Below are 44,181 nucleotides of genomic sequence, written 5' to 3' on the forward strand. Positions count from 1 at the left end.
ATCCAGCTACCCATTTTCTGAATGACTATGGACGTTCGCCTTACTACCACGCTAGCACTCTGGGGCTAAAAACTCCCCTCACAACACAGCTTTCTGCACCCACCGCGCTCCCCCACCCTCGCCTCCTCAAGGCACACAGAACCACCCCCTCCGCAGCTTGTCGCCGCAAAGGGGGTGGTTTCTATATGTGAGCTAGACCAGAAAGCCTAGTGTTACTCAGCAGCCTCCGTGCTGGGCTTCGGGTCTTCGTTCACGCGGTTGCGGATATGCTCCACAATACGTGCCACAGCCTCATCCACGGGCACACCGTTCTCCTGCTTGTTACCGCGGAAACGGAACGAAACAGCGCCGTGCTCCGCATCCTCACCGCCAGCAATCAGAATGAACGGAACCTTCTCAGTAGACGCGGTACGAATCTTCTTCGTGAAACGATCCGAACCGTAATCCACCTCAACACGCACACCGTGCGCACGCAGCTTGTCCGCAATCTCGGTCATGTAGTCGTTGAACGCCTCAGCCACCGGAACACCAATAACCTGAACCGGCGACAGCCACGCCGGGAACGCACCCGCATAGTGCTCAGTCAGCACACCCAGGAAGCGCTCAATCGAGCCGAACTTCGCCGAGTGAATCATGACCGGCTCCTGCACGGTACCATCAGCAGCCTGGTACTCCAGACCGAAACGGCTCGGCTGGTTGAAGTCATACTGAACAGTCGACATCTGCCAGGTACGGCCAATCGCGTCCTTCGCCTGCACCGAAATCTTCGGGCCATAGAACGCAGCTCCACCGGGATCCGGAACGAGCTCCAGGCCGGTCTCCTTCGCAACCTGCTCCAGAACCGCGGTAGCCTCTTCCCACTGCTCATCAGTACCGATGAACTTATCCTTCTTATCGCCCTCAGTGTCGCGGGTGGACAGCTCAAGGTAGAAGTCAGTCATGCCGAAGTCCTCAAGCAGGCTCAGCATGAACTTCAGCAGGTGACGCACCTCGTCCGGTGCCTGCTCCTTCGTCACGTACGAGTGCGAGTCGTCCTGGCTAATCATGCGCACACGGGTCAGGCCCTGCAGCACGCCGGACTTCTCGTCACGGTACACGGTGCCGAACTCGAAGAAACGCAGCGGCAGCTCACGGTACGAACGGCCACGAGAACGGTAAATCTCGTTGTGCATCGGGCAGTTCATAGCCTTCAGACGGTAGTTACCGTTATCCAGCTCCATGGAGGGGAACATGCCGTCCGCATAGTACGGAAGGTGACCGGAAGTGTAGAACAGGTCTTCCTTCGAAATGTGCGGGGTGCTGACGTACTGGAAACCCTCCTGAATGTGGCGGGTACGCACGTAGTCTTCCATCTCGCGCTTAATCACGCCACCCTTAGGGTGAATCACCGGCAGGCCGGGGCCAATGTTCTTCGGGAAGGAGAACAGGTCCAGCTCACGGCCCAGGCGGCGGTGGTCACGGCGCTCCGCCTCAGCGATGCGCTCCTTGTACGCCACCAGCTCGTCCTTAGTCGGCCAAGCGGTACCGTAAATACGCTGCAGCATGGGGTTCTTCTCAGAACCGCGCCAGTACGCGCCACCGGCACGCATCAGGGCGTAACCGTTAGCAATCAGCTTGGTGTTCGGCAGGTGCGGGCCGCGGCAGAGGTCCTTCCAGACGGTCTCGCCGGTCTTCGCGTTCACGTTGTCGTAAATGGTGATCTCACCCTCGCCGACCTCCACGGATGCGCCCTCGGCAGCATCCGCACCAGAACCGGGGCCCTGGGTCAGGGAGAGCAGCTCCAGCTTGTACGGCTCGTTCGCCATCTCGGCGACAGCCTCGTCGTGGGTGACCACGCGGCGGCGGAACAGCTGACCGGACTTGATGATCTTAATCATCGACTTCTCGATCTTCTTCAGATCTTCCGGAGTGAACGGCTCAGCCACATCAAAGTCAAAGTAGAAGCCGTCAGTAATGTACGGGCCAATACCCAGCTTGGCGTCCTTACGGTACTCCTGCACCGCCTGCGCCATCACGTGCGCAGCAGAGTGGCGCAGAACGTTCAGGCCGTCCGGCTCGTGAATGAAAACCGGCTCAACGGAGTCGCCAGCAGACAGCTCATGGGAGAGATCAACGAGCACGCCGTTCACGCGTGCCACAACAATCTTCGGGTCGTCAGCGAACAGCTCAGCGGCAGTCTTCGCGGTGACCTCGCGCTCCTCACCAGAAACGCTAATAACAATTGCTGAAGAATCAGCGGCAGACATAAGTCTCCTTAACTCAGGCGCGCGCGGCCGCTCGGGGCGCCGCGGGTGCGCATACTATTCCGCACTGTACTGGTGCACGGACACACACCATCTTACAACGGCTCCCAGCAAACGCTCAGCTTGAGGGCAGACTAGTCCGCATGATGTTCACGCGTATGCTCATACACGTCCACCACAATGTGGCTAATATGGTCGTCCTTCAGACGGTAAATAGTGGTGCGGCCCTGCTGCTCACGGTCAATCACGTGCGCCTCACGCAGGATGCGCAGATGATGCGAGGCGAGCGGCTGCGAAATGCCCAGGCAGGTGTACAGTTCGCTCACACTGTGCGGGCGGTGCATCAGGTGATGCGCAATCGCCAGGCGGAGCGGGTTCGCGAGCGCAGAGAAAATCGCCACGGACGGGCCGAACTGTTCCTCCCAGTCCTTGGGGCTGTTGCCTTCGAAGAGGGGCGCGTTAGCGGGCACCTCGTGGCTGTGCTCTGAGGCGTGCTCGGCGATGTGGTTCGCTACGTGCGCCGCTACATGCGCAACCGTATGTTCTGCGGCATGGTCAGCGTGGGTGGTGTTAGTTTCGGTCTGGTCTGTGTGCTGGCTCTGAGTCATAGTATTTTCACCTTAGGTACAGGAAGGGGGCACGTCAAGAAAGTTACGCCTGCGCGGCGTGCTTTCTTGAGCGTGCCCCTCTCCCCTATGTGCACTTGTGTTCGCTGGTGTGCAGATGCTGTTGCAGTTGTCGGTGCGCTGTCATTGTGGCGGCAACATCGTGGACCACCGCCCTCCTAGAGCGGTTCATCACATTGCGGTCATAATGCCAAGCGCTGCGCTGTAACTGCGTCAGCTCGCGAGTATGAAACCCTAGAGCACCTTAGCGGTTAGCGACTGCCACCTGCAGGTAACCCTCAGCGGACTTTACGCCCTTGTCGGTCACAGCGCGGTAGCGGACCAGCGGTGCGAAGCCCTGCTTATTCTTAGCGGATACCGCAATGCCCTGAGTGCCGTCCGGCAGGGTCACCACGCGGTAGGTGCCGTACTCGTCGCTGTATGCGCTGACGACCTGGCCGCGCTGGTTGAGCAGCTCCAGCTTCTTGACGGTCTCGCCGCGGCTGTATGCGCCGAAGGATGCCTCGTCGTTGTTCAGGACCGCCACGTTCTGGGTGGTGCCCGAGTACAGGGAGACGGAGTCCTCACGCGCGATGGGGCTGTTCTTGTCGACCACGTGCACCTTCAGCGGGATCGAGTACAGCTGCGCTGCAGAACCCTTCTTCGCCTTCACATCGGACATGCGTGCCGGTGCCTTGTCGGTGCGGTTCACGGTGATGTTCGTACCGTTGTCGCGGCGCAGGTCCCAGGTGGTGCCGGTGACGTCATGGGTGTTCAGGTCAATCGAGTAGGTGCCGGTCTTGCCGTTGGAGGCAAAACGGATGCCGGTCTCCGCGCTGGAGAACTGGCCGCCAGCAGTGTTGACCTTCTCCTTGTTGACCCAGCGACTGGGGCGGAAGTTCGGGGTCTGCTCGATTTCCTGGAAGTTGTAGTCACGGGCGTAACGGTAGTTCGGGGAAACCTTGTGCGACTGGTGCACGCTCTGCGCGACTGCGGTCTCGCCAGAGTAGACGGTGGCGTGGTGCTCGGCGGGCTGGTAAATCACGCCGGAGCCGGTGCCGGTCTTGCCGTAGGAATCCGAGGGGTACTTGAACTTCACGCTGGTATCTGCGCGGGCGGTGTTGCGGCCTGCACTGTTTTCAGCGGACTCGGTGTAGTTCACGGGCATCCACTGCACCTGCTGCCAGGGGAACTGGTTGCCGGTGAAGCCGCTGGGCACGAAGTTCGCGAACATTGCCGCCAGCTGCGGGTCTTCCTTGTACACGTTCTTACCCTGGCGGGCGTAGGGCGCGTAGGAGCTTGCCGCCTCCAGGTTGAATGCGTTGGTGAAGAGGTTACGGTCCGCGATGATGAAGCCGTATTCCTTCATCGCGGTCAGAATCATGCGCGAGAGCTCGTCTTCGGCGTGACCGGTGTTACGCAGGTGCTCTTCCACGTCAAAGTTCGCGGGCAGGAAGCCGCGCTGACCGGCACGGGGCGCGTTCGGGTACTTGCTCATGTCCAGCTTGCCGTCGGTACCCTTCGCGGGGAAGGAGGAAGTCAGCGCCGCATAGTCAGCCGCGGTGATGGACACCATGTGGTTGATCTTGCCTGCCTTGAGCTCGTCCACACCAATCTGGGTGATCTCATTCGCCAGGCCCACCACGGAGGAGGTGCCGTTCTTGAGGGTCAGCCAGTAGTTGTCTTCGCCCACGCCGCCGAAGTTCGGCTTAGCGAGCATGTAACCGCCGGAAGACACGTGGTAGGTCGCCGGGTAGTCAACCGCAACGGGGATGTCCACGGTGCCGCGGGTGCCTGCGGGAATCTTGTAGGTGATAACGCCGGTGTTCGCGTCGATGGATGCGCCGGGTACGTTCTTTGCCAGGCGGAACTTCGCGCCGCGAGCAATCGGGTAGGAGGTGCGGGCATTGCCGGACTTCGCGTCGATGCTCACGGGTGCGTTGATGGTGACGGTCTGACCTGCGTTGCCGCGGCCGACGTTGTCGTACTGAATCTTTGCGCTCTTGGGGGTGGATACGTTGCCGCCACCTACCTGCACGCGGGCGGTGCTGGTGTAGGTCTGTGCGTCTGCATCCTTGACGAACTTGAAGTAGGAGCGCCAGATGCCGGTCGCTTCGTCGTAGAGGGCGACGGACTGATCGCCGGAGAGGCCGTGGTCCTCGGCAAGCCACTTCGGGATCGGGGCGCCGCCGGTGAGGATGCGCTTGTTCTCTGCGTTGGCGTTGACGCGGCCATCGCGGGAGACGACCTCGACGTACTCCTGGTGCGGGTTCGCGGAGTTCACGGCGAGGGTCGGGATGTTTTCGTGGCCACCGACGGTCTGGGCGCGGTCCTTCTTCACAGTGCCCGCGTTGATGGCGGTGGTGACGGGGTGGTTACCCGCATCGCCGGTGTATTCGAGGAAGGTGCGGCTGATTTCGCTACTGTTGGCTACGACGGCTTCGGTGCCGGTGAGCTTCTTGGCGGCGAATGAATCACGGGCGAGCTTACCACTGAGGGGCGAGGTGTTCTCGGTGGTGGTCAGCTGCGCCTTAGTGAGGGAGGAGTTAACCGGTGCGAGGGTCGCGATGCTCTGTGCCTTCTGGTCGGGGTTCCAGTAGCAGGTCGGACCGGGCGCCATGTTGGTGAGGTTCGCCAGGGTTGGCACGGTGCGGTAGCCTGCGTCGACGCAGGTGGTACCGGCTACGTTGCGGATGGGGGCGGTTGCACCGAAGGTCGCGGGGAGGTTCGCGCCGGTGATGACGGTTGCCAGTGCTGCGGAGGCAGCGATGGTGGCACGGCGGCGGTTTGCAGGGCGCTGTGCCGGGTTTTTGGATGCAGTTGTGGTCATGTTTTTCTTCCGTTCGTGTCGGCTTGTTTGAGTGAGTGCGTTTGTATGAACAAACACGGACGTGAGTGAAATATGCATCTGAGGGTGTACCCGGGTGGGTCCTAATCTTCTGGCAGGAGTTCTCAGGAAACTCTCAGATAATCCCCATACCCTACATAGTCTTTTGGGTGAACGCAAAACGAGTTTGTGATTTTGGGCACCGATTTTTTGATAAAGGTTCAGGTTTAGAGTCACATCTCCTTGCACCTTTGTGCATTTATTGGTGTTTGAAGACGCAGAATTTGCACCGCAGTGTTTAGGCTTTACTCCTAGTCAAGCGATGGTGATGTGAAGAAAACGAAAAATGCGCACGGGGAACTAAACCTTAAACCTTAAAATTCCCCAAAAGACGCGCCAAAACTCCCTGTTGAATTTCTCACAGGTGACCACAATCTGAGATTCTGCACCGAGAGCAGATAGCACCCCATGCACCGAGACGGGCACCCAGCCACCCCTCAAAGAGCAATTTTCTGGTAACCATCACCCAACAGGGGCACCCTGCGCTTCACCTCGCTGACCCCTCAAAACCCACGTAAAACCCTAAAATTCACGTAAAAGTTCAAAGTTTCTATGTGTTTGTCAGTGTGTAACCATGCAAACACACCACGCCCCCACTCGAGGTGCTGCACGCAGCTCCCAGCAACGACTCCAAGCCGCCCACCGGGGGCTTTATCAATGCAAAAAAGTACTCCGCATGTGCCTTAAAAACACATGCGGAGTGCATATATATTCACCTATAGCTACCGCGGGTGCGCCCCGCAGCAGGTATCGGTAGCCCCCCCCAGCGTGGGTTCACGTGGGTTCATCCGCAGTTGCTCACAGAGCCAGGGGAAACCACGGCGCCACGGGTTAGCTACAGCGCAAAATAGTTACGGCGCACGATAGTTACAGTGCGCCCGCCTCCGAGCAGACATTCACCAGCTCACCAATGCCCTCAATACGGGTGCGCACCGTCTGCCCCGGCTTCAACCACTGACGCGGATGCAGCGACAAACCAACCCCCGCCGGGGTACCCGTCGCCACCAGGTCACCCGGCTCCAGGGTCATAAACCGCGAAATATAGGACAGCAGCTGCGCCGGAGTGAACACCATATCCGCCGTCGTGCCGCGCTGACGCACCACGCCGTCCACCTCACAGACCAGCTCCAGGCCGGCAACCGGGTCAACCTCATCGGGGCTCACAATCACCGGACCGAACGGAGTCATCGCATCCCAGTTCTTACCCTGGAACCACTCCGAGGAACGACCCTGCCAGTCACGCACCGACACATCATTCATGACCGTGTACCCCATCAGAGCCTCAAGTGCCTGCTCCTCTGTGGCGTTACGCAGGCGAGCGCCCACGACCAGGCACAGCTCAACCTCCCAGTCGATTTTCGTGCTGCCGGTGCCGTCGTCGTCGGGCATGCGAATCTGCTCGCCGGGGCCAATCAGCGCGTTCGGGAACTTCGCGAACAGCGCCGGATGCTCGGGCACCTCAAGGTTCATTTCCGCGGCGTGGTCGCGGTAGTTCAGGCCGGCGCACACAATCTTGCCGGGCTTATCCAGCGGGCGAATAAAGGGTAGGGAGTTCCACAGCTCCTCGCCGTGGCCCATGACGGTCGCACCGTTCTCCTTCAGGATCGCCACGGCATTCTTCGGGTCGCCAAAGTTCAGGCGGAACCGGCTGTAGAAATTCAGTAGCGGGCTGAGCTTCGCCGGAAGCTCGTACACGCTCTCTTCGAAGAAGCAGACCGCGCGGCTACCCTTCGAGTCTTTAATCTGTGCCCAACGCATGGATGCTCCTTCGCTTCAGGTGGGGATATATCGAATTAAGGTACGGATAAAAGTCAGAAATAAAACAACCTAGTGAAAGCCGTTTTGGGCGTACACTTCAACGATGGCGTCTTCCAGGTCTTCCATGAGCAGGGCGGGGTTCGCGTCCTGCGCCGCGCCAACCGTGGCGGGGTCCAGGTCCATGCCGAGGGCACGGTACACATCCGCGGTGACCGCCCGCAGCGGCGCAGAATCAGAGACCACGATGCCGGTGCTGAACCACCAGCCGCCGGTCACCACACGCTGGGCGGTGCCGACCAGCTTAATGCGGCCACCACCTGCGGAGGTGGGAAGCTGGGCGTGCACCGAATACTCGCCGGGGCAATACTCCCCCGGAATCTCGCCCATGCGCGCATCCACGCCAACCTCACGGAGCGCCTGCGCATACATGGAACCGAACAGTTCGTAGCGTAGGGTGTTGCCGCTGCGGGCGTCGGAGGCGGGCTGAAAATGGTCCACGACCAGGCACCCCTGATGGTAGGCGGCGGCGTGCCCGCCGACCTTGCGCACCAGCACCTCAAAGCCGTGCTCGGCGCACGCCGCGGCGGCGGCCGCGAAGCCGGGGTTCAGTTCGTCACGGCGGCCGAACGCGACCGTCGGGTTCGGCTGATACATGCGTAGGGTGGCTTCACGCTTGCCGGTTGCCACCTCGCGGAGCATCTGCACCGTCTGGTCGTGGTGAATGAGGATATCGCCGGAATCAGGGCCGGTCTCTCGAATAATTTGCACGTTCCTATTTTACGGTTACGCTCGCCACAGCTCCCACGTCTCCCCACAATGCGAAAACGCCCACCCGGGTAGCTAAAACCTAGTAATCCCCCACCCCCTCCGCTAGGGTAGAAGAAAGACCCAAAACACCTTGGAGAATGCCGTGCATCAGGACCAGCACATCACCGCCCAAACCACCGCGCTACCCCGCGTCAGCACTGAACAGCGCACCAACCCGGCGCTGACCGAGCCGCAGCCGCTCGGCGCATTCCCCGCCGGGTTCCTCTTCGGAGGCGCCACCGCCGCCAACCAGTTCGAGGGCGCCTGGAACGAAGACGGCAAGGGCCCCAGCCTGCAGGATGTGCTGCCCGCCGGCGGCCTGCACCCGCGCACCGCAGAACCCACCGAGGACAACCTCAAGCTGGAAGGCATCGACTTCTACCACCGCTACCGCGAAGACATCGCCCTGCTCGCGGAGATGGGTTTCAAGGTCTTCCGCTTCTCCATCGCCTGGTCGCGTATCTTCCCCCGCGGCGACGAAGAAACCCCGAACGAGGCGGGCCTCGCCTTCTACGACCGCGTGCTCGACGAGCTCGAAAAGCACGGCATGGAGCCGCTCATCACCCTCAGCCACTACGAAACCCCGCTGCACCTGGTCGAGCAGTACAACGGCTGGACCAGCCGCGAACTCATCAGCTTCTACGAACGCTACGCCCGCACCGTGTTCGCCCGCTACGGCAAGCGCGTGAAGTACTGGCTGACGTTCAACGAAATCAATTCGATGCTGCACCTGCCGTTCATGTCCGGCGGCATTAACACCCCCGCGGATCAGCTCAGCGACGCCGACCTCTACCAGGCGATGCACCACGAGTTGGTCGCCTCCGCGCGCGCCACCGCTGCGGCACGCGAACTGGCGCCGGGCGCGCAGGTCGGCTGCATGATTCTTGCCATGCCCACCTACCCGCTCACCCCCGACCCCGCCGACGTACTCGCCGCCATGCAGGCTGAACAGGCAAACTTCGCGTTCGGTGACGTGCACGTGCGCGGCGCCTACCCCGGCTACTTCCTGCGCTCCCTGCGCGAAAAGGGCGTGGAACTGAATATTACCGAGCAGGACCGCGAAGACCTGAAGAACACCGTGGACTTCGTGTCCTTCAGCTACTACATGTCCACCTGCGCGACCGGCGACCCGGCACGAGGCGAGCGCGGCGAAGGCAACATCCTCGGCGGCGTGGCGAACCCGACCCTGCCCGCCAGCGAGTGGGGGTGGCAGATTGACCCGACCGGCCTGCGCGTGGTCCTCAACCAGTACTGGGACCGCTGGCAGAAGCCGCTGTTCATCGTGGAGAACGGCCTCGGCGCCCGCGACGAACTCGTCGAGGTGAACAGCGAGCTCACCGTGGAAGACGACTACCGCATCGACTACCTGCGCCAGCACCTGCGCGCGGTGCGTGAAGCCATCGAGGACGGCGTGAACGTGCTCGGCTACACCACCTGGGGCTGCATCGACATGATTAGCGCCTCCACCGCGCAGATGTCCAAGCGCTACGGATTCATCTACGTGGACCGCAACGACGATGGCTCCGGCACCCTGGAGCGCTACCGCAAGAAGTCCTTCCACTGGTACCGCGAGGTGATTGCCAGCAACGGCGCGGAGCTGTAACCGGTCAGGTTCTACCCCCGCGAAACTAGCACGCGAAACTCAGTACATAAAAGCCCCCCGAGATTCTGCATCTCGGGGGGCTTTCGCGCATATGCTGTTTGTCTAGTGCCTGTTATGCCTAGCGCAGGCGGCTCTAGTCCATGGGCAAATCGTTCAGGCTGGTGGAAACGTACTCCCACCAGGTCGGCACCAACCCGGCGTTCATCGCAACCCGCTGCGACAGCATGTGCGACGGGCTCGTACCGTAGAACGGAAGGTACCCCTCCGCCAGGGTGAGTCGGGCGGCATCACGCACCAGCACGCTGGCGATACCGGCACCGCGCCAGGCGGGCAGCACATCGATACCGATCTGACGCATAATCGGCGAATCATCGCTCAGACCAACCATAGCGATAGGGTCTGCGAGCGCGGGGCTCTCCCCCGCTGCGGGTGCATCAGGTGCCTTAGATGCGTTCTCATCCACCGGGTATGCGGCAAGCACCAGCACATCCGGGCGGGTCACGCTAAAGCCCAGCGCGTTCGAGTAGCGTTTATCCCCGCGGAAACGCTCAAACTGTTCAGCGTCCAGCAGCTCCACGCGCAGACGGGTTACGCGCGCCTGCGTGTCCTGCGGGTCGACCTCAAGCGCCCCCACGGAGGCGTTCGCCTCCCTGCGGATGGTGCGCTCGCCGGTGATTTCGGCGAGCAGCGCCGCCTTCAGCTCGGCGGGGTCAACGCGGCGCATCATACCCACACCGGGCACGGCGCACTTGACCTCCTGCGCCTGCACGCCTTCGGGTACGACCGAGTTCAGCAGGGCGCGGCCGGGCGTGTAGTAGATGCTCGTGCCGCTGACCTGCTGGGTGTAGGGGGTGAGCAGTTCGTTGAGCTGGCGCAGCTGCGCGTAATCACCCAGCCAGTTCGACTGGTCACCGAGCATGTAGTCAATCGCCTTCTCCAGCACACGCGGATGCTTAGCGCAGAGAATGCCGACGCTCGCGTAGTTGGCGACGCGCAACTCCCAGATGTCGTCGTTGCGGCGGCGTGCGGCACCCATCTTCTCGGAGGGAGGCTGCACGGTGGCGAGTAGCGGCAGGCTCTCGGCTTCCGGGTAGTCGCGTAGCTCTTCGAGGGCGCGGCTAATCGAGCCGGGTGCCTGGCAGAAGTCCGCCTCCAGCTGGGTGTGCAGGATGTGCCGCGCCCGGTCCAGGGTGGTCACGGCACCCCGATTCACGACTCCCCGGTTCACAGCGCCACGGGTTGCTTGAGCTCCCCGGGCAGATTCGGTTCCTTGAGTATCAGTCACGTAGGTTTCCTCTAGGGCAAATTTTTGACTAGTTCAGGATTTCGGCTAGCTCAGGATCTCAGCAAGGAACGCGCCGGTGTGCGAGCCCTTCACCTGAGCCACCTGTTCCGGGGTGCCTTCAGCAATCACGGTGCCGCCGCCGCTACCGCCTTCGGGGCCCATGTCGATAATCCAGTCGGCGCACTTGACCACATCCAGGTTGTGCTCGATGGTGATGACACTATTGCCCTTGTCGACCAGCGACTGCAGCACGGCGAGCAGCTTGCGGATGTCTTCAAAGTGCAGGCCGGTGGTCGGCTCGTCCAGCACGTAGATGGAGCGGCCGTTGGAGCGCTTCTGCAGTTCGGTGGCGAGCTTCACGCGCTGCGCCTCACCGCCGGAGAGGGTGGTCGCGGGCTGGCCCAGGCGAATGTAGCCCAAGCCCACGTCCACGAGGGTGTTCAGGTGGCGCGCAATCGGAGTAAACGCGGCGAAGAACTCTGCGGCCTCTTCCACGGGCATTTCGAGCACGTCGGCAATGGTCTTGCCCTTGTAGTGCACCTCCAGGGTTTCGCGGTTGTAGCGCTTGCCGTGGCAGGTTTCGCAGGGCACGTACACGTCCGGCAGGAAGTTCATTTCAATCTTCAGGGTGCCGTCGCCGGAGCAGTCCTCGCAACGGCCGCCCTTAACGTTGAACGAGAATCGGCCCGGGGTGTAGCCGCGCATTTTCGCTTCGCTGGTCTCTGCGAACAGCTTGCGGATGTGGTCGAACACGCCGGTGTAGGTGGCCGGGTTCGAGCGCGGGGTGCGGCCGATGGGCGACTGGTCCACGTGAATGACCTTGTCCAGGTGTTCCAGGCCGTCGATGCTCTTGTGGCGGCCGGGCACCTGCTTGGCACCGTTAAGCTTGTTCGCCAGGGAGGTGTACAGAATGTCGTTGACCAGGGTGGACTTACCCGAGCCGGACACACCGGTCACCGCGGTGAATACGCCCAGCGGGAAGGAGACGGTCACGTTCTTGAGGTTGTTTTCGCGGGCGCCGCGCACGGTCAGCTGTCGCTTCTTGTCCACGGGTCGGCGGGAGGCGGGCACCTCGATGCGGCGGCGGCCAGCCATGTAGTCGCCGGTAATGGACTTGGTGTTCTTCAGCAGCTCCTCGAAGCTGCCGGAGTGCACGATTTCGCCGCCGTGCTCGCCGGCGCCGGGTCCTACGTCCACGATCCAGTCGGCTTCGCGCATGGTGTCTTCGTCGTGCTCAACCACAATAAGCGTGTTGCCCATATCGCGCAGCTTGGTCAGGGTCTCAATGAGGCGGCGGTTGTCGCGCTGGTGCAGGCCGATGGAGGGCTCGTCGAGCACGTAGAGCACACCGACCAGGCCGGAACCAATCTGGGTTGCGAGGCGGATGCGCTGCGCCTCACCGCCGGAGAGCGTACCGGCGGAGCGCGAGAGGGTCAGGTAGTCCAGGCCCACGTCCAGCAGGAACTGCAGGCGCGCGTCAATTTCCTTGAGGACCTGCTCGCCAATCTTGGCTTCGCGGGCGCTGAGCTGCAGGCCGCGCACGAAGGCGAGCGCGTCAGCCAGGGACAGGTCGGTGATGTCTGCGATGGACTGGCCGCCAACCTTCACGCCGAGGATGGTCGGGTTCAGGCGCGCGCCACCACAGGAGGGGCAGGCGACCTGGCGCATGTACTGTTCGTAACGGTCGCGGGCGAAGTCCGATTCGGTTTCTTCGTGCTTGCGCTTAATGTACGCCTTTACGCCCTCGAATCCGGAGGTGTAGCGGCGTTCGCGGCCGAAGCGGTTGCGGTAGGACACCTCGACCTTGTAGTCCTTGCCGTCCAGGATGGCGGCGCGGGTCTTGGCGGGCAGGTCCTTGAAGGGGGTGTTCAGGTCGAAGCCGAGCTCCTCCCCCAGGCCGGCGAGCAAGCGCAGCCAGTATTCGGTGGTTGCTTTACCCTGCGACCAGGGGGCGATAGCGCCCTCACCGAGGGTCAGGTCGGGGTTGGGTACGAGCAGTTCGGTGTCGACTTCCAGGCGCGAGCCGATGCCGTCGCAGGCGCTACACGCGCCGAACGGCGAGTTGAAGGAGAAGGCGCGCGGCTCGATGGTGTCGATCTGCAGCGGGTGGTTATTGGGGCAGGCAAGGTTTTCGCTGAAGGAGCGGGTGCGTTCGGGGTCGTCCTGCTCGCGGTCCACGAAGTCGATGAGCACGCGGCCATCGGCAAGCTTGAGCGCGGTTTCGATGGAGTCGGTTAGGCGCTGGTGAATACCGTCCTTAATGACGATACGGTCGACGACCACCTCAATGGTGTGCTTGTACTGCTTGGCGAGCTTGGGCGGGTCGGAGAGCTGCACGGTTTCGCCGTCCACGCGGGCGCGCGAGTAGCCCTGGGTGAGCAGGTCCTTGAAGAGGTCCACAAACTCGCCCTTGCGCGCGCTGACGACGGGCGCGAGGATCTGCAGGCGGGTGCGTTCGGGGTACTCCTGCAGAATGTCCACAATCTGCTGCGGGGTCTGCTGGGTGATTTCCTCACCGCATTCGGGGCAGTGCGGGTGGCCGATGCGCGCCCAGAGCAGACGCATGTAGTCGTAGATTTCGGTGATGGTACCGACGGTCGAACGCGGGTTCTTGGAGGTGGACTTCTGGTCGATGGACACCGCTGGCGAGAGGCCCTCGATGAAGTCTACGTCGGGCTTGTCGACCTGGCCCAGGAACATACGGGCGTAGGAGGACAGCGACTCAACGTAGCGGCGCTGACCCTCCGCGAAGATGGTGTCGAAGGCGAGGGAGGACTTGCCGGAGCCGGAGAGGCCGGCGAAGACGACCATCGCGTCGCGCGGGATGGTCAGGTCTACGTTTTTGAGGTTGTTTTCGCGGGCACCCTGAACCCGGATGCTGGTCAGGTCGTTCGCTTTGAGTGCGGTGCTTCCGTGTGCCGGGCGGGGTGTCATCGAAAATCCTTTCGTCTTAATCTTCGAACTTAAATTCTACACCCTCATGCCTTTCACCGGCGCGATTATGCGGGCGGTGAAGGCGTGAGGGTGCAGTACTTATATGAGGCGGACTAGGAGGCGCAATTCGTCAGGCGCGGTTTACCAGCCGCGGGTGCCCCAGTCTTCCAGGTGGGGGCGCTCGTCGCCGAGGGTGGTGGAGCGGCCGTGGCCGGGCAGCACGATTGCGTCATCTTCGAAGTCGCCGAAGAGCTTTTCGAGCACATTGGAGAAGAGCTCACCGAACTGCTGCGGGGAGTCGGTCTTTCCCACACCGCCGGGGAACAGGGTGTCGCCGGTGAACAGCAGGGTTGCGGGAGTGCCGTCTTCCCAGGTGGTTTCGAGGGTGTAGACGATGGATCCGGGAGTGTGGCCGGGCACGTGCAGGGCACGAATAACGATGTCGGAGCGGTAGAAGTCGAAGCTCTCGCCGCCGGTCAGCTCCTCTTCGATGGTGTAGTCTTCCAGCTCCTTAATCTCAGCAGCATCGGCTGCACCTGCGGAGGTAACGGCACCGGTGAGGTGGTCGAGCTCCTTAATAGCGCGAATGTGGTCCCAGTGGCCGTGAGTAACAAGGATGCCGGTCAGGCCGATAGCGCGAGGCTTGAGGGAGTCGAAGTCCTCCTCCTTCTCCATAACGCGCACGCGGCGTTCTTCGCCGTCGGTCAGCTCAAGCTGCGGGCAGTCATTCAGGAGCGCATCGAGGGTGAAAGCGTAGAGCTCTTCTGCCTCGGCTGCGGGGTCGATAAGCACCTGCTCGCCAGTGGCGCGCATGGTGATGAGGTAGACGCTATTGTCCATCTCGGAGACGCTGAGCGCGCGCACGGTCAGCTCGGGGTTCTCAAAGATGAGGGTGGGTTCGGGGTAAGTAGTCATAGTTCCAGTGTAGGGGTTGTGGCGATGCAGCAAGCACCTATGCGTAATACTCCCCTATGAGCGCATTCGGCATTGAACGCGCGGGATACATGTGAGGGACGCGCATGGAACAGACTGCGGAGCAAGCTCAGCACAGATTAGACTCAGCGCGGATGAGGCTCCGGTGAAATTCAAAAGTTAAACAGAGAAGCGACTGCGCATCGATACACAGTCGCTTCTCATGACACCCAGGGGTATCTATCACTCACTCAAACACAAGCAACCCGAGGACTTTGGAAATCTCACGATTACTTGATGACTCAATAGTAGCGAACTTTTTGGGGGCTGTTTTACCACCCCATTTGGTACGGAGAGCCGGTTTTAGTGACCCGCGCCTCATTGTAATCATTCTGTAATAAAAATAGCTGTTTTTTAGGGTATCCATACATACCAATTTCATTTTTTTCGAGTTTTGATGTGACTTATTTCACCCAAAATAATTTTAGATTTTCCCTCATTTGGCACTTTAGTGCACCTTTAACTTGAGCTTCATGCTCACCAATCTTGAAGGCTCAATGCCCGGTTTTAGCCCGGTATTCCGCGGAAGTAGAGGGTTAAGGTAAAAGTATCTTCAAGTAGTTGCAACTTCATTAACCGGAAAAAATGTACCGCTCACCGTTCAAAATCTGCACGATTATTCGCGCGAGGGCAAAATCAATTGGTCTGTTTTACCCCTGTAGGCACCCCCTAAAGTAGAGGTTTTATTACAAAACAATAACATTGCACCCCCTACTAGGTTCACTGAGTGCACCCAGTGAGCCTACCTCAAAAAAGTAAAATACCTAGTCAATGCTATATTTTCACACAATGCAAGGTAGTGGTCGATTCAAAAATCAACCTCTACAGATTGTTTAATAAAACTTGACCTTCAAGCATAGATAGAGCCCAATTATTAACCAACACATACCAATTCCACTCTCAAAACAGGCACTCCAGAACCCTCAATAACAGGTTGAGATACCCCTCCACCAGGGGTTTCAGGATCCTTCACTCCCCCGGATTCCCCCTGATGTCAGCCCGGTTTCAGCCCGGTTTCAGATACATCGCCCCTCCTCTCAAGCGCTACAAAACCGCCGGGCACACGCTACCCGGACACAGCTAGGCGGCGCCCCTCCCCCGCTGTGGGGAAGGAGCGCCACCTCCACTAGCTATAAATCAGCTGGAACAGCCGCCTTAGGACAAGCCCTTAGGACAGGCCGACCATCACGCCGTTCTCGTCGAAGCCGATGCGCTCAGCTGCGGGGCTCTTGCTCAGGCCCGGCATGGTGCGCATGGTGCCGCAGATTGCGTAGACGTAGCCTGCACCGGCAGCCAGGCGAACCTCGCGCACGGGCAGGGTCCAGCCGGTCGGTGCGCCCTTCAGCGATGCATCCGAGGAGATGGACAGGTGAGTCTTCGCGATGACCACGGGCAGGTGCGAGTAGCCCAGCTCAGCGAAGCGCTTGAGCTGCTTAGCGGCAGCGGGAGCAATGGAGATGCCGTCTGCGCCGTAGACCTTGGTCGCAACCTTCTCAATCTTGGTCTCGATGGAGTCCTCAAGATCGTAGGTGTACTTCAAATCCGAAACGTCGTCACATGCCTCAGCGACCACGTCTGCCAGGTCGGTGGTGCCCTTACCGCCCTCAGCCACACCGCGGTGGATAGCTACGCGAGCGCCAGCTTCCTCAGCGATACGGCGGATGGTCTCGTGCTCGGACTCGAAGTCGGTCGGGAACGCGTTGATTGCCACGACCGGCTGAACACCGAAGTTGCGCACGATCTCGATGTGCTTCTTCAGGTTCTCCGCGCCCTTCTCCACGTCGGAGGGGCTTTCCTGCAGCATGCCCTCAGGCAGGGGCTTGCCCGGAACAATCTTGTACAGGCCGGAGTGAGACTTCAGGGAGCGCACGGTTACGACGAGCACTGCTGCGTCCGGCTTCAGGCCGGAGACGCGGCACTTGACGTTGAAGAAACGCTCGGCACCCATGTCGGCACCGAAGCCAGCCTCGGTAATAACGTAGTCGGAGTACTCCAGGCCAACATAGTCGGCGACCACGGAGGAGTTGCCGGTTGCAATGTTGCCGAAGGGGCCCGCGTGAATCAGTGCGGGGGTGTGCTCCAGGGTCTGCAGCAGGTTCGGGTTGATTGCGTCTGCCAGGATGACGGACATTGCACCGTCAGCCTTCAGGTCGGCTGCGGTGACGGGCTCGCCGTCGTAGTTCAGGCCGATAACGATCTTTGCCAGGCGCTCACGCAGGTCCTTGAAGGAGGTTGCCAGCGAGAGAATCACCATGATTTCGGAGGCGCTGGTGATGTCGAAACCGGTCTCGCGGACCACGCCGTCCATGCGTTCGCCCAGGCCCACGACGATGTTGCGCAGGGAGCGGTCGTTCATGTCGATAACGCGGCGCCACTCGATTGCGCGCGGGTCGATGCGCAGCTCGTTGCCGTGGTGCAGGTGGTTGTCAATCATGGCGGCAAGCAGGTTGTGCGCTGCGGTGACGGCGTGGAAGTCGCCGGTCAGGTGCAGGTTCAGCTTCTCCATGGGAACAATCTGGGAGTAGCCGCCGCCTGCTGCGCCGCCCTTGATGCCGAAGGTCGGGCCCATTGCGGGCTGACGCAGAGCCAGGATTGCCTTGCGGCCGGTCTGGGCGAAGCCCTGTGCGAGGGAGACGGAGGTTGCGGTCTTACCTTCACCGAGCGGGGTGGGGGTGACTGCGGTAACCACGATGTACTTGGAGCCGCGCTTGCGGGCGGTCTCTGCGTTGGTGGTTTCGTCGAGGAGGACCTTAGCGACATACTTGCCGTAAGGCTCAAGGCGATCTTCGCTGATGCCGTTGTCCGCTGCGATCTTGTTAATGGGCCAAAGATCGGCGGCAAGTGCGATTTCGAGGTCGGAAGGGAAAGGCTTCTTCGTCATTGTCATCCTTCGAGTTGTACGAATCATGCTCTTTTATTCTATGCCTTAGCTCACGCATTTGTCCCTCACCTCGCCGAACTCCGACAAATAAACCCAATTTTTAATGCACTAATCCCCGCAACCGGAACCCTACGCTCACGTGGAGCGGCAGGGTCGGTGCGGGGATTGGTAGCGCGTACAGGCCGGGTTGCCGGTACAAATGCCGGTACAGAAGCCGGTACAGGAACCGGCGATACGACCGGCTATTACGGCATGGTCAGCAGAACCTTGGTGGCGGTGCGCTGATCCATTGCCTCGTAACCCTTAGCTGCCTCGTCGATGGGCAGGACCAGGTCGAAGACCTTACCGGGCTCAATTTCGCCCTTGTAGATCAGGTCGATGAGGGTCGGCAGGTACTTGCGCACGGGGGCGGGGCCACCCTCCAGGTGAACCTGCTTGCCGAAGAGCTTATCGGTGCCGATGGAGCTATCGTGCGGCACGCCCACGAAGCCGATGTAGCCGCCGTGGCGTACGCAGCCGAGGGCCTGGTCGAAGGACTGCTGGGTACCTACAGCTTCCGCAACGCCGTGTGCGCCCACGCCGTCGGTGAGCTCCATGACCTTGGCGATGCCCTCTTCGCCGCGCTCTTCCACGATGTGGGTTGCACCGAATGCCTTAGCGAGTGCCTGACGCTCGGGGTTGCGGGACATGATGATGATCTTCTCCGCGCCGAGCTGCTTAGCGCCGATGACTGCGCTCAGGCCGACTGCGCCGTCGCCAACAACGACGATGGTCTTGCCGGGGCCTGCCTGCGCTGCGTCTGCTGCGTACCAGCCGGTGCCGAGCACGTCGGATGCCGCCATCAGGTGCGGGATCTGCTCTGCGGTGGGTGCAGCGGGGGTCTTGACGAGGGTGCCATCTGCGAAGGGTACGCGGGCGTATTCTGCCTGGGTGCCGTTGGAGCGTGCGCCGATGAAGGCGTCGCCTGCTGCGATTGCCTTGAGGCAGCGGGAGGGGTAGCCTGCGGTGCAGGTTTCGCATTCGCCGCAGGAGATGCAGAAGGAGCCTACGACGAAGTCGCCGGGGGCTACGGTGGTGACCTCGGAGCCGACTTCGACGACTTCGCCGATGTATTCGTGGCCCATCGCCCGGTGGTCGACGGGCTGTGTGCCGCGGTAGGACCACAGGTCGGAGCCGCAGATGCAGGATGCTGCGAGCTTGATGATGGCGTCGGTGGGTTCGAGCAGGGTCGGCTTGTCGACTTCGTTGACGACGACCTTGCCGGGAGCTTCCATAACAACTGAACGCATGATATTCCTTTCAAATCTGCGTTGATGGTTAGTCGTATCAGGGTACGCCCCGCACCCCGATATATCAATAATTTTTTATGCTACGGGGTGAAGGTAAAAATTCCGACAACCGGAACCAGAAAGGAACCAGAAAAACCGCTCCCCCTCCCCCGATTCCCGAGCGCTTCCGCGCCAGGTTAAACCGGGGAAGCCTGGGCATCCTGGCACGTTAAATAGCCCGGTTAAACGGCGGAACCCCCGCGCATCCACGGTGGACACGCGGGGGGTTCCGCTCGGTTTATCTCAGCCTCATAACTAAAGGCAAGAAAGGGGGCTCAGAAGTCCCAAGGCTTAGAACTCTCAGCCTTAGAAGTCCCAGTCCTCGTCCTCAGTGTTCACGGCCTTACCAATCACGTAGGAAGAGCCGGAACCGGAGAAGAAATCGTGGTTCTCATCAGCGTTCGGGGACAGCGCCGACAGGATCGCCGGGGACACATTAGTCACGGACGCCGGGAACATCGGCTCGTAGCCCAGGTTCATCAGAGCCTTGTTAGCGTTGTAGTGCAGGAACTTCTTAACGTCCTCGCTCCAACCCACACCGTCATACAGGGAATGGGTGTACGCCACCTCGTTCTCGTACAGTTCGTACAGCAGGTTGAAGGTGTACTCCTTCAGCTCTGCCTGACGCTCCGCGGACTCCTTCGCCAGGCCACGCTGGAACTTGTAGCCAATGTAGTAGCCGTGCACTGCCTCGTCACGAATAATCAGACGAATCAGGTCAGCGGTGTTAGTCAGCTTCGCGTGCGAAGACCAGTACATGGGCAGGTAGAAGCCCGAGTAGAACAGGAAGGACTCCAGCAGAGTAGAGGCAACCTTCTTCTTCAGCGGGTCATCACCGGTGTAGTAGGACAGAACAATCTTCGCCTTCTTCTGCAGGTGCTCATTCTCAGCAGCCCAGCGGAACGCCTCGTCAATCTCCTTGGTGGAGGCGAGGGTCGAGAAGATCGAGGAGTACGACTTTGCGTGCACGGACTCCATGAACGCAATGTTGGTGTACACGGCCTCTTCGTGCGCGGTCACAGCATCCGGTAGCAGGGACACGGCACCGACAGTACCCTGGATGGTGTCCAGCAGGGTCAGACCGGTGAAGACGCGCATGGTCAGCTGCTTCTCTTCCTCGGTCAGGGTCTTCCAGGAGGGCACGTCGTTGCTCAGCGGCACCTTCTCCGGCAGCCAGAAGTTACCGGTCAGACGATCCCAAACCTCAAGGTCCTTCTCGTCCTCAATACGGTTCCAGTTGATAGCCTCGACCACGTGGTCGACGAGCTTCACCTTTTCGCTCATTAGTAATTCTCCGATTCTTAAGGGGCGGTTACAGTGCCACGCGCGCCCAGCCAGTCGCGCAGGCGGTTTGCGTGTTCACCGTAACCGCCCCTTCCAGTCTTTAGTTATAGTGTGCCAGCTCAGGCTGAATGCGTCACAGCATTCAGGCTAGAGCATGCAGGATACGCAGCCTTCAACCTCGGTGCCTTCAAGAGCCATCTGACGCAGACGGATGTAGTAGATGGTCTTGATGCCCTTACGCCATGCGTAAATCTGGGCGCGGTTGATATCGCGGGTGGTTGCGGTATCGCGGAAGAAGAGGGTCAGCGACAGGCCCTGGTCCACGTGCTGGGTTGCCACAGCGTAGGTGTCGATGATCTTCTCGTAACCAATTTCGTAGGAGTCCTGGTAGTACTCCAGGTTCTCGTTGGTCATGTACGGTGCCGGGTAGTAGACGCGGCCGAGCTTGCCTTCCTTACGGATCTCAATCTTCGAAGCAATCGGGTGAATCGAAGAGGTCGAACCGTTGATGTAGGAGATGGAGCCGGTCGGCGGAACAGCCTGCAGGTTCTGGTTGTACATGCCGTACTGTGCCACGTCAGCAGCCAGCTGAATCCACTCTTCACGGGTGGGGATGTGGTGCTTAGCGAACAGTTCGCGGGTACGTTCGGTCTGCGGTGCCCATTCCTTCTCAATGTACTTTGCGAAGAACTCACCGGACGCGTACTTCGAGTTCTCGAAGCCCTCGAAACGCTGGCCGCGTTCCTTAGCAATCTGCATGGAGGCGCGGATTGCGTGGTAGGCGACGGTGTAGAAGTACATGTTGGTGAAGTCCAGTGCTTCTTCAGAACCGTAGTAGACATGCTCGCGTGCCAGGTAGCCGTGCAGGTTCATCTGGCCCAGACCCACGGCGTGGCTCATGCCGTTGCCGCGCTCGATGGAGGGTACGGAGCGGATGTCGGACTGGTCGGAGACGGAGGTCAGCGAACGAATCGCGGTTTCCACGGTCTTGCCGAAGTCGTCGCCGTCCATGGTCAGTGCAATGTTCAGCGAACCGAGGTTGCAGGAGATGTCCTTACCGACGGTCTCGTAGCCGAGGTCAGCGTGGTAGGTGGACGGCTCAGAAACCTGCAGGATCTCGGAGCACAGGTTGGACATGATGACCTTACCGGCGATGGGGTTCGCGCGGTTGACGGTGTCTTCGAACATCACGTACGGGTAGCCGGACTCGAACTGGATCTCTGCGATGGTCTGGAAGAACTCGCGTGCGTTGATCTTGGTCTTGGTGATGCGTGCATCGTCGACCATCTCGTAGTACTTCTCGGAGACGTTGATGTCGGAGAAGGGCACGCCGTAGATGCGTTCCACATCGTACGGGGAGAAGAGGTACATGTCCTCGTTCTTCTTCGCCAGCTCGAAGGTGATGTCGGGGATGACAACGCCCAGGGAGAGGGTCTTAATGCGGATCTTCTCGTCAGCGTTCTCACGCTTGGTGTCCAGGAAGGCGTAGATGTCGGGGTGGTGTGCGTGCAGGTACACGGCACCGGCACCCTGACGCGCGCCGAGCTGGTTTGCGTAGGAGAAGGCGTCTTCCAGCAGCTTCATGACGGGGATAACGCCCGAGGACTGGTTCTCAATCTTCTTAATGGGCGCACCGGACTCGCGCAGGTTGGTCAGGGCGAATGCCACGCCGCCGCCGCGCTTGGAGAGCTGCAGTGCAGAGTTGATGGAGCGACCGATGGACTCCATGTTGTCTTCCATGCGCAGCAGGAAGCAGGAGACGAGCTCGCCGCGTTGCTTCTTACCTGCGTTGAGGAAGGTTGGGGTTGCCGGCTGGAAACGGCCGGAGATAATCTCGTCGACGATGTCTTCGGCGAGCTTCTCGTTGCCTTCAGCCAGCAGCAGTGCGACCATGCAGACGCGGTCCTCGAAACGCTCCAGGTAGCGCTGACCGTCGAAGGTCTTGAGCGCGTAGGAGGTGTAGAACTTGAAGGCACCGAGGAAGGTCGGGAAGCGGAACTTCACGGCGTAGGCGCGCTTGAACAGGTTCTTAATGAACTGGAAGTTGTACTTGTCGAAGAGTTCCGGCTCGTAGTACTGGTTCTCGATCAGGTACTCGATCTTCTCTTCCAGGTCGTGGAAGAAGACGGTGTTGTTGTTGACGTGCTGCAGGAAGTACTGACGTGCTGCCTGGCGGTCTGCATCGAACTGGATCTGGCCGTTCTCATCGTAGAGGTTCAGCAGTGCGTTCAGCTCGTGGTAGCTCATACCTTTGAACTTCTCGGGCACGCTCTTGCCGTTGTGGCCTGCACCGAGAGTTTCTAGTGCTGAGGGCAGTTTTGCGTCCAAAATGCTTCCAATCCTTCGTTGACTTTTTCTACATCTGAATCGGTGCCCATGAGCTCAAACTTGAAGAGCACGGGCACATCGCACTTCTTGGCGACAATGTCTGCCGCGATACCGAAGAGCGGACCAAAGTTGGTGTTGCCGGAGCCAATCACACCGAGTATGTGGTTGCGATTCTGCTCCACGTTCAGGAATTTAACCACCTGCGGGGGAACGTTACCGGCGCCTTCAGGCTTACCGTAGGTGGGGACGATGAGCACGAACGGCTCATCAAGAATGAGAGTGTCTTCGCCGGTGCGCAGCGGCAGGCGGAGGCGGCGGGCACGGATTTTCTCCACGAACTTGTGGGTGTTACCTGAGATGGAGGAGAAGTACACGATGAGTGGTGCGGAGGAATCCATCGGCTCCCCGGTCGCTCGACCCTCGGAGGCGTTGCGTGCGTCCATAAGAATCTTGCGGATTTCTGCGTGCTCGTCGACGGGGGTGGGCGTGAGGGCGGTACTCAACGTGTACTCCTTATCTCTTGTGCCGGGTGTTCCGTACCGATTCCGTTTGTACGGGTTTCGGCCGGGTTGGTTGTTACGCTGCCAGAGCGTTGATCTTGTCGGGCTGGAAGCCGGACCAGTGTTCCTCGCCTGCGATGACAACGGGTGCCTGCATGTAGCCGAGGGACTTGACCATTTCGAGGGCCTGAGCGTCTTCGGTGATATCAACCTTGGTGTAGCTGATACCCTTCGCGTCGAGGGCGCGGTAGGTCATGTTGCACTGGACGCACTGGGGCTTGGTGTACACGGTCACTACCATTGGGGTGCCTCTTACTTTCTCCCGCTCAGGCGGGGTTATCTCGTGAATGAATCTGGCGTGTTTCGTCGGTGGTTCGCCACGTGTTGTTTACGGCGGGCGCTGTGCCGTCCGCTGCCCCCTCCTAGTGGGGTGTGGCGGTTTCCTGCGCTGGGGCAGGACACTTAAGGTGCCGTAGTGGTGGAACCGAGTATTAATACTACATCTAGTGTCGAGAAATTTCTTCACCACAAGATGATGTGGTGTGAGGGTCGTGTTTCGTTCGATAAACCCACAGCTGAACCCACTTAAGAGGGGGTGTCTACAGCTTATCCACACCCTGCTCCGGGGCTAGTTCGCCGTATTTTCGCGGGGTGTGCCGGGTTATCCACAGGTGGGGTTTAAGTTGGGCAGGATTTTTAAGGGTTCATTCGCTCACTGAGTTGAGGTTTAGTTAACCTCATGTATGCTTTCGGGGGCATAAAACCCGGCAGATTCGGGCTTGATTTTAAAGAGATCTTAACTCTCCCCCGTTCTTGCGCGGAACGGCGCGGTTTTAAAGCAGAACAGACTTTCTTAAAGGCGGGGGTTAACCCCCTTCGAGCGGGTCTAAGCTGTGTGATTAAGGCTGTAGAAAAGATTTTTAACTCTTTTTCGGTAGCCGGTGTGTCGTGGGTTTAAGTTGGTTAATGCTTCTGGAATGGCAAAACCCACCGCATATACCGGTATTTCACGGTATTTACGGTGGGTTTACTGGGTATCGGCGCTGGTTTTAGCAACCGGCGAGAAGTACCGGTGCGGCTGCCGCCTAGAAATCGATTAGGCCCAGCTCACGCAGTTTCTTACTCAGTGTTACGCCGTCAGTGGCTTCAATCCACAGGGGCGAGCGCATCATCTGCTCGGCGCGGTAGTCGCTCCACACGCGGCCGGAGGCGAGCATGGTCTCCCCCACGGTCAGGTTGCGGATGACGATTGCCGCCACGTTGTCCGGGTAGCGTACCGCGAAGCCGTTGTAGATGTACGGGTCGCGCTGCCCGTCGTCGCCGACGAGAATCCACTTCATCTGCGGGAATTCCTCGGCGAGGCGGCGCAGGGACTCGACCTTGTGGTTGGTGCCGGAGCGGAACCAGCGGTCGGGGGTGGGGCCCCAGTCGGTCAGCAGGAACGTGCCGCGCGGGTAGCCGTTGCGGCTAAGGAAGCGGCGCAGGGTCGGGGTGATGTTCCAGGCGCCGGTGGACAGGTACATGAACGGCGCATCCGGGTGGCTGCGACGGATGCGGTCGGTCATGACCGCCATGCCGGGGGTGGGGATGCGTGCGTGCTCGTCGAGGATGAAGGAGTTCCAGGCGGCGACGAGGGGGCGCGGCAGCATGGTGACCATGACGGTGTCGTCCACGTCCATGATGACGCCGAGCTTCTGGCTTTCGGGAACGATGTAGACGCTGGTTGCTACGGCGCGGGATCCGGGCACGTACATGACGACTTCGTGGATGCCGGGTTCCAGGTCGATGCTGAGTTTTACGTCAAGCACGCCGCCGCGGTCAGTGTACGCCTCGTACTTGGTGCCGCCGATGACGATGGTGACGGGCGCGTCGGACATTGCGGTTGCGGTGAAGGAGCGCCAGCCGCGCATGGGATTGGCGGTGTCTTGGGTGCCGTCGACGACCTGCAGGAGGCGTTCGAGGGTGACCGTCTTGTAGAGGGCGCGGGCGATAACGCGGACCCAGCCGGGGTTTCCGTCGGATGCGGCGCGGCCGTAGCCTTCGGTGGGCACGAGGATAGGCTCGCGACCGGCGGCGATGGCGCGCTTTTCTCGCCACCGGTGTAGCCGGTCTGCAACGCGGTAGCCGATGTTGACTGCCTCGTCGGCAGCATCGTTCACAAGGTTGCGCAGTTCGTGAGTGCCCAAATTCTCCATCCCACTAGTGTAGCGGAGCGTTACCGGCTTACGGCTTTAGGATTTTGTGTTCTTATACCTAGTTTTTATACCTATTAATACTGTGGTGCTGAGCGCGGGGTGTGATGTGCACATTATTTAGGGTGTATTCGCTGTTCGGATTCGTTCCTTGCAGGTGGGGGCGTTATCCTGGAAGGTATGACCCACTCACAGCCTAACCGCCGACTTTTTGTGCTCGGCACTGCTATGCTTCCGCTGATTGCTGCCTGCTCGAAGAAGTCGAATGACTACGACGGCACCAGCGGTAATTTCACTCCGTATCAGGCTGGCGGCGAGACCACTGCTGCCGCTACTCGCCCCGCACCCACGAATTCGCCGACGACTGCCGCTGCTGGCAACCCGGTTGATAAGCCGCGCGAATGGCCCGGTATCGGCAACTCCCTCGTTGGTGAGGGTAAGTATGTTGCGTGGACTGTTGATGACGGCGCAAGCCCGGAGGCGATTCGCGGCTACGCTGAGTTCTCGAAGCGTACGAATACTCGCCTGACCTTCTTCATTAACGCTTCGTACACCGGCTTCAAGGAGCACGTGTCGTTGCTGCGTCCGCTGGTTCAGAGCGGCCAGATTCAGGTTGCGAACCACACCTACAGCCACGCCGACCTGACCACCCTGGACGCTGAGGGCGTGAAGGAAGAGTTGCAGCGTAACGAAGACGAGATTATGAGCATGTTCGGTGTCTCGTCGAAGCCGTACTTCCGCCCGCCGTACGGCCGTTACAACGATGCGGTTCTGAAGGCTGCCGGTGAGATTGGTTTTACCCGCCCGGTCATGTGGAACGGCACCACTGGTGATGAGGCGAAGACCAGCTCCCGCGTGATTTACATGCGCTGCATCCGCTACATGCTGCCGCAGCAGATTGTGCTGGGCCACCTGAACTACGAAACGATCATCCCGATCCTGGATAAGGTGAAGGGCCTGATTGATGACCGCGGCCTGACTGCGGTGACGATTCGTGACTACTACGGTGACGCATCCGAGGAAGAGATCAAGGCGGCGGCACCTTCGCCGACCGCAACCCCGGAGGAGCACACCCCGTCCCCCGAGGCGACTACGGAGGCCCCTACCCCGGAGCCGACCACTGAGGCTCCGACTCAGGCACCGACCACCCGCTATGAGGATGAGGTTGCGGCTAGCCAGCAGGCGACGACCGCCCCGGCGGCAACGACTGCTCCGCCTGCTCGTGCGACGACGGCACCGGCGGCTACGACTGCTCCTGCGGCTTCGCAGAGCGCTTCGGCGACTGCCCGCCGATAGGTTGGTGTAGACCTTCCCCGATGAAGCCCCCTTGCCCGGTTCCCGTGCAGAGATTCTGTACGGACCGGCGCGAGGGGGCTTTGCCGTGCCCGGCGGGAATACGTACCGGGGATAAACCCGGCGGGAATAAGTGCGGTAGCCGGGGCGTTAGGTGAGCGTATAGTGGCGGCTGTGTGCCGCATCCGAGTGTGAGAGGAATAGATAACATGCGTATTGATATTTGGTCCGATATTGTGTGCCCCTTCTGCTACGTGGGCAAGCGTAACCTGGAGCTGGCGCTCGCCGAGTTTGAGCACCGTGACGAGGTTGAGGTGGTGTGGCATAGTTTTGAGCTGGACCCGTCGGCTACGGAGCATCCTGCCGGTTCGCTGCCTGAGCTGATTGCGGGCAAGTATCAGATGCCGCTGGAGCAGGCGATTGCGAGCCAGGAGTCGTTGGCGGAGCGTGCCCGCGAGGTGGGTTTGGATTTCAATTGGCGGCAGGCGCGGTACGGTAACACGTTTGATGCACACCGTGTGATTCATTATGCGGCGGAGCAGGGTTTGGCGTCGGCGGCGCAGGAGGCGTTTAAGCTGGCGTACTTTACGCAGGGCCGTTCGGTGCAGGATCACGAGTCGATTCTGGATATTGCTTCTGAGATTGGTCTGGATACTGCCGAGGTTGAGGCAGTGCTGAAGAGCGACCGCTACGCGGCGGATGTGCGTGCCGATGAGCAGTTGGCGCGTCAGCTGGGCATTAATGGTGTGCCGTTCTTTTTGATTGAGTCGAAGTGGGCGGTCAGTGGTGCGCAGCCTGCGAAGATGCTGGTGCAGGCGCTGCGTCAGGTGTGGGAGGAGACTCACCGTGTGGAGTTCCTGAACCCGCTGGCGGGCGCGGCTGGTGGCGCTAACGCCGCGGGTGCCAATGCCGCGGAGGCGGGTCCGTCCTGCGATGTGAACGGCAACTGCTCCTAGTATCTGCTGAGGGAGGCGCGGCGGGGGTGCTACTCCCCTAGCACCCCTGGCTGGTGGCCCCTAGATGGAGCGAAAGCCCTCTTGTCCTGGTTCTGTGTGAACCGGTACAAGGGGGCTTTGTTGTGCCCGCACATTGTATCTTTCCTTGTTGGACTCTTTGTGGGCGGCTCGATATTGTCTGCGGGTGAGGCTGTTTTCCTTTACACTGGAGTGTGTGTTCTACGGTGAACACGCTTGTCCACTCACTTTTAAAGGAATATTGTCTTGAAAATTCACGCCGCGACCGCTGGTGTTCTTGCGGGTGCTCTGCTTCTGGCTGGTTGCTCTTCGTCTGTTCGTGCTCCGAAGTCTACGCCGTCTGCGTCATCGTCGGCTTCTGCTTCGGCTAGCTCTTCGGTTTCTCCTACTGCTTCTTCGACGCCAAGTGCGTCTGCATCTCCTTCGGAGTCTCCTACCCCGACGTTGGCCCCGTCGCCTGTTCCGACGACTGAGGCTCCCGTGCAGGCTCCAGCTACTGAGGCGCCTTCTGTGGCGGCGCCGGCGGCTCCGGTTTCCGAGGCGCCCGCGCAGCAGGCACCGGTTCAGCAGGAGGCTCCTGTTCAGCAGGCTCCGGTAGCTACGGAGGCACCCGTCCAGCAGGCACCGGCTCCGGCGGCTGAGGCTCCTGCTCAGCAGGCGCCCGCTCAGCCGGTGCAGCAGGCCCCGGCGCAGTCGAGTGTTTATTACAAGAATTGTGATGCGGTACGTGCAGCTGGTGCGGCACCGTTGCATCGTGGTGAGCCGGGTTACCGTCCGGGTCTTGATTCTGATGGTGACGGCGTGGCGTGCGAGCCGAAGAAGAAGCATTAGGCTTCTGCCCGTTCTTATAGCGAAAGCCCCCTTTGTCCTGGTTCTTAGTTGAACCGGGACAAGGGGGCTCCGTCGTATCAGCCTAGTTCTGTCAGCTCAGCCGGTGAGGTTAGCGCGGCTGGTAGGCGCGGGCACGCTCAGCGCGAGCACGGCGCGCCTCCGCATCCTGCAGGACCGGCACCAGCATACGCACCACCTGCTCCATGCCATGCAGCACCATCTTCACCCACAGGGTCACCGACCACGCCGTCGCCAGGCGCGGGTGGCGGGTACGCATCCAACGCACACCCTGAAAAGAGACCGTGTAATACAGCAAAAACAGCAGTGCCTCACGGAAGCGGTGCACCTGCCGAAGGAGAGGGTTCTGAGGAAGCTTCGTCATGCCTCCCAGTATACCCACCAGACCCCGCCGGGACTCCCCCGCGCTACCCGTAATAGTCGCGAATCGTCACCGTCTTCAACCCACGCCGATCCAACAACGCCCGAATACGGTCCAGCTCAGACACCACACCCCGATAATTCAAATGCCCAATCACAATATGCTGAGCCAACGCATACTTCTCCGCATAGGCATACACCTCAGCCGAAGAAATATTAGACGAATCCGCCAACGACCCGAACCACAACACCGGGCGCGTAAAACCACACGACGCCGCAGCCGCCAACACGCGCGCATCATAATACCCGTACGGCGGGCGGAAATACGGCTTCGACGACACCCCAAACAGCCGCCTAATCTCCTCATCATTACGGGTCAGCTCCTGAACAATCTGCTCATCCGTCAGGCTCGTCAACGCCGCATGACTATACGTATGGTTCGCAATCTGCAGCTGGCCGCTCTTCACCAGCGGCAACAACAGGTCACGATGCTGCTTAAACGCCGGGTACTGGCCGTTAATAAAGAAGGTCAGGCGCGTACCGGTACGGTGTGCAAACTCCGCGTAGGCGCGCACCACCTCCGGGTCGGCGCCGTCATCGACCGTCCACGCAATGTACTTACCCTCACCGGGCAGGCCGGTCTGCGGGCCGTCCCAGGCGCGAGCCGCAGGGACCGGGTTCGAGGAGGTTGCAGTCGCAGAAGCGGTCTTAGACGCCGCGGCGGTCGGGGATGCAGAACCCGATGCGGAGCCAGTTGCAGATGGGGAGGGGGTGGCCGACGAGCTTGCCGAGGCGCTACCAGATGCGCTGCCGGACGGGGTGTTCGACGGGGTGATGCTAGCTGCCCCGTGAGCATCATCAGCCGCGGACGGGGTACAGCCGGTCAAGCCAAGACCCAGCACACCGAAACCCACCGCGCCCAGACCAAAGGTACCAACGTGGCGCAAGAGTTCCCGTCGACCCATGGAGGCACGGGCAGAAGCACCCGATACTGCTGGGGTAGCGGCGGGGTCAGCGATAGCGGATTGACGAGGAGCGATAGGTGTTTCTGAGTGTGGAACAGTGTTCATATTACGAGTGTATGATGAGACCGCCGTTAGATATCGAAAAATTCAAAATATTACTTAATGATTAACAACGCTGCCAAGAACGAACCTTTACGCGTTTTCCTACCGGTTCCTCACCAGAGACCACACTCGACACGCTACAGATTCCAGCGCCGCACGGTAGGAACCCTAGCCACAGCACAGCAGTGCCCCTCCCCCAGAACGCGTTCATAACGCGCCCGGGAAAGGGGCCTCAATCTATAAAGTTCACGAAACCGTGGAGCCAAGTACTCGGCTAGAAACCAACTCGGATTCAGGCTCTACCGGCTACTCCGCCTCAGCGGGCTCCGACACTTTCAGCGCTTCCAGCGCTGCCGCCTCCGCAGCCTCTTCAGCGTCAGCCTCAGCCACGCGCTCAGCATCCGACTCGGCAGAAGTCACCGCCGCCGGGTTCGTCAGAATCTTCACACCCATGCTGCGCAGCGCATCCGTGTTCGTGATCGTCTCGTCATTATCAATCAGGTACACCTTGTACCCGTCATTCCGCAGACGACGCATCAGCTCCAGGAGCATGCTCTGAGCGACCTCATCCACCGCGTACACGCGCGTCACATCCAGGGCGACCTTCGAGCCCTCCATCGGGGCTTCCACAATCTCACGGATCACGCGCTCCACACCCGCAAAACGGATGCGGCCCTGCAGCTGAATCAGGCGCATCGAATCCTCGCCCGAACCAATCAGGTAGTTCGCGCGCAACGCCGAACGAGCCACAGTCGGCACGTTCATCACGTGCATGCCCATGTCGTCAGAGAACTGTTCGAACAGCTCCACACCGCGCACGCTGTTGCCGTGACCGTCCAGACGCGGGGAGAACGTCGCCACGCCCAGCTGGCCGGGCACCGCACCAATAATGCCGCCGCCCACGCCGCTCTTCGCCGGAACGCCCACCTGGGTCGCCCAGTCACCCGCCGAGTTATACATGCCGCACGTGAACATGACGCTCAGCACCTGACGCACCACAGTCTTAGGAACCACCTGCTCACCCGTCACCGGATGCACACCGTAGTTCGCCAGAGTCGCCGCCATCAGCGCCAAATCCTTGACCGTCACCATCAGCGAGCACTGGCGGGTATAGCCCTGCACCGCCACGGTCGGGTCACCAGTCAGGATGCCGTGGCCGCGCAGCATGTGCGCAATCGCGTAGTTGCGGTGCGCGTGCTCCAGCTCAGACTCGTACACGCGCTCATTCACCGACAGGCGGCGGCCCGCAAACGCAGACAGACCAGAAATGACGCGCTCCATGCGCTCGCCCTGAGTCGCACCGGGAGGGCCCACCAGCGAATGGGTGGTAATTGCGCCCGCGTTAATCATCGGGTTCAGCGGCTTACCGGAGCCATCCTCCAGGGACAGCTCATTGAACGGCTCACCGGAAGGCTCCACGCCCACCTTCGCAAGCACATCATCATAGCCGCGATCCGCGAGCGCCAGAGCGTACACGAACGGCTTAGAAATCGACTGAATCGTGAACTCCACATCGGAGTCACCGGCGGCGTACTGCTCACCATCAACCATGGCGATAGACGCGGCGAGCTTGTCCGGGTCCACGGCGGCAAGTTCCGGAATGTAGTTTGCCAGCTCACCGGAGGTATCAGAAGCGACCGACTCGAGGGTCTCGGTCAGGTAAGTGGCAATAGGTGAATGCATAGTGTTCCGTATCTGCTGCTAATCGTGGTTGTTCTCGTCAAAAATCTATGGATGCGCCCGCCGGCTGTTCCGTTTCAGCTCGGCTTGTGCGGCACCCCTTCGTGAGGCCGTGGAGCCTGTCAAAGGATGTGGGTGAGGAGCACCTTTTGCTCCCTAATGAGTGTATCTTTTGCATAGTTGAGCCACCAAATATAACGGTCACTTCTCCCCCGCCATTCCGGCACGCAGAAATCATACACGCAAGGTTTTCAAGTGGCTTAGGGGTGGCGAATCGAAGCCGACTCACGACCACCCAACTCGGCAGTCTCCAGCTGGAAAGTCGAGTGCTCCACCGACACCTCAAAATGGCTCGCCACGCACGAACGGATACGGTCCAAAATCTCCACTGCAGACCCATCATGGAAGCACGAATCGGCAACCACCACGTGCGCGGTCACCACCGGCAGACCGGTCGCCACCATCGAGGCGTGCACATCGTGCACCTCCACAACGCCGTCAACGCGCAGCATGTGCTCACGCATCGCGTCCAGGTCCAGGCCGTCCGGGGTAAACTCCATGAGCACCGCCGTGGTCTGCTTCATCAAACGTACTGCACGCGGCACAATCAGCGCCGCAATGAATAGACCCGCCAGGGCGTCCGCCTGGTAGAAGCCGGTCAGCCAAATCACGATAGCCGCCACAATCACGCCCAGCGAGCCCAGGGCGTCATTGAGCACCTCCAGGAACGCGGCACGCATATTGAAGTTCGCGTTCCTCGCCGTAGCCAGCACCGCAATGCCAATAACGTTTGCGACCAGGCCGACCACACCAAAGATCAGCAGTTCGGTGCCGGGCACCTCCGGCGGGGCGAACAGGCGATGTACGCCCTCCACCGCCGTGTAGATACCCACCGCCAGCAGTAGCACCGACTGCCCGAGGGCGGCAAGCACCTCAATGCGGCGAAAACCCCACGTGCGGCGCGAGGTCGCCGGGCGCGTCATCAACGAAGCCGCCGTCAGCGCAACCAGCAGACCGGAGGCATCCGTAACAGCGTGCGCCGTATCAGTGAGCAGCGCGAGACTTCCTGTGACCAGCGAACCGATCGCCTGCGCCAACACAATAACGACCGCCAGACTGAACGCAATCAGCAGACGCGGACGCATCGAAGCGGCGTCCTCCGGGCTCGGGGCATGCGAATGGTCATGATGCCCGCCGTGGCCGTGATGTTCGTGCGCTCCCATGTGCTTCTCCTCAACTATGAACTGCGTTGTTGACTATCGAGAGTTATCAGTGGATAGCAAAATCGCCCGATTCACAAGAACCGGGCGACAAGCTCCTCAACCGAGGAAAACGTGGAGATAAGGGGACTCGAACCCCTGACCCCCTGCATGCCATGCAGGTGCGCTACCAGCTGCGCCATATCCCCATATTTTGTTAGTAACCTCAACGAGGCAACATGAATATATTACACACACCCCAGCGAGTGATGCAAACCCGCACGCCCCAAAACCAAAAAAGTTACCGGAGGCTCAGGCTGCTCAGCAAGAATCAGGCAACTCAGCAAGAAGGGCGAACCCCACCGCGCCACAACAGCGCCAGCAGGATTCGCCCCTCCCCTAAAAATCAAGCGAAAGCTTACGCCTCGTCCTGAGCGGGAATGATGCGTGCAGCATCCTCCTCAGTCTCACCCTCGATGTCGAAGGGAGCCTCGTTCTCAACGCCCAGCTCAATACGCGGAGCCTCAGCCCACAGACGATCCAGAGCGTAGAACTCGCGGTCCTCCTCGTGCTGAACGTGAACCACGATATCGCCGAAGTCCAGCAGAATCCAACGACCCGAGGAACGACCCTCACGGCGAACCGGCTTCAGGTCAGCCTGCTCACGCAGAGCGTCCTCAACCTCATCCGCGACAGCGTTCACGAGGCGCTCATTGTGGGCAGAAACCACCAGGAAGCCATCAATCAGACCCATCGCATCGGATGCATCCACAGCGAACAGGTTAGTTCCCTGCTTCTCCTCCGCAGCGCGGGCGGCAATGCGCAGAGCCTCAACCGAGGACTGTGCAGCAGTCATATTTTCCTTTCTTGCCGGCAGAACCCCACCGGCAGCACCCGCCAAGAGGGTGCATGCTCACGGCCTACTTAGGGCCAAAAATCATAATCAAGCCGACAACGACCAGGGCGAGCAGCAGAACAATCCACAGCCACGCCAGGGAGGTCTTCTGCGCGGGCTTCAGAACCTCTTCAGCCTTCTCAACAGCGCTCTCAGAAGTAGAGTCCTTGGAAGCCTCAGCGGAAGGCACCGGAGCAGACTTGGAATCAGAAGCCTTAGAAGCAGCAGCCTTAGACTCGGCGTCCTTCGCAGCTTCCTCAGACTCTTCGGCTTCCTCGGTGGCCTCTTCAACCAGAGCAGCAGACTCTTCGGGATCCTGACGATCCACCATGCGCTGCAGCAGCTCCTCAACCTCATCCGGGCTCAGAGCAACAGTCGGGTCGCCGTCCACCGAATCTACGGTGTCACCGGCAGAAGAGCTATCCAGCACGCTCAAGTCAAGACCCTGCGCGTTCACGGCGCTCACGCGGGTGGGCAGCTCGTCAGCAGACTCTTCAACCTCGACAGCCTCAACGGTCTCTTCCTCAACGGAAGCAGCCTCGGTCTCCTCGACCTCAGCGACGGAGCTGTCCAGCTCCTCAACCTTCGGCTCATCGCGCACCAGGTACTGGTGCAGCTTGGGCTCCGGCTCCTCCTCCTTGACCACGGCAATCACCGGGATCGAAGAAGTCATCGGATTATCCACCGCAGAGGGGCTGGTCGCATCCACACGGTTCTGCGCAATCTCCTCAGGGCGCAGAACACGCAGGCTACTGGTCAGAGGAGCAGGCTCGTGCAGCTTCTCCTCATCGTTCGCCTCAGTCTCAATCTTGCCCTGAGCCGCCAACGCCGCAAAACGACGCTGCACAGCCAGAACCTGCGGGTCAATAGCACCCGCATGAATCACGGAGCCCATGTTCGCAACAGGCTTCGCGGGCTCACCGCGGCGGGCTGCACGCAGGTACTCGGCAACTTCTTCACGGTAGCGGGCAAGACGACGCGGACCCATCACCTTAGTAGGCGGCGGCACCTCAATGCCGTCCTCGGTCACGTACGTCTCGTAGAGGTACGCTTCGTCCTCGCTATAGGGCTTCGAACCCGTAGCTTCACTCATGTGTTCCCTCATTATTCGTCGATTGGGGTGCCTGCCCAGACTCATCTTTCACGTGGGGCAAGCCGTCACGGTACGCCGTCAAGGCGTCCTTCTTGTACAGGCCGTACTTAGCAATGTACTGCACCACACCATCGGGCACCAGGTACCAGATGGGGGCGTCTGCAGCTGCGCGGCGACGAATATCGGTCGAAGAAATCGCCATCGCAGGAATCTTCAGGGTCGTAATATGACGACCCTCTGCCAGAGGCGGATCCAGCTCATGATCGGGGCGGGTCACGCCCACAAAAGTCGCCAAATCCCACAGCTTATGGGCATTGCGCCAGGTCATAATCTGGCTAATCGCGTCCGCGCCGGTAATGAAGAACAGGTCAGCATCCGGGCGCAGGGCGCGCAACTCGTTAAGCGTATCAAAGGTGTAGGTGGCGCCGCCACGGTCAATATCAATACGGCTCACCGTAAAACGCGGGTTCGACGCGGTCGCAATCACCGTCATCAGGTAGCGATGCTCAGCGTCACTCACGTGCCGCTCCCCCACCTTCTGCCAGGGCTGACCGGTCGGAACGAACACGACCTCGTCCAGGTCGAACACGGCGGCAACTTCACTAGCTGCCACCAGGTGTCCGTGGTGAATCGGGTCGAAGGTTCCACCCATCACGCCCAGACGCACCCGACCGGGAGTGCGCGGGGGAATCGACTCGGTGCTCGGAGCACCAAAATCAAGGTGAACAGGCTGGTCAGTCACAAATGCCGTCCTTGCTGGGGACAGAGACCGCACCACGGCAGCTAAAAAGCCACTACAGGCGCGGATGCGGGCAGGTACACAGAAGGTACGCAACACCGAAAAAGGTGCCCGCGTACATTCCCCTCTATGCTACCTGCTTACGGTCAAAAACACCGAAATGACGGGGGTGAGCTAAGCCGCCAGTGGAATACCCAGCCAGCCCGCCCGACCGCAGGCTCACCCGCATGTTCCGCCGCGCAAAACCAGCGCAAGAGGCTGCGTAAGATGTCGTGCAAGAGGCTGCGCAGAAAACAAAAGAAAGCACCGCGCACCGGAGCGAACCCCGGCACGCGGCGCCAATACCTACCGACCAAGCATCAGCCAGGCAACAGCTAACGCTCAGCTATTAGTCATCAACGTTCGGCATGTCGATATTCTCGTCGACCTTGCCTTCCTTCAGCTTCTTGCGGTACTCGACCGACTCGGTCCACACGCCTGCAACACGCTCGGACTCCAGCTCGGCACGAGCCTCCGCCTTCGCGTCCATACGCTCCTTGTACTCCACACGCTTCTGCGCACGAGTCGGGCGAATAATCTCTTCCAGACGAGCGTCCGTACCACGCGGGGAGGACAGCAGCTCGGCGCCACCGACCATGGTCGGCTCCCAATCGAAGATCACCGAGTTGTCGTTCTCGCCAATCACCACGGCGTCACCGGCACGAGCACCAGCCTTGAACAGCTCATCCTCAACACCCAGGCGCGCCAGGCGGTCCGCCAGGTAGCCGACAGCCTCATCATTATTGAAGTCAGTCTGCTGAATCCAACGCTCAGGCTTCTCACCAATCACGCGGAACAGCGGCTCAAGGTTACGCTCCTCGCGGCGAATAGTGAACTCCTGCTTCTTCTTACCGCGGAAACCCTTCGGGCGAACCACAGGAGCCTCAACAACCACGCGCTCCGCTTCCTTCTCGGCAGCGGCACGAGCCACGCGGTCCTCCTCCACAAGCTTTGCCATCGCAAAGATCAGGGACTTCAGACCCTCATGGGAAGCAGTCGAAATCTCGAAGACCTTGAAGCCCATCTCCTCAAACTCGGGGCGAACAAACTCAGCCAGCTCACGAGCCTCAGGAACGTCAATCTTATTGAGCACCACAATCTGCGGACGCTCATGCAGCGGCACGGTCACACCCGCAGTCGGGTCAACCTCATAGTTCTGCAGCTCGCCGCGGATCACCTCAAAGTCACTGATCGGGTCGCGGCCCGGCTCCAAAGTAGCGCAGTCAATCACATGCACAAGAGCCGAAGAACGCTCCACATGGCGCAGGAAGCGGTGACCCAGACCGCGGCCCTCCGAAGCGCCCTCAATCAGACCAGGAACATCCGCAACGGTGTAGCGAACATCGCCCGCCTGCACCACACCCAGGTTCGGGATCAGGGTGGTGAACGGGTAGTCAGCAATCTTCGGACGCGCCGCAGAAATCGCAGCAATCAACGAAGACTTACCCGCCGAGGGGTAACCCACCAGAGCCACATCCGCAATGGACTTCAGCTCCAGAACAATATCAGCCTCTTCACCGGGGGTGCCCAACAGAGCAAAACCGGGAGCCTTACGCTTAGCCGAAGCCAACGCAGCGTTACCCAGACCGCCCATACCGCCACGGGCAGCAACATACTCGTCGCCCACACGCAGCAGGTCAGCCAAAACATTACCCTCGCGGTCCTTCACCACAGTACCCTGCGGCACGGTCAGGATCAGGTCCTCACCGTTGAAGCCGTGGTGCATATCGCCACGACCAATATCGCCATTCGGGGCGTGCTGATGCGGGCTGTGGTGGTACTCCAACAGGGTCGTGGTCTGGTTATCCACGCGCAGAATCACTGCGCCACCATTACCACCATTACCGCCGTTAGGGCCGCCCAGGGGCTTAAACTTTTCACGTCGCACGGAGACGCAGCCGTTACCTCCGCGACCGCCAGATACATGCAAGACCACGCGGTCCACGAACTCTGCCACGGGTTCTCCTTATCTTGAACATCTTCACTTCGCCACCGCACGGCACACACCAATCATGCTGCGGATGCGGCGGCAGGCGCGACCGGGTTGGGGTGCGCCTCATCGTGGAACCCAGCACGGGCGTCCACGGCATTCGAGGTCATAGCGAGAGGGGGTAGACTAACGCCTACCCCCTCTGCCCTAGCGGTGAGTATTACTCAGCTGCTGCCAGGATGTTAACGACCTTGCGGCCCTTGCGGGTACCGAATTCGACGGTGCCTGCTGCCAGAGCGAACAGGGTGTCGTCGCCACCGCGGCCAACGTTCAGGCCGGGGTGGAAGTGGGTGCCGCGCTGGCGAACGAGAATCTCGCCTGCGTTGACGGACTGGCCGCCGTAGCGCTTAACACCGAGGTACTGGGGGTTCGAGTCACGGCCGTTACGGGTGGAGCTTGCGCCCTTCTTGTGTGCCATTCTGTATTCCTACCTTAGGGTTGAATTCCGGTCGTCTTAATTACGCGTTGATAGCGGTAATCTTGACGGTGGTCAGCTCGGCGCGGAAGCCCTGACGCTTCTTGTAACCGGTCTTGTTCTTGTACTTCTGAATAACGATCTTCGGACCGCGCAGATCCTCAACCTTCTCAGCAACAACCTTGGCGGAAGCCAGGGACTTTGCGTCAGCGGTGACCTTGTCACCGTCGACGAGCAGCAGCACGGGCAGCTCGATGGTGCTGCCGGGCTCGCCTGCAACACGGTCAAGGGTAACGAGGTCGCCTACGGAAACCTTCTCCTGGCGGCCGCCAGCGCGTACAATCGCGTATGCCACTATGGGACTCACTTTTCTCGACAACTTGCTTCTTGGATCTCACACGAATGAGCAGCCTGCGCTTTCATTGCTGTGCGCCCTCCCCCGCCAGTCGAATAACCGCGAACAAGGAGGAACGGCCCGTGCGTTCCGACGGGATTGCCCGCCGAAGCCAACACGCGAGGCTCACCGGTGGTGTCTCTCTCCCGCACGTTCCAAACTCTGCCGAATACTCGACCGCGCCGAAGACGATGCGGGTGGGAGCGGTGTCTCCCGCTGGCCCTGCGTCGATAGGGCTTCACTGAGATAAACACCAGTCCTTAAGGATACGGCATCATCTACGCGCCGCGCAATAGATAAATTTTCGGAACACCCGAAGTCGGCACGTGATACTACTCAACCCCGGCAGATACACCGCAGATAAACCGGGCATAAAAACCCCGGCGGGGTGGATTACTCCACCCCGCCGGGGCGCAACATACACACCATCGGAATTCCGATGATCGGAAGCTAAAGACTAATCGTCCTTACCTTCACGCTTAATATCGGCAGCGGCAACGCCAATGCCGAACAAGACAGGAGCCGAAGCGTCATCAGCCACCGGAGCCACATCCGCAACAGAAGCGGAAGCAACCACGGAACCCTCAGCACGCTCGGAAGCGTCCACGGTCACGACCTGAGCACCAGCGCCAGCGCTCGAAGCCGCACGGCGAGTGCGACGCTTACGCGGGGTCGAACCGGGCACCTGAGCCGTAGGCTTCTGAGCCTCCTCAACCGGAGCCTCAGCCTCAACTGCGGCAGGAGCCGAACCGATCACACCGATCACACCGGTCACAGCCGGAGCACCAATCACGCCGGTTACCACCGGGCGAGACTCAGCCTTCGCGGACTTCTCAACTTTATCACCCTTTGCGGGTGCCTGCTCAGATGCCATGCTCTGCTCAGCAGCCTTCTCGGCGCGCTTCTCATCAGCGGCACGACGAGCACGGCGGCGGGACGCACGCGGAGTCTCGCGGACATCCTCAATGCGCAGGTCCTCACGCTCAACACGCTTGGATTCCTGAGCCTTCTCGGAGGTTGCCTCAGCATTCTGCTGCTCGCGGTCCTGACGCTTCGCTGAACGATCCTCACGGCCCGAACGGAACGACTCACCCTCGGTGCGGGCAAGACGGCCAGCCTTCTGAGAAGCACGAGCCTTCGCCTCACCGGCGCGAATCGCCTCGAAACGATCCGAGGAACGGCTGAAACGCGGGTCGAGCTCCGGGTCAACGTGGTGCTCGTCCTCCAGCGCACCCGCGCCGGAATCCTCCACAGCGGCAATATCCGCATCGGTCAGCTCGCGGCGCTGGCGGTTACGAGAAGACTTCTTCTCGCCACGCTTGGACGAACGACGCTCCTCAGAACGGTCCTCCGAACGCTCCTGGTCAGAGCCATTCGAGGAATCCTCAGCGGACTCCTCCACGCGGTCGAACGCGCTCGCCAGCTGCTCCAGGGAGAAACCGCCCTGCTCGCCAATCCAGTTGCCCTCGGTGACCTCAGCGACCTTGTCCTCACGCTGAGCAACCTCCGCGTGAGCCTGCTCGCTGGCAGCCTCGGCAATACCCTGAATCTCCTGCTCCAGAGACAGCTCAGCGGTCTCCGCGCGGCGCGAACGCTTGCGACGCTTACGCTTCTTACGGGTCGAAGTGGTCTCCTCCGAAGCCTCATCAGCCTGAGCGGATGCGGCAGCCACCGCAGCCATAGCGTTACGGCGCTCAGCCTTCTTCGACTCCAGGGCATCCTGCTTCTGCTGGTCACGCGAATCCTCGCGGGCAGCCGCACGGGCACGCTTACGGTCATTACGCTCGTGACGGTGGATGTAATCCGACGCACCACCGCTACGACCGCTCAGCGGCTGATCATGCACAATCAGACCACGACCAGCGCACTGCTCACAGGGTTCCGAGAAGACCTCAAGCAGACCGGTACCCAGACGCTTACGGGTCATCTGAACCAGACCCAGCGAGGTCACCTCAGCCACCTGGTGCTTGGTGCGGTCACGACCCAGGCACTCAATCAGGCGACGCAGAACCAGGTCACGGTTCGACTCAAGCACCATGTCAATGAAGTCAATGACGATAATGCCGCCAATATCGCGCAGACGCAGCTGACGGACAATCTCCTCAGCAGCTTCCAGGTTGTTCTTGGTGACGGTCTCTTCCAGGTTGCCGCCGCTACCGGTGAACTTACCGGTGTTCACGTCCACCACGGTCATGGCTTCGGTGCGGTCAATCACCAGCGAACCACCCGAAGGCAGGTACACCTTACGGTCCAGAGCCTTCGCCAGCTGCTCGTTGATGCGGTAGTGGTCGAAGAGGTCATCCTCGCCATCCCACTGCTGCAGGCGGGAAACCAGGTCCGGCGCCACGTAGGTCACGTACGCCTCGATGGAATCCCAGGCGTTCTCACCCTGAACAATCATCGCGGTGAAGTCCTCGTTGAAGACGTCACGTACGGTCTTAATCATCAGGTCAGGCTCCTGGTAGAGCATCTCCGGAGCCAGCACCTTGCGGGAGTTAGCCTTCTCCTGAATCTCTTCCCACTGCGCACGCAGACGGTTAATGTCGTGGGTCAGCTCCTCCTCAGAAGCACCCTCCGCCGCGGTACGAACAATCACGCCAGCGCCCTCGGGCAGCTTGTCCTTCAGAATCTTCTTCAGGCGAGCACGCTCGGTGTCGGGCAGCTTGCGGGAAATACCGGTCATCGAACCACCCGGCACGTACACCAGGAAGCGACCGGGCAGGGAAACCTGGCTGGTCAGGCGGGCGCCCTTGTGACCAATCGGATCCTTGGTGACCTGCACCAGCACCGAATCGCCGGGCTTCAGGGCGTTCTCAATCTTGCGGGGCGCACCGTCCAGACCGGTGACATCCCAGTTGACTTCGCCCGCGTACAGCACAGCGTTGCGGCCGCGTCCAATATCAACGAATGCAGCTTCCATGGACGGCAGAACGTTCTGAACCTTACCCAGGTACACGTTGCCAATCAGAGAATCCTGCTGAGTCTTAGACACGAAGTGCTCAGCCAGCACGCCGTCCTCAAGCACACCAATCTGGATGCGGCCGTCCTTCTGACGAACCAGCATCTGGCGGTCCACGGACTCGCGGCGAGCCAGGAACTCAGCCTCAGTCACGATGTGGCGGCGACGGCCCAGGGAACGGGACTCGCGGCGGCGCACACGCTTCGCCTCCAGGCGGGTAGAACCGCGCACACCGGTCACGGTGTTGGATGCGTGAGAGTCAGCCAGGCGCGGCGCACGCACCTTGGTGACGGTCTCAACGTCATCATCAACGCCGCCCTCAATCTCAATATCTTCGGTACCGCGGCGACGACGACGGCGACGGTGGCTCGTCACCTCAGCCTCAGCGGCAGCCTCCTCGCGGCGGCGCTCCATGCGCTCCTTACGCTTCTGCTCCTCAGCAGCGGCGCGGCGTGCTTCACGCTCCAGCTTGGCGGCAACAGCGAGCTCGCTCAGCTCCTCCGGCTCGGGCGCCATGAACAGCGGCATCGCACCCATGGGGGTACGCGAGCGCAGCTCCTGCAGCTTTTCGCGCTGCAGGTCGCTAATGGTCTTTACGGGTTCGGGAGCTTCTGCGGGCTCCTCAGCAGACTCTTCTGCTGCGGGCTCTGCCTCTGCGGAGTCAGCCTCGGTGTTCTCAGCCTGCTTCTCGGCAGTCTCCTCTGATTCAGCCTCAACCTCGGCTTCCGCAGCGGCCTCGCCCTCAACAAATTCAGCTTCAGCAGTCTCTTCTGCCTTTTCTGCCGTCTTACCTGCCTTGGTCACCTTCTCGACCTTGGCGATCTCTTCGACCTTGGCGGTCTTCTCCACGGTCTCGGTCTTAGCAACCTTCTCAACCTTGGCGACCTCTTCAACCTTCGCGGTCTTCTCGACGGTCTCGACCTTCGCGGTCTTCTCCTCAACAGCAGTCTCAGCCGCCTTCTTCTCAGCAGCCGCAAACAGGCTATCCAGGGTAGAAGCAACCTCGGTCTCAGACGCAGCGGGAGCGGCAACCTTCGGTGCCGGCGCGTGCTTAGCCTTCGCGTTACGCAGGTTGGTCAGGCCAGCAGCAATCGCCTCATCCAGGGGAACCTCAGGAGCCTTCTCCTTCTTCGGGCGACCCGGACGGCGGCGCTCAGTACCCTGCTGGGCATCAGAGCTCTCACGAACATTCTTACGCAGAGTTTCACGGGTCTCTGCAGAGGCGTTCTTCTCCTCCGCGAGGGCGTTCAGCGCCTCAAAAACCCCAAGTTCGACGTTCTTCTCGTCAGACATTAATCTTCTTTCGTTACACCCTGCTCCGCACCGCAAGGATTTTAACAGCGCGCATACAGCGCAAAGCCTAGTTGCTGTCACCGCGGCTCAAGCCTCACCCTACGGCACGCGTTCATCGGCGCTACCGGGCACTATCTCGTTCAGTGCTTCTGCCGTAGGGGGCGAGCGGGCGGAACGCAGAGCGCGCCGCGACGGTCACAGCCACCTCGCTCTCGAGCACGGCACGCTCACACCCTTCCTGGGTGCCCTGCCGGTCTTCGGGTTTCTTCGCCGAGGCGGGCGGCCCGCGCGGTGCGACAGTTATGCTCCGCGGCTTATAGCCGGCGCTCATCGGGTACTCTCCCTCGATGCGTTGGTGGGGATCTTCATGCGCGTGCGGGGCGCACAAGACACCGTCTTTCATTATACCCGGTAGCGGGTGCCTCTAAGCCACCCCGCCCCCCCCCAATCCGGGCATCACTTCCCAGCCGGATGCGCGGGCACTGCGGCGAGCACCATAGCGAGTACAGCAAAGCCGGGCGTGCCACTATGCACCACCCGGCTTCAAAAAGTTCTTACGAGGAGGGGCTAGTTCAGGCCCAGCTCCGCATCGCGCGCCTCACGAGCCTGCTGAGCAAGCTTCGGGTCAGTCGGCAGGTACTCCGGACCGGAACCGGTCGCAAACGGAACACCCAGAATGAAAACAAACGGAGAAACCACCAGCAGAATCACCCACAGCAGCGAGAAGTGACCGGCGGTCAGCAACAGCAGGGCAGTCAGAAAAATAACGGCAGCAGCGCCCATTGCGGCAATTCCGGCAGTCTTCACGGTTCTCCTCGAAGGGGTATCAAGAATCTAGTGTCCAGTAAAACGGCAGGCAGTCAACGCCGCAGGCAAAACCCGCGGACGGCTCCGGCTGATGCCGCTCATGAATATACCTGACCATTATACGCACCCGCGCCGCCTCCCCGCTGACTTCACGGCGGGTCACCGGCACCTCCCCCGCTACCCACCGCAATCTACCCGCCACATTCTTCCCGGCACAATCCGCCCAGCACAATCTGCCTGAGGGTACAGCAACGCCCCGGCACCAACAGGCACCGGGGCGGTACAACTCAACGCTTAGCGCATCATATTCACAATGACCTCAAAGAAGCGGATCACAATAATGCCGAAAATCAGGATCAACCACAGGCTAATCGCAAACCACGACCAGCCGCGAGCGCTCTCACGCATCGACTGCGACGCCGGAATAACCCCCACCGAAACATTGCGGACCGTGGTCTTCACAAAAAGCGTGATGGTCATAACCCACACAATCATGCAGAACAGGCACAGTGCGTTAATCTGGAACGT

At 60.5% G+C, this 44,181-nt stretch carries 31 protein-coding genes, 1 tRNA gene and 1 pseudogene; 4 read left to right on the forward strand and 29 right to left on the reverse strand.

Going from position 1 to position 44,181, the window contains the following annotated elements; all coding sequences use genetic code 11:
- Window positions 1-212: 212 nt before the first annotated feature.
- The 5 genes from thrS to HXO69_RS02440 form a co-directional block, all read right to left on the reverse strand.
- The gene (gene thrS, locus HXO69_RS02420; RefSeq protein ID WP_296545098.1) at window positions 213-2,246 is read right to left on the reverse strand and encodes a threonine--tRNA ligase; all 2,034 of its coding nucleotides are present in this window, start codon (window positions 2,244-2,246) and stop codon (window positions 213-215) included.
- A 131-nt stretch (window positions 2,247-2,377) separates the two neighbouring features.
- A complete protein-coding gene (locus HXO69_RS02425; protein WP_296545099.1) occupies window positions 2,378-2,851 on the reverse strand; it encodes a helix-turn-helix transcriptional regulator in 474 nt (157 codons plus the stop codon).
- A 262-nt stretch (window positions 2,852-3,113) separates the two neighbouring features.
- Entirely contained in the window at window positions 3,114-5,678 is a 2,565-nt protein-coding gene (locus HXO69_RS02430; protein WP_296545101.1) for a Rib/alpha-like domain-containing protein, read from the reverse strand.
- Window positions 5,679-6,602: 924 nt separating this feature from the next.
- Entirely contained in the window at window positions 6,603-7,493 is an 891-nt protein-coding gene (locus tag HXO69_RS02435; protein WP_294645775.1) for a fumarylacetoacetate hydrolase family protein, read from the reverse strand.
- 69 nt (window positions 7,494-7,562) lie between these two features.
- A complete protein-coding gene (locus tag HXO69_RS02440; RefSeq protein ID WP_070738529.1) occupies window positions 7,563-8,261 on the reverse strand; it encodes a lipoyl protein ligase domain-containing protein in 699 nt (232 codons plus the stop codon).
- 142 nt (window positions 8,262-8,403) lie between these two features.
- Between HXO69_RS02440 and HXO69_RS02445 the strand changes: the two genes are divergently transcribed.
- The gene (locus HXO69_RS02445) at window positions 8,404-9,903 is read left to right on the forward strand and encodes a glycoside hydrolase family 1 protein (protein WP_296545135.1); all 1,500 of its coding nucleotides are present in this window, start codon (window positions 8,404-8,406) and stop codon (window positions 9,901-9,903) included.
- 133 nt (window positions 9,904-10,036) lie between these two features.
- On the opposite strand, the gene HXO69_RS02450 is transcribed toward HXO69_RS02445, so the two are convergent.
- The 10 genes from HXO69_RS02450 to HXO69_RS02495 all read right to left on the reverse strand — a co-directional run bounded on the left by HXO69_RS02450 (window position 10,037) and on the right by HXO69_RS02495 (window position 25,610).
- On the reverse strand, window positions 10,037-11,188 hold the full coding sequence (locus tag HXO69_RS02450) for a GNAT family N-acetyltransferase (protein WP_296545104.1): 1,152 nt from the start codon (window positions 11,186-11,188) through the stop codon (window positions 10,037-10,039).
- A 45-nt stretch (window positions 11,189-11,233) separates the two neighbouring features.
- Window positions 11,234-14,122 (reverse strand): excinuclease ABC subunit UvrA, encoded by a 2,889-nt coding sequence (gene uvrA, locus HXO69_RS02455; protein WP_296545106.1) that lies wholly within the window; start codon window positions 14,120-14,122, stop codon window positions 11,234-11,236.
- A gap of 141 nt (window positions 14,123-14,263) precedes the next feature.
- Window positions 14,264-15,037: an MBL fold metallo-hydrolase gene (locus HXO69_RS02460; RefSeq protein ID WP_296545108.1), complete on the reverse strand. Its 774-nt coding sequence runs from the start codon at window positions 15,035-15,037 to the stop codon at window positions 14,264-14,266.
- A gap of 1,225 nt (window positions 15,038-16,262) precedes the next feature.
- Window positions 16,263-17,975, reverse strand: coding sequence for a formate--tetrahydrofolate ligase (locus HXO69_RS02465; RefSeq protein WP_294457096.1), 1,713 nt, complete (start codon window positions 17,973-17,975; stop codon window positions 16,263-16,265).
- Between the two features lie 245 nt (window positions 17,976-18,220).
- Window positions 18,221-19,264 (reverse strand): zinc-dependent alcohol dehydrogenase family protein, encoded by a 1,044-nt coding sequence (locus HXO69_RS02470; RefSeq protein ID WP_296545112.1) that lies wholly within the window; start codon window positions 19,262-19,264, stop codon window positions 18,221-18,223.
- A 345-nt stretch (window positions 19,265-19,609) separates the two neighbouring features.
- Window positions 19,610-20,587, reverse strand: a complete 978-nt coding sequence (gene nrdF / locus HXO69_RS02475; RefSeq protein WP_049342043.1) for a class 1b ribonucleoside-diphosphate reductase subunit beta — start codon at window positions 20,585-20,587, stop codon at window positions 19,610-19,612.
- Window positions 20,588-20,734: 147 nt separating this feature from the next.
- Window positions 20,735-22,915 carry a class 1b ribonucleoside-diphosphate reductase subunit alpha gene (gene nrdE / locus HXO69_RS02480; RefSeq protein WP_294604160.1) on the reverse strand — a complete coding sequence of 727 codons (2,181 nt, stop codon included), beginning with the start codon at window positions 22,913-22,915 and terminating at the stop codon, window positions 20,735-20,737.
- On the reverse strand, window positions 22,888-23,418 hold the full coding sequence (nrdI, locus tag HXO69_RS02485; protein ID WP_296545114.1) for a class Ib ribonucleoside-diphosphate reductase assembly flavoprotein NrdI: 531 nt from the start codon (window positions 23,416-23,418) through the stop codon (window positions 22,888-22,890). The genes nrdE and nrdI overlap by 28 nt, the downstream gene beginning before the upstream one ends.
- Window positions 23,419-23,491: 73 nt before the next feature.
- A complete protein-coding gene (gene nrdH / locus HXO69_RS02490; RefSeq protein ID WP_296545116.1) occupies window positions 23,492-23,716 on the reverse strand; it encodes a glutaredoxin-like protein NrdH in 225 nt (74 codons plus the stop codon).
- Window positions 23,717-24,500: 784 nt separating this feature from the next.
- Entirely contained in the window at window positions 24,501-25,610 is a 1,110-nt protein-coding gene (locus HXO69_RS02495) for an App1 family protein (RefSeq protein ID WP_296545117.1), read from the reverse strand.
- Between the two features lie 177 nt (window positions 25,611-25,787).
- Between HXO69_RS02495 and HXO69_RS02500 the strand changes: the two genes are divergently transcribed.
- The 3 genes from HXO69_RS02500 (at window position 25,788) to HXO69_RS02510 (ending at window position 28,705) form a co-directional block, all read left to right on the forward strand.
- On the forward strand, window positions 25,788-26,903 hold the full coding sequence (locus HXO69_RS02500; protein WP_296545118.1) for a polysaccharide deacetylase family protein: 1,116 nt from the start codon (window positions 25,788-25,790) through the stop codon (window positions 26,901-26,903).
- Window positions 26,904-27,109: 206 nt separating this feature from the next.
- Window positions 27,110-27,856 (forward strand): DsbA family protein, encoded by a 747-nt coding sequence (locus tag HXO69_RS02505; RefSeq protein WP_296545120.1) that lies wholly within the window; start codon window positions 27,110-27,112, stop codon window positions 27,854-27,856.
- A gap of 264 nt (window positions 27,857-28,120) precedes the next feature.
- On the forward strand, window positions 28,121-28,705 hold the full coding sequence (locus HXO69_RS02510) for an excalibur calcium-binding domain-containing protein (protein WP_296545122.1): 585 nt from the start codon (window positions 28,121-28,123) through the stop codon (window positions 28,703-28,705).
- 109 nt (window positions 28,706-28,814) lie between these two features.
- Here HXO69_RS02510 and HXO69_RS02515 read toward each other — a convergent pair whose 3' ends face one another.
- The 14 genes and pseudogenes from HXO69_RS02515 to HXO69_RS02580 all read right to left on the reverse strand — a co-directional run.
- Window positions 28,815-29,087 (reverse strand): hypothetical protein, encoded by a 273-nt coding sequence (locus HXO69_RS02515; protein ID WP_296545124.1) that lies wholly within the window; start codon window positions 29,085-29,087, stop codon window positions 28,815-28,817.
- Between the two features lie 43 nt (window positions 29,088-29,130).
- Entirely contained in the window at window positions 29,131-30,153 is a 1,023-nt protein-coding gene (locus HXO69_RS02520; RefSeq protein WP_296545126.1) for a polysaccharide deacetylase family protein, read from the reverse strand.
- A gap of 303 nt (window positions 30,154-30,456) precedes the next feature.
- Window positions 30,457-31,833, reverse strand: a complete 1,377-nt coding sequence (locus HXO69_RS02525; RefSeq protein WP_296545128.1) for a glutaminase — start codon at window positions 31,831-31,833, stop codon at window positions 30,457-30,459.
- Between the two features lie 257 nt (window positions 31,834-32,090).
- Complete coding sequence (locus tag HXO69_RS02530) at window positions 32,091-33,053, reverse strand: cation diffusion facilitator family transporter (RefSeq protein WP_296545130.1); 963 nt, start codon at window positions 33,051-33,053, stop codon at window positions 32,091-32,093.
- 112 nt (window positions 33,054-33,165) lie between these two features.
- Window positions 33,166-33,238 (reverse strand) — tRNA-Ala (locus HXO69_RS02535).
- A gap of 209 nt (window positions 33,239-33,447) precedes the next feature.
- Window positions 33,448-33,885, reverse strand: a complete 438-nt coding sequence (gene rsfS / locus HXO69_RS02540) for a ribosome silencing factor (RefSeq protein WP_044142238.1) — start codon at window positions 33,883-33,885, stop codon at window positions 33,448-33,450.
- Between the two features lie 64 nt (window positions 33,886-33,949).
- Window positions 33,950-35,017, reverse strand: a complete 1,068-nt coding sequence (locus tag HXO69_RS02545; RefSeq protein ID WP_296545132.1) for a sulfite reductase subunit alpha — start codon at window positions 35,015-35,017, stop codon at window positions 33,950-33,952.
- On the reverse strand, window positions 35,010-35,759 hold the full coding sequence (nadD, locus tag HXO69_RS02550; RefSeq protein ID WP_070819561.1) for a nicotinate-nucleotide adenylyltransferase: 750 nt from the start codon (window positions 35,757-35,759) through the stop codon (window positions 35,010-35,012). Before nadD ends, HXO69_RS02545 begins: the two co-directional genes overlap by 8 nt.
- A gap of 385 nt (window positions 35,760-36,144) precedes the next feature.
- Window positions 36,145-37,752, reverse strand: a complete 1,608-nt coding sequence (gene obgE / locus HXO69_RS02555) for a GTPase ObgE (protein WP_070615851.1) — start codon at window positions 37,750-37,752, stop codon at window positions 36,145-36,147.
- Between the two features lie 193 nt (window positions 37,753-37,945).
- Window positions 37,946-38,203 (reverse strand): 50S ribosomal protein L27, encoded by a 258-nt coding sequence (rpmA, locus tag HXO69_RS02560; RefSeq protein ID WP_005505766.1) that lies wholly within the window; start codon window positions 38,201-38,203, stop codon window positions 37,946-37,948.
- Window positions 38,204-38,243: 40 nt separating this feature from the next.
- Complete coding sequence (gene rplU, locus HXO69_RS02565) at window positions 38,244-38,555, reverse strand: 50S ribosomal protein L21 (protein ID WP_005505764.1); 312 nt, start codon at window positions 38,553-38,555, stop codon at window positions 38,244-38,246.
- A gap of 496 nt (window positions 38,556-39,051) precedes the next feature.
- Complete coding sequence (locus HXO69_RS02570; RefSeq protein WP_296545133.1) at window positions 39,052-42,846, reverse strand: Rne/Rng family ribonuclease; 3,795 nt, start codon at window positions 42,844-42,846, stop codon at window positions 39,052-39,054.
- Between the two features lie 567 nt (window positions 42,847-43,413).
- A complete protein-coding gene (locus HXO69_RS02575) occupies window positions 43,414-43,653 on the reverse strand; it encodes a hypothetical protein (RefSeq protein ID WP_012903409.1) in 240 nt (79 codons plus the stop codon).
- A gap of 294 nt (window positions 43,654-43,947) precedes the next feature.
- A pseudogene (locus HXO69_RS02580) lies at window positions 43,948-44,181 on the reverse strand (vitamin K epoxide reductase); the annotation flags it as partial.

This window comes from Rothia sp. (in: high G+C Gram-positive bacteria) (assembly GCF_015265375.1).
In the GTDB taxonomy this organism is placed as follows: domain Bacteria; phylum Actinomycetota; class Actinomycetes; order Actinomycetales; family Micrococcaceae; genus Rothia.

Excerpts from the sequence above, each read along its gene's own strand:
- HXO69_RS02465 (WP_294457096.1), bottom strand. The coding sequence starts at position 17,975 with ATGACGAAGAAGCCTTTCCCTTCCGACCTCGAAATCGCACTTGCCGCC.
- HXO69_RS02525 (WP_296545128.1), bottom strand. The coding sequence starts at position 31,833 with ATGCATTCACCTATTGCCACTTACCTGACCGAGACCCTCGAGTCGGTC.
- nrdF (WP_049342043.1), bottom strand. The coding sequence starts at position 20,587 with ATGAGCGAAAAGGTGAAGCTCGTCGACCACGTGGTCGAGGCTATCAAC.
- rsfS (WP_044142238.1), bottom strand. The coding sequence starts at position 33,885 with ATGACTGCTGCACAGTCCTCGGTTGAGGCTCTGCGCATTGCCGCCCGC.
- HXO69_RS02545 (WP_296545132.1), bottom strand. The coding sequence starts at position 35,017 with ATGAGTGAAGCTACGGGTTCGAAGCCCTATAGCGAGGACGAAGCGTAC.
- HXO69_RS02515 (WP_296545124.1), bottom strand. The coding sequence starts at position 29,087 with ATGACGAAGCTTCCTCAGAACCCTCTCCTTCGGCAGGTGCACCGCTTC.
- HXO69_RS02470 (WP_296545112.1), bottom strand. The coding sequence starts at position 19,264 with ATGCGTTCAGTTGTTATGGAAGCTCCCGGCAAGGTCGTCGTCAACGAA.
- rpmA (WP_005505766.1), bottom strand. The coding sequence starts at position 38,203 with ATGGCACACAAGAAGGGCGCAAGCTCCACCCGTAACGGCCGTGACTCG.
- HXO69_RS02570 (WP_296545133.1), bottom strand. The coding sequence starts at position 42,846 with ATGTCTGACGAGAAGAACGTCGAACTTGGGGTTTTTGAGGCGCTGAAC.
- HXO69_RS02460 (WP_296545108.1), bottom strand. The coding sequence starts at position 15,037 with ATGACTACTTACCCCGAACCCACCCTCATCTTTGAGAACCCCGAGCTG.
- HXO69_RS02435 (WP_294645775.1), bottom strand. The coding sequence starts at position 7,493 with ATGCGTTGGGCACAGATTAAAGACTCGAAGGGTAGCCGCGCGGTCTGC.
- HXO69_RS02430 (WP_296545101.1), bottom strand. The coding sequence starts at position 5,678 with ATGACCACAACTGCATCCAAAAACCCGGCACAGCGCCCTGCAAACCGC.
- nrdH (WP_296545116.1), bottom strand. The coding sequence starts at position 23,716 with ATGGTAGTGACCGTGTACACCAAGCCCCAGTGCGTCCAGTGCAACATG.
- HXO69_RS02505 (WP_296545120.1), top strand. The coding sequence starts at position 27,110 with ATGCGTATTGATATTTGGTCCGATATTGTGTGCCCCTTCTGCTACGTG.
- HXO69_RS02495 (WP_296545117.1), bottom strand. The coding sequence starts at position 25,610 with ATGGAGAATTTGGGCACTCACGAACTGCGCAACCTTGTGAACGATGCT.
- HXO69_RS02530 (WP_296545130.1), bottom strand. The coding sequence starts at position 33,053 with ATGGGAGCGCACGAACATCACGGCCACGGCGGGCATCATGACCATTCG.
- HXO69_RS02520 (WP_296545126.1), bottom strand. The coding sequence starts at position 30,153 with ATGAACACTGTTCCACACTCAGAAACACCTATCGCTCCTCGTCAATCC.
- thrS (WP_296545098.1), bottom strand. The coding sequence starts at position 2,246 with ATGTCTGCCGCTGATTCTTCAGCAATTGTTATTAGCGTTTCTGGTGAG.
- HXO69_RS02500 (WP_296545118.1), top strand. The coding sequence starts at position 25,788 with ATGACCCACTCACAGCCTAACCGCCGACTTTTTGTGCTCGGCACTGCT.
- HXO69_RS02425 (WP_296545099.1), bottom strand. The coding sequence starts at position 2,851 with ATGACTCAGAGCCAGCACACAGACCAGACCGAAACTAACACCACCCAC.
- uvrA (WP_296545106.1), bottom strand. The coding sequence starts at position 14,122 with ATGACACCCCGCCCGGCACACGGAAGCACCGCACTCAAAGCGAACGAC.